This is a genomic window from Caloramator australicus RC3, from assembly GCF_000297115.1.
In the GTDB taxonomy this organism is placed as follows: domain Bacteria; phylum Bacillota; class Clostridia; order Clostridiales; family Caloramatoraceae; genus Caloramator; species Caloramator australicus.
Genome location: NZ_CAKP01000046.1, coordinates 1 through 43,233, shown reverse-complemented (window position 1 = coordinate 43,233; position 43,233 = coordinate 1). Strand labels below are relative to the sequence as shown.

Annotated in this window: 44 protein-coding genes; 8 read left to right on the top strand and 36 right to left on the bottom strand. The window is 30.8% G+C overall.

Annotated features, from left to right (window positions below; genetic code table 11):
• Nucleotide 1: 1 nt before the first annotated feature.
• Nucleotides 2-322 carry a transposase gene (locus CAAU_RS04850; protein WP_156792038.1) on the bottom strand — a complete coding sequence of 107 codons (321 nt, stop codon included), beginning with the start codon at nt 320-322 and terminating at the stop codon, nt 2-4.
• Between the two features lie 181 nt (nt 323-503).
• On the opposite strand from CAAU_RS04850, the gene CAAU_RS04845 reads away from it, so the two are divergent.
• On the top strand, nt 504-1,214 hold the full coding sequence (locus CAAU_RS04845; RefSeq protein WP_008908313.1) for a hypothetical protein: 711 nt from the start codon (nt 504-506) through the stop codon (nt 1,212-1,214).
• Between the two features lie 7 nt (nt 1,215-1,221).
• On the opposite strand, the gene panD is transcribed toward CAAU_RS04845, so the two are convergent.
• Genes panD through CAAU_RS04825 form a run of 4 tightly spaced genes read right to left on the bottom strand, consistent with a single transcriptional unit; the run spans nt 1,222 to nt 4,152 of the window.
• Nucleotides 1,222-1,602, bottom strand: coding sequence for an aspartate 1-decarboxylase (panD, locus tag CAAU_RS04840; protein ID WP_008908312.1), 381 nt, complete (start codon nt 1,600-1,602; stop codon nt 1,222-1,224).
• Between the two features lie 11 nt (nt 1,603-1,613).
• Complete coding sequence (gene panC, locus CAAU_RS04835) at nt 1,614-2,459, bottom strand: pantoate--beta-alanine ligase (protein WP_008908311.1); 846 nt, start codon at nt 2,457-2,459, stop codon at nt 1,614-1,616.
• Nucleotides 2,460-2,470: 11 nt separating this feature from the next.
• Complete coding sequence (panB, locus tag CAAU_RS04830) at nt 2,471-3,307, bottom strand: 3-methyl-2-oxobutanoate hydroxymethyltransferase (protein WP_008908310.1); 837 nt, start codon at nt 3,305-3,307, stop codon at nt 2,471-2,473.
• A complete protein-coding gene (locus tag CAAU_RS04825) occupies nt 3,304-4,152 on the bottom strand; it encodes a Rossmann-like and DUF2520 domain-containing protein (protein ID WP_008908309.1) in 849 nt (282 codons plus the stop codon). The genes panB and CAAU_RS04825 overlap by 4 nt, the downstream gene beginning before the upstream one ends.
• 150 nt (nt 4,153-4,302) lie before the next feature.
• Between CAAU_RS04825 and CAAU_RS04820 the strand changes: the two genes are divergently transcribed.
• Entirely contained in the window at nt 4,303-6,177 is a 1,875-nt protein-coding gene (locus CAAU_RS04820; RefSeq protein WP_008908308.1) for a SpoIID/LytB domain-containing protein, read from the top strand.
• Between the two features lie 19 nt (nt 6,178-6,196).
• Here CAAU_RS04820 and CAAU_RS04815 read toward each other — a convergent pair whose 3' ends face one another.
• From CAAU_RS04815 to CAAU_RS04790, 6 genes are all read right to left on the bottom strand, one after another.
• Nucleotides 6,197-6,865 (bottom strand): phosphatase PAP2 family protein, encoded by a 669-nt coding sequence (locus tag CAAU_RS04815; protein WP_008908307.1) that lies wholly within the window; start codon nt 6,863-6,865, stop codon nt 6,197-6,199.
• 83 nt (nt 6,866-6,948) lie between these two features.
• Nucleotides 6,949-7,614: a hypothetical protein gene (locus CAAU_RS04810; RefSeq protein WP_008908306.1), complete on the bottom strand. Its 666-nt coding sequence runs from the start codon at nt 7,612-7,614 to the stop codon at nt 6,949-6,951.
• Nucleotides 7,615-7,756: 142 nt separating this feature from the next.
• Entirely contained in the window at nt 7,757-9,340 is a 1,584-nt protein-coding gene (locus CAAU_RS04805; protein ID WP_008908305.1) for a sodium:neurotransmitter symporter family protein, read from the bottom strand.
• Nucleotides 9,341-9,612: 272 nt separating this feature from the next.
• The gene (locus CAAU_RS04800) at nt 9,613-10,263 is read right to left on the bottom strand and encodes a helix-turn-helix domain-containing protein (protein WP_008908304.1); all 651 of its coding nucleotides are present in this window, start codon (nt 10,261-10,263) and stop codon (nt 9,613-9,615) included.
• Nucleotides 10,264-10,317: 54 nt separating this feature from the next.
• A complete protein-coding gene (locus CAAU_RS04795) occupies nt 10,318-11,697 on the bottom strand; it encodes a sensor histidine kinase (RefSeq protein WP_008908303.1) in 1,380 nt (459 codons plus the stop codon).
• Between the two features lies 1 nt (nt 11,698).
• Entirely contained in the window at nt 11,699-12,373 is a 675-nt protein-coding gene (locus CAAU_RS04790; RefSeq protein WP_008908302.1) for a response regulator transcription factor, read from the bottom strand.
• Between the two features lie 111 nt (nt 12,374-12,484).
• Here CAAU_RS04790 and CAAU_RS04785 point away from each other — a divergent pair, with 111 nt between their 5' ends.
• Nucleotides 12,485-13,804: an urease accessory protein UreH domain-containing protein gene (locus CAAU_RS04785; RefSeq protein WP_341350034.1), complete on the top strand. Its 1,320-nt coding sequence runs from the start codon at nt 12,485-12,487 to the stop codon at nt 13,802-13,804.
• 101 nt (nt 13,805-13,905) lie between these two features.
• Here CAAU_RS04785 and CAAU_RS04780 read toward each other — a convergent pair whose 3' ends face one another.
• Nucleotides 13,906-14,100 carry a hypothetical protein gene (locus CAAU_RS04780; protein ID WP_008908300.1) on the bottom strand — a complete coding sequence of 65 codons (195 nt, stop codon included), beginning with the start codon at nt 14,098-14,100 and terminating at the stop codon, nt 13,906-13,908.
• Between the two features lie 126 nt (nt 14,101-14,226).
• Complete coding sequence (locus CAAU_RS04775) at nt 14,227-14,619, bottom strand: secondary thiamine-phosphate synthase enzyme YjbQ (protein ID WP_008908299.1); 393 nt, start codon at nt 14,617-14,619, stop codon at nt 14,227-14,229.
• Between the two features lie 141 nt (nt 14,620-14,760).
• Here CAAU_RS04775 and CAAU_RS04770 point away from each other — a divergent pair, with 141 nt between their 5' ends.
• The gene (locus CAAU_RS04770) at nt 14,761-15,897 is read left to right on the top strand and encodes a S1C family serine protease (protein WP_008908298.1); all 1,137 of its coding nucleotides are present in this window, start codon (nt 14,761-14,763) and stop codon (nt 15,895-15,897) included.
• 27 nt (nt 15,898-15,924) lie between these two features.
• Here CAAU_RS04770 and CAAU_RS04765 read toward each other — a convergent pair whose 3' ends face one another.
• Both CAAU_RS04765 and CAAU_RS04760 read right to left on the bottom strand, forming a co-directional pair.
• The gene (locus CAAU_RS04765; RefSeq protein ID WP_008908297.1) at nt 15,925-16,146 is read right to left on the bottom strand and encodes a DUF3892 domain-containing protein; all 222 of its coding nucleotides are present in this window, start codon (nt 16,144-16,146) and stop codon (nt 15,925-15,927) included.
• 124 nt (nt 16,147-16,270) lie between these two features.
• Nucleotides 16,271-17,263, bottom strand: coding sequence for a CapA family protein (locus CAAU_RS04760; RefSeq protein ID WP_008908296.1), 993 nt, complete (start codon nt 17,261-17,263; stop codon nt 16,271-16,273).
• A gap of 95 nt (nt 17,264-17,358) precedes the next feature.
• Between CAAU_RS04760 and CAAU_RS04755 the strand changes: the two genes are divergently transcribed.
• Nucleotides 17,359-17,559 carry a 4Fe-4S binding protein gene (locus CAAU_RS04755; protein ID WP_008908295.1) on the top strand — a complete coding sequence of 67 codons (201 nt, stop codon included), beginning with the start codon at nt 17,359-17,361 and terminating at the stop codon, nt 17,557-17,559.
• A gap of 82 nt (nt 17,560-17,641) precedes the next feature.
• Nucleotides 17,642-17,920 (top strand): cupin domain-containing protein, encoded by a 279-nt coding sequence (locus CAAU_RS04750; RefSeq protein WP_008908294.1) that lies wholly within the window; start codon nt 17,642-17,644, stop codon nt 17,918-17,920.
• On the opposite strand, the gene CAAU_RS04745 is transcribed toward CAAU_RS04750, so the two are convergent.
• The 19 genes from CAAU_RS04745 to CAAU_RS04655 all read right to left on the bottom strand — a co-directional run bounded on the left by CAAU_RS04745 (nt 17,914) and on the right by CAAU_RS04655 (nt 40,363).
• Entirely contained in the window at nt 17,914-18,909 is a 996-nt protein-coding gene (locus CAAU_RS04745; RefSeq protein ID WP_008908293.1) for an SPL family radical SAM protein, read from the bottom strand. The genes CAAU_RS04750 and CAAU_RS04745 overlap by 7 nt on opposite strands.
• On the bottom strand, nt 18,881-19,684 hold the full coding sequence (locus CAAU_RS04740) for a 5'-methylthioadenosine/S-adenosylhomocysteine nucleosidase family protein (protein WP_008908292.1): 804 nt from the start codon (nt 19,682-19,684) through the stop codon (nt 18,881-18,883). The genes CAAU_RS04745 and CAAU_RS04740 overlap by 29 nt, the downstream gene beginning before the upstream one ends.
• A 72-nt stretch (nt 19,685-19,756) precedes the next feature.
• Nucleotides 19,757-21,637 carry a beta-propeller domain-containing protein gene (locus CAAU_RS04735; protein WP_008908291.1) on the bottom strand — a complete coding sequence of 627 codons (1,881 nt, stop codon included), beginning with the start codon at nt 21,635-21,637 and terminating at the stop codon, nt 19,757-19,759.
• A gap of 76 nt (nt 21,638-21,713) precedes the next feature.
• A complete protein-coding gene (locus tag CAAU_RS04730) occupies nt 21,714-23,465 on the bottom strand; it encodes a cell division FtsA domain-containing protein (RefSeq protein ID WP_008908290.1) in 1,752 nt (583 codons plus the stop codon).
• 9 nt (nt 23,466-23,474) lie between these two features.
• Nucleotides 23,475-25,829, bottom strand: a complete 2,355-nt coding sequence (locus CAAU_RS04725; protein ID WP_008908289.1) for a hypothetical protein — start codon at nt 25,827-25,829, stop codon at nt 23,475-23,477.
• A gap of 76 nt (nt 25,830-25,905) precedes the next feature.
• On the bottom strand, nt 25,906-26,406 hold the full coding sequence (locus tag CAAU_RS04720) for a nitroreductase family protein (RefSeq protein WP_008908288.1): 501 nt from the start codon (nt 26,404-26,406) through the stop codon (nt 25,906-25,908).
• 57 nt (nt 26,407-26,463) lie between these two features.
• Nucleotides 26,464-27,720, bottom strand: coding sequence for a YheC/YheD family protein (locus CAAU_RS04715; RefSeq protein ID WP_008908287.1), 1,257 nt, complete (start codon nt 27,718-27,720; stop codon nt 26,464-26,466).
• The gene (locus CAAU_RS04710) at nt 27,721-29,010 is read right to left on the bottom strand and encodes a YheC/YheD family endospore coat-associated protein (RefSeq protein WP_008908286.1); all 1,290 of its coding nucleotides are present in this window, start codon (nt 29,008-29,010) and stop codon (nt 27,721-27,723) included.
• Entirely contained in the window at nt 29,011-30,330 is a 1,320-nt protein-coding gene (locus tag CAAU_RS04705) for a YheC/YheD family endospore coat-associated protein (RefSeq protein ID WP_008908285.1), read from the bottom strand.
• A 13-nt stretch (nt 30,331-30,343) separates the two neighbouring features.
• Nucleotides 30,344-31,252: a hypothetical protein gene (locus CAAU_RS04700; RefSeq protein WP_008908284.1), complete on the bottom strand. Its 909-nt coding sequence runs from the start codon at nt 31,250-31,252 to the stop codon at nt 30,344-30,346.
• 77 nt (nt 31,253-31,329) lie between these two features.
• On the bottom strand, nt 31,330-32,433 hold the full coding sequence (locus CAAU_RS04695; RefSeq protein WP_008908283.1) for a glycosyltransferase family protein: 1,104 nt from the start codon (nt 32,431-32,433) through the stop codon (nt 31,330-31,332).
• Between the two features lie 95 nt (nt 32,434-32,528).
• Nucleotides 32,529-34,865, bottom strand: coding sequence for a glycoside hydrolase family 31 protein (locus CAAU_RS04690; RefSeq protein ID WP_008908282.1), 2,337 nt, complete (start codon nt 34,863-34,865; stop codon nt 32,529-32,531).
• A 143-nt stretch (nt 34,866-35,008) separates the two neighbouring features.
• Nucleotides 35,009-35,641, bottom strand: a complete 633-nt coding sequence (locus CAAU_RS04685) for a DUF975 family protein (RefSeq protein WP_008908281.1) — start codon at nt 35,639-35,641, stop codon at nt 35,009-35,011.
• Nucleotides 35,642-35,802: 161 nt separating this feature from the next.
• Complete coding sequence (locus CAAU_RS04680; protein WP_008908280.1) at nt 35,803-35,973, bottom strand: DUF362 domain-containing protein; 171 nt, start codon at nt 35,971-35,973, stop codon at nt 35,803-35,805.
• 66 nt (nt 35,974-36,039) lie between these two features.
• Nucleotides 36,040-36,942: a PSP1 domain-containing protein gene (locus CAAU_RS04675; protein WP_008908279.1), complete on the bottom strand. Its 903-nt coding sequence runs from the start codon at nt 36,940-36,942 to the stop codon at nt 36,040-36,042.
• A 1-nt stretch (nt 36,943) separates the two neighbouring features.
• Nucleotides 36,944-37,906: a DNA polymerase III subunit gene (locus CAAU_RS04670; RefSeq protein ID WP_008908278.1), complete on the bottom strand. Its 963-nt coding sequence runs from the start codon at nt 37,904-37,906 to the stop codon at nt 36,944-36,946.
• 12 nt (nt 37,907-37,918) lie between these two features.
• Nucleotides 37,919-38,248, bottom strand: coding sequence for a cyclic-di-AMP receptor (locus CAAU_RS04665; RefSeq protein ID WP_008908277.1), 330 nt, complete (start codon nt 38,246-38,248; stop codon nt 37,919-37,921).
• Between the two features lie 12 nt (nt 38,249-38,260).
• A complete protein-coding gene (locus CAAU_RS04660) occupies nt 38,261-38,932 on the bottom strand; it encodes a dTMP kinase (RefSeq protein ID WP_008908276.1) in 672 nt (223 codons plus the stop codon).
• 3 nt (nt 38,933-38,935) lie between these two features.
• A complete protein-coding gene (locus CAAU_RS04655; RefSeq protein ID WP_008908275.1) occupies nt 38,936-40,363 on the bottom strand; it encodes an aminotransferase class I/II-fold pyridoxal phosphate-dependent enzyme in 1,428 nt (475 codons plus the stop codon).
• Between the two features lie 109 nt (nt 40,364-40,472).
• Between CAAU_RS04655 and CAAU_RS04650 the strand changes: the two genes are divergently transcribed.
• Nucleotides 40,473-41,600, top strand: coding sequence for a zinc-binding metallopeptidase family protein (locus CAAU_RS04650; RefSeq protein WP_008908274.1), 1,128 nt, complete (start codon nt 40,473-40,475; stop codon nt 41,598-41,600).
• On the opposite strand, the gene CAAU_RS04645 is transcribed toward CAAU_RS04650, so the two are convergent.
• A complete protein-coding gene (locus tag CAAU_RS04645) occupies nt 41,564-42,325 on the bottom strand; it encodes an iron-containing alcohol dehydrogenase (protein WP_278244333.1) in 762 nt (253 codons plus the stop codon). The two genes, CAAU_RS04650 and CAAU_RS04645, sit on opposite strands and share 37 nt — an antisense overlap.
• On the bottom strand, nt 42,291-42,719 hold the full coding sequence (locus tag CAAU_RS15375; RefSeq protein WP_008908272.1) for an iron-containing alcohol dehydrogenase: 429 nt from the start codon (nt 42,717-42,719) through the stop codon (nt 42,291-42,293). Before CAAU_RS15375 ends, CAAU_RS04645 begins: the two co-directional genes overlap by 35 nt.
• Before the next feature lie 181 nt (nt 42,720-42,900).
• Here CAAU_RS15375 and CAAU_RS04640 point away from each other — a divergent pair, with 181 nt between their 5' ends.
• On the top strand, nt 42,901-43,224 hold the full coding sequence (locus CAAU_RS04640) for a UPF0236 family transposase-like protein (RefSeq protein WP_008908271.1): 324 nt from the start codon (nt 42,901-42,903) through the stop codon (nt 43,222-43,224).
• Nucleotides 43,225-43,233: the final 9 nt, after the last annotated feature.

Here is a 43,233-nt window from a genome sequence, read left to right as displayed (position 1 = left end):
GTTAGAAAGATTTTAATAAATCTTCGAAAACAGAGTAAGAAGGTAAAGGTTTAAGAATATCAAAGCCACAAAGTTTAGCAATGATTAAATTGTTTTCTAGAAAATCTTTGAGATCAGTAATTTGAGCAAATTTCTCACATTTCATAACGATGAAGGCTCTAAAGAGAGCATGGCGAGAATAACCGGTAGGACCGTATTTAGAGGGGAGCCTATCAGGTAAAGGAGATAAATCAAGATTTTCAAATAGTTTTGTATAGAAATTAATAAGTTTTTGAGAAGTAAAGAGTTCAATAATGTTAAAAATTTCTTGACGTTGATACATAGAGATTTCCTCCTTTTTGTTGCTAAGTTTATGTTGATATATAAATATAATTCGGCAAAAATGGAGGAAATCCTATGAAATATATTTGAGTGATAAAAAAAATTTAGTCCTAACGGGCTAGTAGTTTCAAGGTCTTTAAATTATGCTCAAGGCTATAATCAACTACTAAAGAGGTGAAAAAATGGGAATTTATGTTGATATAGATTTAGATTTTCTAATAAAACCCATAAAACAAGAAGGTGAAAACAACAAAAGATTATATAAAGGTGAAGGCTGTTTTATAGATGATATTTATAACTTTGTATCCAACCTACAAAACCATGGTTTGCTAAACTCAAAGGAAAAAAAATTTTTTACAAACCATAAAAAGTCCTACACATATTGGTGGATAAAAAGAACTACAAATAATACCGTAATCCACATCGATGCCCACAGCGACCTTTATAGAAATAAACAAAAGGATCTTACCCTATTAAGGGATTTAGATATGAACTGCGACGACTATATGTGGTATGCCATCAGGGACGGTTTTATAAATGAAATTTACTGGGTTGTTCCTGATAATTCATATGATTTAAAGGACGAGAAGGTCTACAAAAAATTTGTCCCTCAAAATCTCTTAAAATCATTAGTAGTTGAAGAAAATCTAATCCACTATACCTTTGATGTTTTAACAAGGGTTGGTGAACAAACTATAGATTATTTTGTATTAACCTTTGATAAGCTTCCCTATTTTGAAAATATCGACCTTATAACAGTCGCAACATCACCTGAATTTTACTCTGAAAAGGCAGATGAATATATTTTTAAGGCTTTATATCTTTTGGGAGCTAAGGAGGAGGAAATTGAAAGGATAAAAAATTTTCACCTAGATATAACAAAAGCACCCTAAGGGGTGCTTAAACTATTTTTTTAGGCTCCTCATGTAAGAATTCTACTATTTTGTTATTCTCATCAACAAGAACAATCTTAGGCTTTAGGTTTTTTGCTTCCTTTTCATCAACAAAGCAATAGGCCATTATTATAATCTTATCCCCTGGATGAACAAGCCTTGCGGCTGCTCCATTAAGGCAGATATCTCCTTTACCTCTTTCACCTTTAATTACATAGGTATCTAGCCTTTTACCATTATTTATATTAACTATTTGGACCCTTTCATTTTCCAATATTCCTACCGCATCCATAAGATCTTCATCTATGGTTATACTTCCTACGTAGTTTAAATTGGCTTCAGTGACAGTAGCTCTGTGTATCTTAGATTTTAACATATTTAAAAGCATAGTCATCCTCCTTATGCTCTAACAACTGTATTATCTATTAACCTTGTTTTTCCAATCTTTACTGCAAGAGCTATTAAAACTTCTCCTTCTACTTTATCTACAGGCTTTAAATTTTGATTGTCGACAAATTCCACATAATCTATTACAGCATCCTTTGAGGTTTTAATTAAATTTACCATCTCATCCTTTATCCTTTTTACATCCCTTTCACCATCTATTATCATTTTCTCCGCAAGCTTTAGGGATTTATAAAGAACAAGGGCTTGTTTTCTTTCATCTTCATTAAGATAGGTATTCCTTGAACTCATAGCAAGGCCATCCTCTTCCCTAACTATAGGGCAAGGAACTATTACTACATCCATATTCAAATCCATTACCATTCTTTTAATTACCGCAAGCTGCTGAGCATCTTTTTGCCCAAAATATGCCCTTGTTGGTTTTACAATATTAAAAAGCTTAGTTACAACCGTTGCAACGCCTCTAAAATGTCCTGGCCTTGAGGCACCACAAAGCCCCTCAGTTAAGTTTAAAACTTCAACGTATGTTGAATAGTTTTCTCCATACATATCCTCCCTCTCGGGAATAAACACTATATCGCATCCTGCTGCTTCACATATTTTTTTATCCCTTTCCTCATCCCTTGGGTATCTATCGTAATCCTCATTAGGGCCAAATTGAGTGGGATTAACAAAAATGCTTACTACAACAATATCATTTTCCCTTCGTGCCCTTTCTATAAGGCTTTTATGTCCATCGTGAAGATATCCCATGGTAGGAACAAATCCAATAGTTTTTCCTTCCTTTAAAAGCTCCTTTGCTTTATTCTGCATTTTTATTACACTTCTTATTATTTCCATCCTTAAACCTCCTAATAAAGCCTTTTTATTTCTTCCACTATGTCTTTGTCTATTTTAAATGAGTGAGAATCCTCTGGGAAATCTCCCCTTCGAACCTCCTCAATATATTCCTTTATTGCTCCCTTAATTTCATCGCCAAGATTTCTATATTTTTTTACAAATTTAGGAACAAAGTCGCTGAAAAGTCCCAGCATATCGTTAACAACAAGTATTTGTCCGTCGCAGTATTTACCTGCACCTATTCCAATAGTAGGGATTGATATGGATTCCGTAATTAATTTTGCAACCTCATCTGGAACTGCCTCTAAAACAATCGCAAAAACTCCTGCGTCTTCTAAGTATTTTGCATCATCTATGAGCTTTTTTATACTCTCCTTAGTCTTTCCTTGAACTTTGAATCCCCCAAGCATATTTACCGACTGAGGAGTCAATCCAATATGGCCCATAACCGGAATTTGAGCCTTTATTATCGCCTTTACCTTATCTAAAACCTCAATTCCACCTTCTAGTTTTACAGCATGACATCCTCCTTCTTGAATTAACCTTCCTGCATTTTTTATAGATTCTTCAATTGATATATGATAGGATAAAAAAGGCATATCCCCAACTATAAGGGCATTTTTCGCCCCTCTTGCAACTGCCTTTATGTGATGAACCATATCATCGACGGTAACTGATAAGGTGTTTTCATATCCAAGAGCCACCATACCCAATGAATCACCAACTAAAATCCCATCTATCCCTGCTTCATCTATAAGTTTTGCCATAGAATAATCATAGGCCGTAAGCATAGTAAGCCTTTGTCCCTTTTGTTTTGCTTCTTTAAAACTTGATACTGTCCTTTTCATATTTCTTCACTCCTTAGTAAAAATTCTATTTCATCAAGATTTTTTGCCTTTTCATCATCACAAGATTTCTCCCTTTCAATACCAAGGGCAACAAGTCCGAGTTTTTTATAAATATCCTTATACTCCCTTAAACTCTTTAAATGCATATTTATCGTTTTATAATCCCCTCTAACAATAGGTCCCGTCAAGGCATCCTCTATCCCCTTTTCCTTTATATTTAAAAGGGCCCCCTCCATCAAGGGATAAATAGCATCTATAATAAATTCTTCCTTGATTCCACATTCTAAAAGTAAATCTTTAGCAATTTTTGATATGGCAACTAAATAGTTTGACGCAAAAACTGCCGCTGCATGATACTTTGCCTTATCTTGTTTGTTCAAAAGAAAATATTTTATCTCTGACTTGCCTAAAAATTCCTTTATATTCTCTATATTTTCCCCTTCTAAGGAAAATATAACTTTATTCAATTTGTCATAACAATTTTTATCTGTAAAGGGGTATAAGGGATGAAGAGAATATGAATCTACGCCTAAGTCCCTGCTTCCATTAAAAACATCAGAACTTAGGCATCCACTCATGTGAAATATTTTCTTTCCTTTGATATTGAATTTCTTAAGATTTTCCCAAACTTCTGATATGGCACCATCCGGTGTTGTTATGAATATGTAGTTTGATTCCTCTGCAAGTTCCTGAATTGAAAGAACACTAGACTTAGTAAACTCAGCAGCCTTTCTTGCTGAGTCTTCTGTCCTGCTAAAATACCCTGTAATTTTAAAACCCTTTTCATAAAGATAGCGTCCAAAGGCAGAACCTACCTTTCCAGCGCCAATAAAACCGATTTTCATATAAAACACCTCTTTTTATAAAGTCCCACTCCAAAAGGATGTAGGCTAAAATTATTTTAGCATTTTTTTTTATAAACAACAATAAAAATTCCCTTTAATAAAGTAAAATATTATTGTAAAATAAATACAGTAAAAGTTTGAGGTGATGATATGAGAAGAAAAAGGAAAAGCAAAAGTCCTTTAAGATATATAATCCCATTAACATTTATTTTGCTATCAATCCTTGCATATTTTCTATTTTTTTTCCCAGTTGACATCGATTGTGGTCTTGTTGCAGAAAAAAAGGAACTTAAAAATTATTACAGATTAAAAATAATTTATGATAAAAACATAAAATGGGTAAACATAAAGAAAAAGGATTTTATCGATGCGGCAGCTTATAAGATAAAGTTAAAGGGGATTAGAACTGTCTATTTTAAGCCTTTGAAATCAATATCAGGCAAGGTATATTCTAAAGATATAAATAATATAAATATCGATGACACTATATATAAAATATCCCAAAATATAAATTATTATATAAAAGACAACGATAATTATAAATTAGCCAAAAAAAGCTTTTTAATAGTTGGCCAATCGAGTTATCAATTTATATTGGATGAAGATACTATTAAAGCAATTATCCTTACCGAATTCCCTATTATAGATAAAATACGAGTTGGTCTATCAACCTATAACTTTTCCTCCTATGACCATAACCTTATTACAATTACATCCAAAAAAGGCTTTAGGATATATTCTAAGGACTTTGAAATAGATGTTAAGAAAAAAGAAACTGCAAGCTTTAGAGTATTAGGCAATAAAATAAAAATACTTATTGAATCTCCTAAAGATTCTTATCAAAAAAGAAAGGACATGATAATAACCGATAAAAGGATTTTCATTTCATCTGAAAATCCTGTGTTTATTACATCCTTAAAAAGAGAAAACGGATATACTCCCGAATATTATGGAAATTTAGAAATATTCCTAAAGGACAAAAGCCTTAGAATTATAAACGAAATAAATATAGAGGATTATTTAAAATACGTCGTCCCATCTGAAATGCCTGGATACGGCGGAATAGAAGGATATAAGGTTCAGTCGGTGGCAGCAAGGACCTATGCCCTATCTGAAATACTTGGTGGAAGATTTTCAAAACATGGTTTTAATATAGACGATACAACGCAAAGCCAAGTTTATAACGAAAGACCTACAAACGATCTTTGTATTAAAGCCATAGAAGAAACTAAAGGAGAAGTTTTAACTTATGATGGAAAAATCATAGACGCTAAATATTATTCAACCTCCTGCGGTTTAGGTGCAGCCTATGATGAGGTCTATCAAGAGGTTAAAAATTACAATCCAAAGCCATACTTAGATTTTAATAATTTTACTGACCAAACTATAAGCGAAATATCCTCAGAAGAGAATGCCTCAAAATTTTTCAAGGATTGGACCGTTAAAGCTATCGATTCCTCTTCTCCTTATTTTAGGTGGAAGGTGTCCATCGATTATAGTGAACTAAATAAAGCAGTAAGCGAAAATATATATAATAGATATTTAAAGGATCCGGATAACATTAAGGAAAAATGGTTCCTTAACATATATAAAAAGGCAACATTATCCGAAGAAGGTATAGGAAAAATTAAGGATATTTATATATCAAAGCGTAGCAAAAGCGGAGTTCCACAGGAAATGATTATAATTACCGATAATAAACAGTATAAAATAATTGGTCCTTCAAATATAAAATTTATCATAACTCCAAAGGAATTTGATATTGAAACTATTTCTGGGTTAAAACTTAAAAATATTAAAAGTCTTCCTTCACCATTCTTTATAATAGATAGAATATATGGTCAGACACGAATTAAAAGTATAACCATATTTGGCGGTGGATATGGCCACGGTGTCGGAATGAGCCAATATGCTGCAATGAATCTTGCAAATTCAGGAAAAACATATCAAGAAATTCTAAATTACTTCTATAAAAATATTAAAATTCAAGACATTAACGAAGCTATAAAAAGCAGTATGGAATAAGGCACCTATTAAGGTGCCTTTATTCATTAATCTCAATAGAGGTTTTTTGCCTGATTTTTTCAACTATAGCTGCATAATTTAAAGAATAATACATAATATATGCCAAAACCATTGCAGATAAAGCATCGTAAACGTAATGTTGTTTTATAAAAAGGGTAGATAAAATTATGGAAAAGGATATAACTGAAGATGTAATTTTTAATTTATATGAGATATTTTCTTCTCTGTTGATATAAACTGCTGCTAAAAAGGAATCTAAAACATGAATGCTCGGAAAACAATTATATGGGTTGTCCCTTTTATATATAAAATTTACAGCCTTTATAAATATATCGTCCCCCTTAAGTAGAGGCCTTGGAACAGTTGTTGGAAAAAAATAATATATAACAAAACATAAAGCCATTCCTATTATTATTCCAGAAAGAAGCTTAAAGTATTTTTTCCCGTCTGTTACAGCAAAATACACAAAGACAACAGCCATATAAATATACCAATAAAGATAGGGAACTACAAAATATTTATTAAAGGGGATTATAGTATCTAATGCTGTTTTAAGATGATATACCTTCCCCCTATAGTTATTTAAAATAACATAAATCTTTGTAAGTCCTCCAATGGAAAGCAAAAACAGCAACCTTAAAGCTATTTCTTTATAATTTGTCTTGACCTTTTCTACTATCCTTTCCATAACCATCACCCTAAATTTTCAGCTTATATTATAATATACCACTTCTTCCCTCTTTGTGCAAATAAAAAGGCTAATATATCAGCCTACACAAACATCTTTTTATATTTATATCCAAGATAAATAGTATAGATCGATGTAAAGAGCATTATAATACCTAAAATGGTTGAGATTATAAAAAGTCCCTTAACAAATTCTAAGGATCTTCCATAGGTCTTTGAAAGATCTAATAAAAAACTATTAAAATTATTTCTAACAAGATAGGCATTTCTTATAATAATAACTGAATTTAAAATTGATATCGGCATAACTGATAACCCTAAAATAAGTCCGTTTAAGCTTCTTTTTCTCATTCCCTTTAACCCTAAAAATATAGGCAAAATCATAAGAAGAGGGAGTAAATAAGAAAGATACTGCGGGGCTAATAGCATAAAGAGCATACTGGTTATAGTAAAGCTCAAAGTAATCCTTCTTAAAGGCCTTATGTTATCGTTGAAATCATAAACTGCAGCATTACAGTATCTTATAAAAAGCTCCAATTTATTTTTAAAATCCTTATCCTCCTTTAATAAATCCTTCCCCATATTTAGGATGCTTTCATAAATTATCCTTTTTTCTTCTTTTACTTGAAGTTCTTTATAACTTTCCTTTATAGCGTCAATATCCTTTAAATATTTATCGCTATTTTTTAAATTACTCCTTTGAAGTTTTATTTTAATATCATCTAAGAGCTTTAATAAGTTTTTATCCATATAATCCCTCCAAAAAATGCCTCCCTTTTGGGAGGCATTTTATTATTTGCTATGCTTTAAAAGTGAACTTAAAGTAACACCAACAGCTACTATAATAACACCCCAAGCTAAAATCATGAAGGTTAATGCCGCACCTGACATATTAATCCCTCCTTACGAGGACTCTTCCCTCATAAATTTCCTGTCCATATTTCTTGCCGATATTTCTATAAGCCTGAATAAATCCAATGATTAAAACTGCAAACATTACAAATCTTGCAGCTAAAACCCATGGAACAAGTTGTGGTGTCTTTTCAACAAAGCTTGGTATCCACTTGAAGTATCCAGCCTTAAAGTAGTCTCTTGTTGAGAAACCAAGAAGTATTATTATTGAAACCGGAGTCAAGAATTGGATAAACACGTTGTAGAAGGTCTTTGATACCTTCCAGAAGCTTCCCTTGTTCATTTCTTCAAGTCCTTTTAATCCAAGAAGCCATCCAGTAACTATTACTTCAAGAAGTCCAAGAACTACAAGAAGATAACTTCCAACCCAGTTGTCAAGCTCTGTAAGGTATGCAAGGTCAGCTGTTTTTGTAAGGATTGGTTCAAGTCCAACAGGAAGACCAAATATGATGTAGATTATAAATACCAATACTGCACCCACTCTTCTTGGAACTCCAGCTTCCTCTTCAAGGAGGGCAACTAGATAATTATACATAGCTATAGCACTTGTAAAACCTGCAAAGAATAGTAGCAAGAACCAGAAGGTTCCAAATATTTGTCCTCCCGCCATTTGTCTGAATATATTTGGTAGGGCTATAAAGGACAAACCAACGCCCGCTCCTAATCCTTCAGGTCCTAAGAAGGTATAAGCTATAGGAATTGCGATTGTTCCGCCCAAAATAACCTCAGCAAGCTCATTTAATGAAACCGTTGCAAGTCCTGAAAGAACTATATCATCCTCAGGCTTTAAATAGGATGCGTAGTTTTGGATAATTCCCATACCAAGGGACAATGTAAAGAAAATCTGTCCTGCTGCAGCAAGGGCTGCTGTCCAGTTAAGATCCTGCCATCTTGGTGACCAGATATAGTTAAGTCCTGCAATTGGAGTCCATTCGGGCTTAACTGGGGCACCAAGGGTTAGAGTTCTTATTATCAAAATAATACCAAACACATAAATAGTTGGCATCATGAATTTTGCCCAAGCTTCAATACCTTTTTGGATACCCCTCATAACTGCAAATCCTAATACAGCAAGGGCAATTAGCCAGAATACCATAACCTTTCCTGGACTTTGGATATACTTAACGAAATATTCACCAGTATTTATAGCCTTATCCATATAGCCGCCTGTTGCAGTTTCAAAGGCATATCCTAATGTCCAACCAATTATATGATTGTAATATGAGTTAAGAAGAACAGTAACTCCAAGGGCTAAGGCACCAGCAAGTCCACCAAGAATCCTTGCAACCTTTGGATTTGCACCTTCTCTTGCTTGAAGATAAACCATTGGTCCTAATGTTCCATGACCATATTTACCGCCGTACCTTCCTTGATTCCACTCAACAAGCATTAGAGGAATACCAAGAAGTATAAGTGCTGCAAAGTATGGAATCATGAAGGCTCCTCCACCGTTTTTTGCAGCCTGGTAAGGATATCTCCAGAAGTTTCCAAGACCTATCGCATTACCAGCCATTGCCAATATTAGTCCTAATTTGCTTCCCCAGTTTTCTCTTTTTTCGGACATTTACATCCCCCCTGACTATTTTTTAAACTTAAAAATAATAATACTTCATTTTTCAGAATAATTCAATATTTAAAATTTGTAAAATTTTATTAATTAAACTACTTTGTTACGAAAATAACGTCAGAAAATATCAAAAGGGGGGCAGAATATGTTCGTCAAGTATGCATAATTCTCTTAAAAATCCCGATGTTTCAAATATTTGTTATACTTTTTTAGTAAATATTTAATTTATAATATTAATAAAAATTAAAAAAGATGCTAAAAAGTTAACATTATAAATCTATTTCTAACTTTAAACATTTACCTACCACTGTGAAAGATTTAACATCTAAAGTTTCAGTTTTTAAATCATTGCCATGACTTACCAATAATACTTTATTTGCATCAAGCCTTTTTAACTGCCTTATCATTCTTTTTTTATCAATCTCTATTAGACATATAGAGTTATTTTCTATTTCAGAGGTTTTAAAAATCATTATATTATCTCCCTTTAATATCCTAAATCCCCTCATTGAATCGTCTGGAGCCTTTATGAAAATTATTTTCTCAGCATTATATCCCTCAATCTTTTTATCGATTATAGGAAGCATTTTGTATTCATATATCTCTTTAAAATAAACATCACACACGGGAATTTTCTTTAATATATTTGAAAAAGCCTCCTCCATCTCTTTATTTACTGGAAGGTTTTCATAATCCTTTATATTTTCAACTGGTTCAACAACTTCATCATATAAATCTTCATTCAAACTAACATTTAGCAATTTCTCAATCCTTTTTATCATATCCTCGCTAATTATTTTTTTCCCCATTTCTATTTCCATTATATAGTTTGGAGAAACACCAAGCTTTTTAGCAAGTTCTTTTACACTGATTGAAGATCTATTTCTTGCCTCTTCAATTCTTTTACCTATCCTATTCATATCGTCACCCCATTTTTGTATTTATTATTCTTATTATAACAAAAAATAAAAAATTTATTTATAGGGCAGCTTTATAATAAACTCGGTTCCCTTATTCAATTCGCTTTTTACTGATATTTCACCGTTATGCATGTTAATAATCCTTTTTACAATAGAAAGGCCAATACCAGCTCCCCCTGTTTTTTTATTCCTTGATTGATCTACCCTATAAAATCTTTCAAATATATATGGTAAATCTTTTTTAGGAATTCCTATACCATCATCTTTTATTCTAATAAAAACGCCTTCACTAGTTCCTTTGAGCTCAATATAAATTTTGCCACCTTCCCTTGAATATTTAATTGCATTTGATAACAAATTTATAATAACTTGTGTGATTTTATCTTTATCTGCATATAAAAACACATCTTCAAGGTGAGTTTCTAAAACTAATCTTTTATCTAAAAGACTTTTTTCGAAATTTAAGGTTATGCTCTTTATCAAATCCCTTAAATTTAGTTCATGTTTTTCAATTCTTTCCTCGATTTCATATTCTGCAAGAAGTTTAATATCCCCGATTAACTTATTCAATCTTTCTATTTCCTCAAGACAGCTTCTTAATCTATCCTCTGTCGGCTGCCAAATCCCATCAATCATAGCCTCCACATGGCTCTTTATGGTTGTTATGGGCGTTCTAAGTTCATGAGATATGTCCTGGGTTAATCTTTTTCTTAATTTTTCCTGTTCATCAAGCTTTTTTGAAAGTAAATTTATTGCGTTGATTAATTCATCTATCTCCAAAATTTCAGATTTATAATCTAAACTTTTAAATTCCCCCCTCGACAGTAAGTTCGTAGAATCTGAGACTTTCATAATTGGAGTTGCTATACTCTTAGAAATCAAACTACCAAATAAAAGTGCAAATAGTATAGCTAAAATAGAAACAACAATAGAAACCCCATTTAAGGTATTTAAGAACATTATATCATTATCTGTATAATAGTAGGGGCCATAATATCCTATATATAAAGTTGCAATAAATTGATCCTCTGAGTAGATTTTTTTTATTTCCTCCTTATATCCACCATTAAAATTTGGATACCTTTTCATCATAATTTTTGAATAATGGTCAAGTATATTTTGGCATTGCCCGCTATTGTGAAGATGAGCATCCCAAATAACTCTCCCCTGATTATCTACAAGCTTTAGTATCATACCATTTTCTAATGCAGATACACCTATGCTTTCAATGGATTTTACGTCCCATTTTCCGTCTTTATATTCCTCTTTAACTGAATTCAAAATCTCTATTGTTTTATTATTTATGTTATTGATAATATAATCCCTAAACTGCCTTTCCAAAATATAATTAGTTAATATAATAATAAGAAGAATACTAAAAATGCTAAGCATTAGATGAGACAAAGTTAATTGCCTTTTTAAGCTTTTTTTCATTCTATTCACCACCAAATTTGTAACCTAATCCTCTTATCGTTTTTATATATTTGGGGTATTTAGGGTCCTCCTTTAACTTGTGCCTTAAATTCTTTATATGGGTATCTATTGATCTATCGTATCCGTCATAATCCATTCCAAACACGTTGTTTATAAGCTCCTCCCTTGTAAAAACCTTTTTTGCATTTTTTGCCATATTAATTAGTATCTTAAATTCTGTTGGTGTCAAATCTATTTCCTCCCCATTTAATTTAACTCTGCGTCCTTCACAGTCTATTTCCAAACCTTCATAAATTATTAAGGGTAAAACCTCATCCTTTGACCTTTTAATAAGTGCCTTTACCCTTGCAACAACTTCCTTGGGGCTAAAGGGTTTTGTTACATAATCATCTGCTCCAATATCAAATCCCTTTAAAATGTCCTCTTCCATAGACTTTGCTGTAAGCATTAATATAGGAACTTTTGATTCTTTTCTTATCCTTTTGCAAACCTCCTCCCCTGTAAGATCAGGGAGCATAAGGTCAAGTATTATTATATCAGGCTGTTTTTCTAAGTAAGCCTGTAACCCTTTAAGTCCTGAAGCTTCTGTAAATACAATATATCCTTCCTTTTTTAAATAAGCCTCTAAAACATCGACTATTTTATATTCGTCTTCAATTATAAGCACCTTGTTCATGTGCCCACCTCCTAAATTTATATTAACCTAATTTTATGAACTTTTGTTGAAGATTCTTCATAAAAAACACACAAAAATTTATTAATATGTTTTTGGAGGTGGTAAGATGGGATAAGAATCCATAGAATCAAAGTCAACGATATGACGTGTTCCTCATGTGAAAGGAAGATAGAAAATGAAATAAGAAAACTTGATGGAATCACTTTTGTTAAGGCAAGCTATAAAATGGGAGATGTTACTGTCGAGTTTGATGACTCACTATGTAATCTTGAAAAGGTTAAAATTGCTATCAAAAAGGCTGGTTACAGCGTTGAAGTCGATAACGTAGAAAAAATTTTAGAACTTGTTGTATTAATCTTAATCATGGTTCTTTTATACAGGCTTTCCAATATGTTTAATATAACCTCCGCCCTTGAAGGGGAGGTAACATATTTAATCCTATTCATTATTGGAATATTTACATCCCTCCATTGCGTAGGAATGTGCGGAGGAATAATGCTAAGCCAAACCTTCAATTTCCAAGGAAATAGTAAGTTTTCAAGGTTTACCCCAGCAATTTTATACAATTTAGGTAGAGTCATTTCATATACAATACTGGGTGGGATAATAGGAGCTGTTGGTTCTATTTTTAGTCTAAGTCCTTATGCAAAGGCGTTTATAATGGCTTTAGCTGGCATCTTCATGATAATTATGGGGTTAAATTTTTTCGGGATAAAATTTTTAAGAGGGATATTATCGCCTGTCCACATTAAAGGAATCAAAGGTGGCAAAACCCCATTTATTGTTGGTTTATTAAATGGATTTATGCCCTGCGGTCCCCTTCAAGCTATGCAGCTTTATGCCCTTTCAACAGGAAGTTTTATAAAGGGTGCACTGTCAATGTTTGTTTTCTCCTTAGGAACCATTCCTATTATGTTAACTTTAGGCATTATATCCTCCTTAATTAACAAAAACTCCTCCCAGAAAATGTTTAAATACAGCGGTATTTTTGTGATGGTTTTAGGATTTATAATGCTATCAAGAAGTTTTGCCCTTGCTGGAATTAATATAAACCCATTAAAATATACTGCGCCAAACACTAAAGCTTCAGTCTCACAGTTCGAAAATGATGTCCAGGTAATAAGAATGGATGCCACATATAGCGGATATAATCCTAATGTTTTCATAGTTCAAAAGGGGATCCCTGTAAAATTTATAATCAACGGAAAAGAATTAACATCCTGCAACAATGCAATAGTTATACCCTCTTTAGGAATTGAAAGGGAGCTTACAAAGGGTGAAAACATAATTGAATTTACCCCACAAGAAGAAGGGGATATTGTATTTAGCTGCTGGATGGGGATGTTAAATGGAGTGATAAAAGTTGTAGATGACGTTTCATCAGTAAATCCTTCTGATGTTGTAATTCCAAATCAATTTGGCGGCGGCTGATGTTCAAACTAATGGCTTGGAAAGCCATAAAAAATGCGGCATAGCGCCGCTATTTTTTATAAATTATTTCTTTTTTCCTAAAGTATTCTTCCTCTGAGATTTCACCATTTGCAAGTTTTTTTATTTAGTATCTCTAACACATCGTCTTTATTAGGCTTAAATTCAGGTCTTTTTAATATGAAATAAATGCCTATTATTAAAACAAGCACTAAGGCCATCATCATAAAAAACATGAAAAATGGATAACTTCCACCAAGTCCATATCCAAATAATCCTCTACAAAATCCTCCAAACATTTAATCACTTCCTTTCATCTATTAGAATAAATGCTACAACACCAATCAATATTAAGAATATCAAAATCATAAATTTCACCTCTTGATGGTATTGTAGCAAGCATATGTGGAGAAATTATGTAGTTTTTATTCATTTATTATTTTCAAATAAAATTTTCTAAGTCGCGGTCCATCAAATTCGCAAAAATATATCCCCTGCCATGTGCCAAGCTTTAGGTTTCCGTTTTCTATTATAACAGTTACTGAAGAACCAATAAGTGATGCTTTTATATGGGCATCAGAGTTTCCCTCAATATGCCTAAATTTTTTAAGGTTTGGAACGATTTCATTAAGGCCATTTATCATATCGATTGTAACATCTGGATCTGTATTTTCATTTATAGTAACCCCTGCTGTAGTATGGGGAACAAAAATTATTGCTATTCCATTTTTAACTCCAGATTCTTTAACTGCTCCTTTTATATAGGAAGTAATGTTTATAAATTCCTCCCTTTTGTTAGTTTTAACATTAAATTCCATAGTTATCCTCCTTGTAAATATTTTTTTGTAAAATATAATAATATTATAGAAGCATAAAAATCAAATCATTAACAAAAAATTAATACTTTTTCCACCTTTTCTTCAATTTATAATTTTAATATAAGGCTTGGAGGTGGGAGCATGAGGAAAAATTTTAAGATTATATTTACTACTGCATTAATTTCTTCTTTATTAACAACAAGTATTATGGGTTCTATATTTTATTTTGGATTTTACAATAAAACTAATAAAAATTATACACCCTATCAACCTATTAGCACAAATTATACCCTTACAACATCCCAAAACATAACAAATACCAATACAGGCCTTACTATTCCTCAAATAGTAAAAAAGGTTTCCCCATCTATTGTGGCAATTAGAATGTCCATAACAATTCCAAATAGAATAAATCAAGTAATGTCACAGAATAAATCCGAAGGTTCAGGAATAATTTTTGATAAGAATGGATATATAATGACAAACTACCACGTTGTAGAATACGCAGACCCTAAAAATTCTTATAGTAAGTATACTACATTAGAGGTGTTTTTACCAGATGGAAGACAGGCTAAAGGTAAGTTTATAGGTGGAGATAGGAAAACTGATCTTGCAGTAATAAAGGTAGACCTTAGCGACCTTCCTGTTGCTGAACTTGGGGATTCAAGTAGCATTGAAGTTGGAGAGCTTGCAGTTGCAATAGGAAATCCCTTAGGTCTTGATTTTGCAGGTTCAGTAACAGCAGGTATTATAAGCGCTGTAAACAGAAAAGTCCAAATAGATGATAGAACATTAAACTTGATTCAAACCGATGCCGCAATAAATCCTGGAAATAGTGGTGGTGCGCTAGTAAACTCAAAGGGACAAGTAATTGGAATTAATACTGTAAAAATATCCTCAACAGGCCTTGAAGGCTTAGGCTTTGCAATACCTATTAACGACGCAAAACCAATAATAGATCAGCTTGTTATGTTTGGATACGTAAAAGGAAGACCATTTATAGGAATATCCGGAAGAGAAATTACTGAAACTATTGCAAAAATGTATAATATTCCGCAGGGTGTCTATATTATAGGCGTAACTCCTAATACGGGTGCATATAAGGCAGGAATACAAGCAGGCGATATTTTAATAAAGCTTGCAGGGCAAGAAATTAAAAGCCTTAAGGATGTAGATGCTGTAAAATCTAGATATAAAGCTGGGGATACAGTTGATGCAGTAATATATAGAAATGGGAAAAAGATAGCTTTAAAACTTACCTTCAGTGAAGAAAAATAAGAAAGAGGGGATTTCCCCTCTTTTAATTTATACTTCAGGTAAATTTTCTACATCGTCAAACCTGTTTGAGCCTAAAACTGAATGTATTGCTGGATGTCCATATTCATCAACGCCTAAAATAGCACCTTTTATTTTTCCTTCTTTAACCATTTGGGCAGCTTCGCTTTGACTTACTATCTCTCCACTGTTTAGCTCATAAGATATAATTTTGCCTTCATTATCCCTTAAAACTTTAACAATCTTTAACATATTATCCCTCCTAAGCCTTAATAAATGGCTTTAATTTTATTATTCCCTATAATTTTTATTTGACAGCATAAAAATACTTTGCAAAAATGGTAATAGGTAGTAATTTAAAAGGTTTCTAAGGAAATTAATATTCTCCTAAATCTTTAGACAAACTTTTTATCTTATTTAAAACCCTATTTTTTTCTTGCCCCTTCAATATCTTTGGACAATAATCATTTATATTTTTTGTTGACGATATAGAGCAAGGAATAATATTTATCTCAGTTCCCAAAGTTTTATTTTGGGAACTAAATTTTATTTTTATATTTAAAATGACAGTATCAAAATCCCTTGGCTTTCTATTTCCTCCATAGCAAAAATTTCCTAAGCTATAAGCAATGTATTTGCCTTTATAATTTTCAATTCCTTGAAGAACATGGGGATGATGTCCTAATATTAAATCAACACCATTATCGATTAAAAAATGGGCTATCTCCCTTTGAATTTTATTAGGAAAATATTCATTTTCTTCGCCCCAATGAAAGGTAACTATCAAATAATCGCAGTTTTTTCTTACTTTTTGAACTTCCTTTAATAAATAAGCTTTATAACTTTTAACGTTTAATTTTTCTAAACCAAACAATTTATAACCTAATATTCCTATTTTTATTCCCTTTACATTTTTGATTAAAATTCTTCCATTGCCATACCAATCTAAGCCATTTGACTTTAGAGCAGCCAATGTATCCTCGTATCCCTTTTTCCCATAGTCATAGATATGATTATTGGAAAGATTAACAACATCAACATACCCTTCCTTTAATATTTTTGCGTATTCCTTTTTGCCTTTAAAATTGTAGCTAATCGAAGCATTCTTTATCTTTAAATCCTTTGAATTTGTAAGGGGTCCTTCAAGGTTGGCAATTGTCAAGTCATCCTTTTTAAATAATCCTCTAACATTTTTAAAAAAATAAGAGTAATCCTTCTTTGTATCAAATATATAATCAAAACTATACTTATAGTCCTGACCATAATAATTACCAAGAGTGCAATCGCCAATGGCATTTATATTGATTTCTTTAATATCTTCAAATCCTAAAAACAAAAAAATAATTAATGATATAATAATTCTTTTCATAATTACCACCTTTTTTATATTGCATTTTCTTTAAATATATTATATAATACTTTTGCATTCCCCCCAGGGGTATAATTTTGTAGGAGGTGTGTTTTATGAAAAAAGCTTACGTTGATCCTAATATATGCGATAGATCACCATTCTGTCCTGCAAAAAGGGTTTGTCCAGTTGGAGCAATAACACAAGAGGTAAAAGGCTTTTTTGGTGCATCAACACCAAAGGTAGACCCAAACAAATGTGTTGGTTGTGGAAAATGTGTGCAAGTATGTCCACATAGAGCTATAAAAATGGCTTAATGCTGCCCAAAGGCAGCCTTTTTTATTTCTATTGAAAAATTATTTTATTTGCATTATAAATTTACTTAGGGAGGTGTTATATATGATAAAAATAATAAAAAGAAAAATGAGTCTTGAAGAAGCAAAAAAACTTGGGATTGACACATGGGGAAGATGGAGCTGCGATGTTTCAACATTTGATTGGGAATATGATGAAACTGAAACCTGCTACATATTTGAAGGAGAAGTTATCGTTAAAACAGACTATGAAGAAGTTCATATCGATGAAAACACCCTAGTGACTTTCCCAAAAGGGCTTAAATGCACTTGGATTGTAAAAAGACCTATCAAAAAGGCATATACCTTCGAATTTATTCAATAAATTTTTTCTTCTTCTATATATTTCTTTAATTCAGATATTATAAATTCCCTTAAATTTTCTTCATCATCGTAACTTACATATCCTTCTTTGTTAACAAATTTATAGGAAAATATTTTAGAATAAGGATTTAATTTCCTTATTCTTTTTATATGTTCTTTACTCATTCTAAAGGCACCAACATTAATATCCCTAATGAGATTTTTATCAAGTTCCTTAAAGACTTTTTCAATAAAATCTTTATAAATCTTCTCAAAGTTCCTAACCTTTATAATAGGTTCAATAGAAAGTCTAACCCTTAACCCCTTTGATTGAGCAGCTTTTATATCCTTAAGCCTTAGATCTAAAGATGGCGTTTTATTTTCATAGAACTTGATTACATCATCAGGCAAAAGTGTCCAAGCCAAAATTACATTTTCAGGTATATCAAGTTTAGCTATAAAATTAAAGTTTGAACTTTTAGTCCTTATCTCAAACAGGACATTTTTATTCTTTTTGGCATAATCAATATAATCATTGCAAAAACCCGTTAAACCTTCAAAGGCTAAAATGTCAGAATCATAGGAAAGTGCTACATAAATTTTTTTATCCTTAGTTTCTTCATCAATTGCCCTAAAAAAATCTTCAATATTGACAAAAATAACAATATTCGATGAGTTATATAGTCCCCTTAAATAGCAATACTCACAATCATAAATGCAATTTAAAATATTTGATGTATAAAAGAAATGTTTATATCCAAAGTTTTCACAAAGTTCAGAGCCCTTGTATAAGAATTCATCTCTTTTTTTAGCTAAAATTAACTTTTGACTCTTCTTTTGAAGCAAAAAATCCTGCTTGGGCCTGTTAAATACATCTTTATAATTATCTATAACTATAACCTGCCCATTTACAACTTTTCTTAAAATATCAGTAGTTTTTTCATATTCAAAAACATCCCTTTCAACATATATATGAGAAAAACTATTTAGATAAAGTTCTGATGATTTCATTATAATATTTCTTCCCTTCGTTTTTTGTTTTTACTTTAATTTGTAAAAAAGGTTCTAAAATATTAATGTCCTCTCCCCTAATTTTAAAGGAAATATATTGCTTTATAAGTTCGTTTTTTTGAAATTCCGTTAGATTCAAATTCTGTGAAATCCCTTGTAAAATTGTCTCATCCTTGTCATCCAAAAATTTTTCCCTTTTATTTGCATTATAAAGCTTTACAATAAAATCCTCAATCTTTTCTATATTGTCCTTAATAACATCATACACAAAGTCATGATTTAGTCTTTTTCCATCAAGATTGTCAGAAACAATTTTAATAACTTGAAGCTTATGGGGAGGTAGGAACTTACTTAAGGCTTCGAAAAAAGCACTACCCTCCATATCGCATAAGTCCTCCACCATATCTTTTATAACTATCTTAGAAAAAGTCTCGAGAGTTCCTTCATCAAAGGAGTGTTTTATTAATATATCAGGGTAAAAGCTTCTTCCTGTATCATTATCCTCAATCTTGTTTATTAAAACTGCCTCCCTTATTTTTCTTTTTAAACTTCCAGCAATTCCTATGTTAACAAAGGCTTCACATTCTAAATTGTTTTTTGTAATAAAATAAACTGCAGATGCTGCTGCATTTATTTTACCGTATCCGGATACAATAAGTTTTATATTATCCCCCTCAAAAACTTCAAAATAATTTTCCTTCATATTTTTAGAAAGCCTGAACTTTTCAATTAAAGGCTTAGCCTCGGAATATAGTGCACACTGGATTAAAATCATTATCATCACCTAAATTTATTTATATCAATATTGCAGGATTAAGTCAACAAAATAAGGCACCTTAAAAGTGCCTTATTTTAATTCAATTTTATTAATTTCTTCGAAGGTATTAATGTCGCTTGCCTTTATATACTTATCTGAAATGGTATATATTACGTCGTTTATATATATTATTCTGTGAATTGCCTCATTATAATCAAATCCAATATATTTATCATCACCAAATTTTGTTATATGTGTAATTTTGCCCTTCAGATTTAATCCTTTTTCTACATCTACACCAAATATATATACCCCTTGAAAACTAAACTTTCCATAATCAAAAGGTTTATCTAAATTTGCAGTTTCAAATATAGTAACTGGGAAGGCAAAAATGTTCTTTTCCTTTGAGAAAAGTAGTGCCTTATGATTATATAAAAGCTCTGAATAGCTTCCCCTTCCTCCTATTATAATTGTATCCTGTTCCTTCGGATTTTCAAAATCCGTAATATCAAATAAAGATAATTTTAATCCACTTTCTATAGTTGTAGTAAAAGGCTTGCCATCATATCCCGTAATCTCTACATCCTTTGTGTTTACTCCAAAGCCTATTATATGATTTTCATCATAGGGATGTAGATAGGTGCTGAATCCAGGTATTTTAAGGTATCCTAATACTTTAGGTTCTTTGGGATTAGACGCATCAATTACAAATAATGGATCAATATTTTTATAGGTTACCAAATATACCTTATCTTTTAAAAACCTTGCTGATTTAATATTTTCACCTTCAGCTAAGCCTTCAAGCTTTCCGACAAGATTCATATTCTCATCAAGGATATATAAATTATTAGATGTATCCCCACCTATAACGTTTGAAAAACTAGTGGTAGCTACTCTGAAATAACCATCGTATTCATCCATGGAAAATTGATTTAAAAGCATGCCTTGAATCTTTGCACTATTTGTATACCTTACTCCATCCTTAATATTAAACTTGTAAATTATAGTGTTGTTATTTTGATAACTATATTCGCTTACTGCAACATAAATATTATTTAATGAAGCATAGACATTTTGACCTGAACCTAAATATGTCTGAATGTCTGCCTTATCATCCTTTAATATATCAAATGAAGAAAGCAAAATATAATTAGGTTCAACATATCCAGGGAAATATTTTATGTCCTTAAAGTCTATTTCATTTTCTCTACCTGCTCTATATACGCTATCCTTATACATAGGTTTTATATCTTGATTAGCCCTGTAATCATAAAGATATTTATTTGTTATCATATAAAACTTAGAATTAATCATCCTAGATGTTAGATAATCACCATCAACCTCTATAGTTCTTTTAATCTTAATATTCTTTTTGTTGCTTATATCATAAACTAAAACTTTTGTAACTGGTTTTGTAATAACTATTGGCCTAATTACGTTTTTAATTATTTTTCCGCCTTCTACTGGGCTTCCTTCTTTTCTTATATTAACATATTTTCTACCAATCACTACCAAATTGTTTTTATAGACATATAAATCGTTAGGATAAAATGCACCAAGGTCATACTTAATTTGACTTACGACTTGCATTTCCTCAGCGGGATAAGCTTTAACTATCAACAATCTTTCATTGTTGACTTGATAAATGTATTCACCATCTGTTTTTACAATATCAGACTCATCAACGCCATCTACTTGAACATTTGTGTTAGAATAGTCAGCAGCAGCTGTTTTTAATGCCCTTTCATCCGTCGTGAAGGTTAGCTTATAGAAGGGTTTTATTTTTTCAGATTTCTCTAATAGTTTAATAAAATTTTCATAGCTACCTACTGATGGCAATGAGGGACTATTTTGAGCTGCCAGCTTTACTTTAATATCTTTATATGTTGCATTGGCAAAAACTACTATAGGAAAAAGCAAAATTATAATCATTATTGTTAAAAAGTTTCTTAATCTTATGGGGAGCCTCATTTTTTTCACCTCTTTATTCCTTCTTCACTAAATTAGACAGCATTTTTTAAATTTTGTTCCATTATTTGGTCAAGTTTTAAGTAAATTGTATTTCTATTTCATCCCCATCATATATTTTATCCGTATAGGATGCCTGCCTTCCATTAAGAAGAAGTTTAACATTCTTTACACTTTTTATATCAAAATCTATGTAATTAAAAACATCTATAAATATATAACCATCCTCTTTATTTTCTAACTTTATTTCTTTACCGTTTACTTTAACTTTAATAAAGTTTTCTTTATCTATTATTGTTACCTCATCTCCATCTTTTATTTCATAATTTAAATCAACCAATTTTGAATTTACATAGGCAACTTGACCATCCTTTATAAATTCTTTTATAAAAGCCTTCGCATCCTTCCCATCTACTGCTTCTTTTACGATAATTTCATCCCCATCTTTAACCTCTGCCATTATGTTGGATAGTTCACCATTCAACAATATTAATCCTTGAGTTGGATTTTCCCCATATATTTTCTTTTGCTCCCCATTTAACTTAAAGCTTAAACTTTTTCCGCTTCTTCCAAACAATTTTAAAGAACTTAATCCTACCTGAGCTAAACAATCCGAAATCTTCATTTTTCTTCCACCATAAAGTTTCACCTCTTTGCCATTAACTTTAACTTCAATAAAAGTATTTACATTAGTTGAAGTTAAAGCAATACCTATCGGAGTTATTCCCTCAGGGCCAAGCTTTTTTGTGCTCATGTTAATAATTCCCTTAACAGCTTCAAGGCCTTTAACTACTACCCTTTCCTTTGGAAGATTTAATTGTTGGGATATACATTCTGATATACCGTCTATTTTACTGCCTCCTCCTACTAAAAAGACAGCATTAGGGGATTTCCCATTTAAGTCAATTATTTTTTCACAAATCAACATTCCCATCCTTTTTAGAGCATCTCTTATTGCTTCCTGCAGCTCTTCCTTCTTTATTATCTTTTTATTTCCCAAAACATCTATATATTTTATCTCCTTTTTCCTTGTCCCCATTTCCATCTTAATTTTTTCAGCCGTATTAAAATCTACCACCAAATAATGGCATATAGCCTCCGTAATCTCATCCCCTGCAAAGGGAACCATACCAAATCCAACTACGGTTCCATCCTTTGTAATTGCAATATCGGATGTTCCAGCTCCAATATCCACAAGGGCTAGATTTAAAAGCCTCAGATCCTTAGGTATTATTGCGTTCATTGCGGCAATGGGTTCTAATGTTAGGTTCTCAACCGTCATATTACATCTATTTATAACTTCGTATAATCCATCGACAACTGACCTTGGTAGAAAACTTGCAAGGACTTCAACAGAAATTTTATTGGCTTTATGACCCTCTAAAGACATAATAATATAATCATTTAGATAATAGTTCACGACGGTATAGCCTACGCAATAGAATTCTTCATCAGAATTATCCTTCTCCATCATATTATAGGCACCCTGAAGGGCCTCCATCTCAATTTGGCCTATAATATGCATATCAATGAAGGTATTAGTTTCAAAGTATTTATCCAATTTATACTTACATGTTTTAAGGGTTCTACCTGCTGCTGCAATCGAAACCCTTTCAATCTTTATGTTCAACCTTTCTTCTAATTTATTTTTAACTTTTAAAACAACTTCAGAAACTGCTGCAATATCGTGGACTTGTCCATCAAACATGGACCTTTTTTTGTGTTCTTCTATTTCTATATCTTTTATTATCCTTTTCCCATCTTCAACATAATAAGCAACTCCTATAACAGTTCTTGTCCCTATGTCTATTGCAAATTTTAAATCTTCCACAAAACCACCCTACCTCTTTAATAGTTTTTCATAAATATTCTTCCACATTATAGGCACACTAAGTCCACTGCTTTCAAATTCGTTTATTATATCAAGATTAAATTTTTCAATTGAAATATTCTTGTATTCTGAAAACATTAGAATTAGAAAATCATTAAATTCCTCAACCTTATTTTCCTCACCATAAAGCCTGTATTTAGGTTCAATATAAAAGTAAAAATAAACTAAAAAAGTAAGCAATACATGATAGCCAACCTCTTTGTTTTCCTCGTAGAATTTAAAAATATTATTTGTATAAAACTTATAAAACTCCAATTCATCCTCTGGGTTATAAAAGTAAATTATGGACTTATGGTCTTCCACATCCTCTATTAATCTTAAAATATTAGGTAATGTCCATAAAAGAAAGTTCTTATATTTATCTCCTGTAAGAAAGTTTATCCTACCAAAACTTTTTATTAAATCATTTATTTTTGCCCGCGCATCTTTGCCTTCCTCTAAAAATATACCAAAATCAAGTAGAGAAGTAACATCTGGGCTAGTGTTTATTTTCCTTATTCTTTTAATTAACTTTATCCATTTAACAATATCCTTTACTTCGTTTATATCTTTAAAATCATAATGTTTTTCAAAGAAATCAATAAGCATCCTCGTTGCATCATCGCTAAGCAGTAATTTTTCATTTATTACCCTATTTATTATTTTTATTACTTCCCTTGATGCATTTTCATCATTTATTTTTAACAAATAATCCTTTAAAATTTTTTCAAAATATTCTCTATAAAAATCATCGAACTTTTCTAAAACATTTTCAGTATAAAATTCAAAAAACTTCACTTTATCTTCAGCATTTTCAAGCCTTAATTTAAATTCTTCATATAATACTTCAGAATTTTTGTTTTTTATTTCCCTTCTTAACTGGTAGGATATAAAATCATCCTTTTGATCTATAATTGAAATTAAAATTCCAATGAGAGCAGCTTGTTTTATTTCATTCTCAGACTTGTCGAATAAAATAATAAATAAATTGCTAAAAAACTCCGGACTATTTGATACCAAATTTAATAAAGACTTGATCTTATCTATATCCTCAAATATTACATTTAAAGATTTTTCTATTAAACTTCTTATCCCTTCATTTTTTAAAGCCTTTTCAAAGGTATAATCAAGTTCAAGTAGAGATTTAATTGTAATGTATAAATAAAAGTAGTGAATTTTTGAATCTTCGATTTTATTTAAAATTGCATTGATAAATTCTATTCTTTCTTCCTTTAAGTTTGATTTGATAAAATAAAGTCCTTTATCCTTTATAATATTAAACAGTTCATCAATTTTATCGATAAAAGAATTTAAGTCTATATCTTTTAATATCATCTCATCTAAAAGAAATCTTATTAGCTCTTGGCTTCTTTGAATTACAAATAAATTATCAGAATCTAAATTTTTTATTAAAAACTTTAGCATTACGTCACAATCATAAGCATTAAGCTTTGTTATTAATACTTCAAAATTTTTTTCTAATGACTTAAATATTTCAAATATATTTTCATCAGGTAAATTAAAGGAAAATACTATAATTCTAATTAGAATTTCCCTATCTATTTCCTTTGCATCTATTCCTATTATCTTGTATAACCAATATAAATTATCTATATCAGGGCCAATTTTTTTTAGTTCAAATTGTTCTAAAAAATTATGAAAATCAAATAGATAATTCATATTAATGGTATATGCCAGTTCAATCAAGTTAGTAACCTCATATCCTCTGCCTTTTAAAATTTTACCTTCGTTTAAATTAATAGCATTTGAAGTGTTTATTCCCTTCACAAATTTTATATCAACCTCTTTAGGGAAAGCCTCATCTGTTGTAAAATATATATCCTTTGCAAATTTTATTGGGAATGCATGATATAGGGCTACTAACAAAGTTTTATAATCGTCAAATATTATATTAACCTTTTCTCCATCTATCAGTTTGGAAATTAAAATGTAAATCCCTCTATTCTCCGAAATAGTTTTTAAAGCCTCAATATTAAACTCATTTAAAGTTATATCCGCATATTGAGAATATTCTATTTTACAATCAAAAAGTTTAAAGGGATAAAAGTCTATATCGTCAAATAAAAGGCATTCTACTGTATAATCGTTGCTACTTCCTTCCTTAGAAAAGGCTCTTGCAAAGCAGTATTTGCTATTATTAAGTTTAAAATAATAAAAATATTCAAAGGGTTTATTTATATCCCTTTTAAATATTTTCTCAAGTTCATCTATATGTCCCTTTGCTCCTTCAGAATATTCTACTGCTTTAAACCTAATTAAAATAAATTTCTTTTGATATTTTAAAATAACGTAGTCGGCCCTCATCATAATCCCCCTTTATTTACATTTTATCCTTTAATAAAGTTAAATTCAAATAAAAAAGGCCCAAAAATTTGGACCTTTACCACTTATTATAATGTATTTTTTGCGGATCAAACCTATCAACTTCCTGCATTTCCTGATCAGGATATCCTACAGCTACTATGGATAATGGGATTACATTTGATGGAATACCGAAGATATTGGATATATCCTTAACCCTTGTATCATCTGGATATACTCCAATCCAAACAGTTCCAAGCCCCTTATCCGTTGCCTCAAGCAGGATATTCTGAGTTGCAGCTGAACAATCCTGAACCCAAAAACCCTTATACTTTTCTTTATTTAAGTCGCCACAAACTACTATAGCAACAGGAGCTTCATAGAGCATTTTAGCATATGGATGAACATCTGCAATTCTTTTTAAAACATTTTTATCATCAACAACTATAAACTCCCACGGCTGTTCATTTCCTGCCGACGGTGCTGCCATAGCTGCCCTTAAAAGGTCATCTATATCCTCTTTAGCAACAGGTTTGTCAAGATATTTTCTTATGCTTCTTCTTTTAAAAATTTCATGCATATAATCACCCCTTCATTTTCTTCTGTATATTATTTTCCCTTTTAAAATTAATTTTTATTAAAATAATTCAAACCCGCTTTTTTTAACTCCAAATTTAATTAGGTTACCTTTTATTTGGTAATAACCTATTTTATCATTTAAAGATAAAACCATTCTATGATCATGCCTTTTATTTGCCTCGATTATCCATATATTATAATCCTCATCTACTATAACGTCTATCCCTACATCGCAAAAATTTCCGATAGTATCCATAAGATTGCATACCTTTTTGCACTCCTCTTCTATAGCCTTTTTTATTCTAAATACTTTATCATACCCTAACCCCAATTTATCAGCAAAAAATTCTTCAAATTTTAATGTATATCCGAACCTTTGATAGTTTGAACAAATTCCGTCTCTTTTCCCAAGGCAAACTATCATATACGTTAACTTCCATTTTAAAGTATCATCCTTCTGCATTACAACTCTTATATCTGAACACCTATTTTCGTCCTTAATAGGTTTCACAGCTCTTTGAATAAGGTAATTTTTGAAATTTAATGTTTTCATCAAATCATCTAAACTTTTATATGCAGAATATGATTTATCAAATTTACCCTTTAACATATATTCTTCCTGCGATTTTATTATTTTATATATATCAATCCCCATACTTCCGTTTTGCTTTTTTAAAAATACTTCTTTATACTGATTTAACATAAATTGTAAATTTTCTTTGTTATACATTTTTGTCTCAGGCGTATTTACTTTATCTTTAATTAAGTTATAGAATTCCCATTTATCAAAGTAATATGAATTATAAAGTAAAGTATTATTTAATAAATATTTCCTTTGATTTTCATTTAATCCTATTCTCCTAAATACAAAGTAGGGCAGAGGCAAAGTATCATAAATAAAATTATTATCACTAAAGGGATTAAAATAAAATCCCGTAACAGTCCCCTTTTTAAAATCTATTCCATCTAGAGCAAATAAAAAAACTACTCCATGAAATCTACTATAAAGTAAAAAATATGAAATATAATCATCTAGATTATCCTTCAACGTTTCTGTCCTTTTGTCTACTAAAATTCCTATCAATGGACCTATTTTTATAGAGTCTCCAATAATAATTTGATATAATAATTTTTCTTTAATTAAAAGTTCCTCCTTCAAAGATTTAGGAAAAATTATTTTATTTTTTAATTTTTCATCCCATCTTAATTTTACTTTAACATTTTTACTGCCGAAATATATATTTTTTTCAATAGAGTCAATTTTAAAGGGTAATAAAGCATATCTATCCTCGTTGAATTCTATTCTATAAATCATCTAACCATCCCCAAAACCTGACAGATAATTCAAATAATCCACTATATTAGCCTTTGTATCATAATATAAAAGAGTATTTTGTGCATCTAAAGCAATGGTTGCATCCGGATCCCGCGAATTTATTTCTATTAAAAAAACATTATGATATTTATCAACGCCAATATCTATCCCTAAATAACCCATATTATATCCCAAATTATCCAAGCAATCACATATCCTCCTGCAAAAAATGTCTATCTTTTCCTTGAGTAAAAAAGTATAAACATCCAAAAATCCCATGTTATTTATAAAAAAGTCCTCAAACATATAAGCTTCTCCACCGCTTGAAACATTTGTTACAACGCTGCCTTGTGGAGCCAACCTTACTACAATTCCATTTAAAATCCAAGTATTACTTCTATCCTTTGTCATTATACATCTTAAATCTAAACTCCTACCTTCATATTCAATTAAATCTATACCCTGTTGAAGAATAAAATTTCCACTTTTAATATATTCATCGATTACATCTGCTTGATGAATATTTATTATTGCAGTTTTATTTAACCCTTCTTCTCTAAATCTTAATTTAATATATCCTTCTTCCTTTGAAATTTTATATACCTTCCTTCCCTGAAGGCCTAAAATAGGTTTTGCATAAATTATTTTAAATTTATCTATCATTTCAAATAAATCACTAGGATTTTTATAAAGAATTGTATATGGGATGTGTGCTTTTAGATCTTCAAATTGCGATAATAACTTATATACCTCATATTTATTTAAAAAATGACTATTAAAATAACTTTTCCCTATAATGTATTGTAGCATGTTTTTTTCAAACAAACTTAAACCAATCCTTCTATAAACAGATAAAGGGAATGGAAGTTCTGCCTCCTCAAATTTACTTTTTTCTGGATTAAAATAATATCCCCTAACGGAAGAATCCTTTATTTTATCTAAGGAAAAGACTATTAATAAACCCTTGGTGTAGTTTATTGCAAATCTTTCCATCCTACTTAAAAATTTTAAAGTTAATGCGGAAAAATTCCTTTTGGCAAGTATTCCTACAACCGGTCCTAAAATAATCATTTCACTGTTTATTATCTTAAAATCATAATCAACTTCCTTTATCTTTAATAAATCTGCTAAATCTTGACTTATAGCTAATTCTTCTTTTGTGCTTTTTATAATAGCTCTTGATGTTAACTTGCCATGGCAAATTTTAATTTCTTTATTTAAATTGTATTTTTCTTGAATTTCTTCAGGAAGATAAATGCAGCCCTTATCTTGAATAATTTTAAGTTTCATCTAATCACCTTCAAATTCGGTTAATGATTTTGCATAAAGAAGTGGATTATATCTAATATTTAAATATGTCAAATAATCCATCTGCTTAAATCCTTTAAAGCTTGGGAAAACATTAACCTCTATAACCCAAAAATTATCTTCTTCATCTAAAGCAATATCTATCCCAAATTCCCCAAAAATTTCACCCATAGTATCTAAATAACTACATAAATTTTTGCAAAAATCGATTAAGCTTCTCTTTTCCTCCTCCGCTCTATCGTTAAATAAGCTTTTGTAAACGCTATCTATACTATGGGCAGTAGCTCCTTTTGAGATATTTGTTACCATGGTATTTATCTTGGCTACCCTGCATTCAATCCCGGAACAGTCCCATGCTTTGTTCTCACCCTTTTGCATTACAATTCTAATATCAAAAAAACAGTCTTTATATTTTTTAAGCTTAATATATTGTTGAACTAAATATTTATCGCTCAACAATTTGTTTTCCTTTAAAAAGTTCATAAAAACATTTTTTTCTATTTTAAGTATGGTATCTTCCTTTTTTCTATAATCATATATTTTTACTTTATCTCCTTCCCTTTCAGCTATTAATATACCTCTTCCTCTTGAAAGATCTATAGGTTTAAAAATTACCTTTTCAAATCCCTCCAACATAAAAATTACATTTTCTTCATTAGATATTTTTGTTAAAGGCAAATGTCTTTTAAAATAATCGCCCTTTCTCAAAAACTCGTAAAGTTCATATTTATTAAATCTATGGGAATTAAACACCCTATCATTAAGTTCTAATCTCAATCTTTTAATAATTAAATTACTTGAATGAAAATTTCTTCTATATACGACATCAGGAAATGGGAAAACACCATATTCCCATTTTAAATTATTAATGTTGTAATAAAGTCCATAAATTTTTCTATTTTCCCAATCGACAGTGTTAGGTGAAAAGGCATATATTAATCCTCCAACCTTATCATATATCCCAAATCTGTCTGAATATTTTTCCATATGAATAGGACTATATAAATTATTGTGGCTGCCAAGCAAAAATCCTATAACAGGCCCTATTATTATCGAATTTTCTTTAACTATTAATCTATATTTTAACGTTTCTTTAATTAATAATTTTTCCTTTAAGGAGGAACTTATTTTTATCTTTATAGGATTTTCGTAGGTAGAATTTAAGTTCTTCCCCATTATTCCTATAGCCTTAGCAGTCTCTCTATTCTTACCAAAATGGACTTGCATATAATTTTTTAGATTATCAAAGGGTAGATAAATTACCGACCTTCCATCATTAACAGTTTCAAAAACAACCCACATAATAAGCTCCCCTTTATTCTAATGCAAAGCTTAATTCAATAATATTTTTATATATTTCATTTTTTATCTCCTCATTAAATAAGCTTATATCTGCTCCGCCCATTCTTAAAAAATATGGATTTTCGCCTAAATCAAATATAAAATCGAAATAAATCAAAAATAAATTTGGTAAAAATTTCTTAATATAGTCAAACATCTTGATGCTTAATGCCTCAACTAATTGTGTAATATTTGATGATAAGTTATATTTTTCAAACAAGGGTATCTCATAAATTATTAGGCTTTGTTTTTTACCTGATTGAAGGTATATTCTAATAATAAAAGGCTGATTATTCTTAATCAATTTAGGTGAATCTATAACTAAAAATCTTTTCTTTTTAAGAACCCTATTTATACTATTTTTAAAACCTAATTTTGACACTCTTTCAATATTGTTTTCTTTATAAATCTCATAATATTCTCCAGATTTTTCAATATAAATAAAATTCTTTGTTCCTTTAATAGGAATAATTATATTATTTTTTATAGAACTGGCCTCTAATAAGATAGTATTCTTATCGATGAGCCTATAACTCATAAGATACGATTTAAAAACTTCATTTGAATTTAATATTTCATAAATCATATATTGATTAACATTATTGCTAGAATTGAACATTTTAATTTTTTCATCTTCAACTAAATTTCTTAGCTTTTTAATATTTAATCTATTATACTGGATTGAAAAATTAAAGATTATATCGGGTATTTTGAAATAGTCATATATTATAATATCTTTTTTAATTAATATTCCTTTTACATTGTTTTTTTCATAGTCTAAATCTTGTATATTAAAAGTCAAAACTTCCTCATTCTTAACATTTTTTTCAACAAAATCTTTAAAAAAGTCCATATCTGAATTATTACACAAAATTCCAATCAACTTTAATCCTCCATAAACTTCCTTCTTAAATTAGCTTATGTAGGATATAATAACTTTGTGATTATTCAAAATTAATATTATCTATCGCAGATATCTTTTATTATGTTCTTTATAGGTATTTCAATTAAAATATTTACCTTGTAACCCTTATTCTTTATTTTTAAGTCTCCCGAAATTAAATTTAATCTGTTTTTAATTGATTGCAAAACATAATAGCTAAGGCTATTTTTATTGTTTATAAAATCCTCAAAATTACCTATCCAATCAAACTTCAACATAAGAAGATAAATTTTCCCATATCTTTCATAAACATCAAGATATATAGAATAATTAAAATGAAACACCGTATAAAGAAGCTCTTGAACAATTTGCAATATTAAATTATTTATAGTTTCATTGAAATACCTCACTTTCCCAATTATTTTGAAATTAATTAGAACCCTATTTTTTTCACTATATTCCTTGAATATCTTTGCTAAGTTCTCATCTAATTCCCCATCATTATTTATGGTAATCCCCATAAGCTTTATTAAAAGATCTATCTCATAGATTACTTTATCGATATAAGATATTTCTTCATCCCTTTCACCATATTTTGAATTCACCTTTAAACTTTCTTTTATATTTATTAAAGCCATTTGAATATACTCCTTTAAAATCAAATTATTTTTTTGCCTTTCAAGCATATCATGTTCAAGCAAAAATATCCCATTGATCCTTGAATCCAACTTCATTTTTGCTTTATTTTTAAACTCGTTAATGGGTTTAAAAATATCCGGAACATAAACATGGGGATTTTCTTTATCGATGCCGATAAGATTAAGGAGTAATACCGAATCGCTCTTTAGACTATTTCTTATTATGCTATAATAATCATTATACATGCTTGCCCTTTTAATATCCTTTACTATTATCCTTTTATCCTTTTTCGCATGCTCCCTTGCTACTACTAAAGTATTGTCTATAGAACCGATGTCAAAAATGTATATCTCATCAAAAAAACTAATATCATAATTTAAAATCGTATCTAACAACTTCTCATTATTTTTAGTTAAAATAGCTAAAGTTAGCTTAGGTTTCACCTTTGAAACTTTAAAATTATATTTTTTATAAAAAAACAGCCTTAAAAAAATCACAATTCCCAAAAGTATTAAAAGAGCATAAACATAAATATAATTCATATAGACCTCCAAAAGGATTTGTTTTCTCATAAATAATTATTCTTATGCACCTCTTTGTATGCCTTAAAAATAAAGGGAACGCCAAAGCGTTCCCTTTATTTTATAATGATATTTTTATTCAGACCTGCATTTATCTTAATGCATAATGCTTCTCCGAATTTGTCCCTTGTCTTAAAATACCCTTCTCCTTCAAAGCTTAAAAGCTCTTCTAAATTATTTAATTTAGTAATGCTTATATCATTTACTTTAACTTCATTTAAATTATTCCTGTGTAGTCTAATCAAATAATATTTTAAATGTGGCTCAAAACTTCCTTCTTTTTCTGATATATTTACTTCAACATAGTCTTTAGCATCTATGGCACCTATCCTTTGTTTAAAATATTCTCCCTTCTCATAGTTATATGTTTCTCCGTCATCATCGTAATAGTCAAAAAAGCTCCACTTATAATCCGGGAATATATCTAAATAAATATTCTCTATCTTCTTTTCCTCAACATAATTTGCTACATCCTGCGTTGGAATTATAGCACCTTTTTTTATAAAAAGAGGAATATCTTCAAGGGTATCTAAATTTACTTTATATTTAATATTTTGTCCACCTTTATATACTGTTCCTTTAAAATAATCTATCCATTCCCCCTCAGGAAGATATATTTCCTTTTCTGTTTGCCCCTCCTCAACAACAGGAGACACTAAAAGATATTCCCCAAACATCCACGCATCCACATAGTTTATTACATTTTTATCCTTAGGATAATCAAATACCAAAGGTCTTACAAGGGGGAAACCTTCATCATACAGTTTTCTTTCATAGGAATATATATACGGAATTAATTTATACCTTAATCTTATAGCTTCTCTACATAAATCCTCTGCCTTTTTGCCGAATACCCATGGCTGTCTTTGCTGATTTAAATCACCGTGCACCCTAAATATAGGTGTAAAGGCACTAAACTGAACCCATCTTATATATGTCTCCTCTGAAGGCTCCCCTCTAAATCCTCCAGTATCCATTCCCCACTTTACAGCTCCAATGTTCACTGAACTTAAAAGCCTTTCCCTTTGAGCTGCCATAGTATAAGAAGATGCATCTATATCCCCTGACCAAATTCCGTAGGAATATCTTTGGGAACCTAAAAAGAAGTTTCTATTCAAAGACCATACCCTTTTGTTAGTGTAATCCCTTTGTCCTTCATATAAAGCCCTTTGCATATTTAAAAACTGGGTATTGTTAACCTCATCCGCCTCGTCATTCCAATAGCCTATTATTCCTGAATCAAAGGCCTCCTTTGTATTTTCAAAAAACCATTTTCTAACTTCCTCTTTAGAAAAGTCAAGGTCATTAACTAACTTCTTTGAAAAATAATCCTCATAGGGCTTCTTATCAACAAAATATCCCTTTTCTAAAGCAAATTTACCTGATTTTGTATCAATATGAATCCTTGGTTTAAAGATACCTGCAAGTTTAATTCCTTTTTTTCTTAAAATTTCCGCTAACCTTCCACTTTGACCGTTTGGAAACTTTTTTTGATTCCATCGAAATTCCCCTAATTCTTCTCCCCACGCCTTCCAATCAAAATCAAGGACAAATGCATCTATAGGAATTTCCTTTTTTCTGTATGTATCTATAGTCTCTATAAGCTCCCTTTCATCTATTCCCCACTCAGTATTCATAAATCCTATAGACCATTTAGGAAATAAAGGATATCTTCCGCTTATTTTAAACAAAGCCCTAAATATATCCTTAGGCTCCCCAAGGAAAACAAAATATTCAAAATCCCTTTTAGAATTACCTAAAAACTCAACATATTCATCATTTATATCAAACCATGCCCCTTCTGAATCAGAATCAACTAAAATACCATAACCAGACGTTGACCATACAAAGGGCCCACCTGCATGTCCTTGTTTTCCTGCAATTGCATTTCCCCCACTGTTTCTTAATATCAGTTTAAAACTTGATTTTTGATCTACATTAAAACTATCTATTCCATAAAAGTTATCCCCTGCATTGTGGATAAATTTCACCTTATCTTTATATGTATTTTTTTCATCTTCCTTTAATATCAATTTATTCTCATCATCAAATATGCTAATCATTCCTGTATCCTCATTTATTTTTATCCTATAACCATCCAATTCTATATCCCCTGAATTAAATTCAAAATCTTTCTTTGTAACCTGTGTCTGAAAACCCTGAATTACCAATGTATCCTGGCTTTCTTCACCTTTAGGAAGATAATTAACTCTTATGATATTATAATCATAAAGTTCTATTATTTTAATATCCTCTCCCTTTTTAATAACTATCCGATTCCCTTCCTTAAATACTTTTATTGAACTTTTAGATCCCAACCTACTCCTTAGAAAAATAAAGGCTAATAAAATAATAAAAAAAACTAATAAAAATGCTGTCATCTCTTTTTTCATCATAATCCCCCTTATGCAAACGATTACTCATACATTATAGCATATTTAAAGCTAATAAAAAAGCATACTTTTCCTTATAAAAAAGATTTAAGGGTAGATACTTTTGTACCTACCCATCATTCTACATCTGTAGGCATATTTTCTTATTCTTGAGGTATATTATTTTCCTTTTGATCTGCATAAACTTCCTTTAAATTTTGATAAAAATTTGCAAAGGATGCATTCATATATGGTTGTAACCATAAAAATCCGATACCAAGTGTGAGAACACATAAAAGAACCCAGCCTATGAAACTAAGATTTAGGCAGAATAACTTCCATCTAAAGCCACGCATCATTTCTTTACTTTTCCTTATGGCCTCCATTGCACCGATTTCAGGATTATCACTTATTATATAAAAAGCCATAGAATAATTGAAACCAGCGATAATTCCTGGAATTATAAAAAGCAATGTCCATAAAAAAATTAATATAGCAATAAGAAGTTGAGTTAAAAATGCCGTTTTAAAATTTTTAAAGCCGTCGAATAAATTTTCAAGTTTAAGTGGTTCTCTTCTTGCTAATTTTAAAAAACTTATAGCAAGCCCAAGGGCAAGTGGTCCAGAAATTATAATACCTAAAAGCGGTCCAACATAAGGAATAAATCCAATAATGCTTCCTATAAGTCCTGCTATTACGCAAATTAATATTGCCACTCCCCAATTTCCCTTTAACTGCTCTCTTGCTGCAGCTTTTAGTTCAGAATTGCTTTTAATTAATGCTTGGTTGACTACCATGAATAAATCCTCCTATTTAAAATTGTTAACTATTATTAACATAATAGCTATTTATAATTATATATATTATTTGCATCACACACAAATTTTTTGTAATTTTTTAGAAATCCTTTTTATGCCAACAAAAAAGCTGCTGAAGATCAGCAGCCTTTTCTTATGTATTATTCTTGAACTGGAGCTCCTACTGGACAAACATTAGCGCAGTTTCCACAATCTATGCAAGCTGATGCATCGATAACATAGATTGTATCTCCTTGGCTTATGCATGAAACAGGGCATTCAGCTGCACATGCTCCACAGTTTATGCAAGCATCTGTAATTTTGTATGCCATATTTTCACCCCCTATCACTTTTCAAATATATTTTATCACAAATAAAATAAATGTCAAATGTTCCAATTACTCTTCTAAAAGGTCGTTTAATCCCTCTTCTCCTATTTCTTCTATTTCCTGCTTCAATTCTTCCTCCGATATTTCTTTAAATTCATATTCTCCTTCAATAAGTTCCACATCATATATTGAATACGCCTTTATTTCAACCTCGTTTTCCTTATTAAGTTTAACCTTAACCCTTTCATGAACGATGCTGTTTTCTACAACTTCTCCTTCGCCATCAGGGGTCCTTACAATAGAACCAATGGTTGGAGTTTTTTTGCGAATTTCTTCGTAGGTTTCCTGTTCATAGTTTAAACAGCACATAAGCCTTCCACAAACGCCTGATATCTTAGATGGATTTAATGATAAATTCTGCTCCTTTGCCATTTTGATTGAAACAGGTTCAAATTCCCCTAAAAAATGGGCACAGCACATAGGTCTTCCACAGGGTCCAAGACCTCCAACCATCTTCGCCTGGTCCCTTACACCAATTTGCCTTAACTCAATTCTAGTTCTAAAAATAGCAGCAAGGTCCTTAACAAGCTCTCTAAAATCAACCCTTCCCTCTGCCACAAAGTAGAATATAACTTTATTGTTGTCAAAGGTATATTCTACATCAATCAGTTTCATAGGAAGACCATGCTCAGCTATTTTTTTAAGACATATATCAAAGGCGGTCTCTTCCTTTGCTTTATTTTCTAAATGTTTCATTTTATCCTCATCGGTTGCAACCCTCAACACCTTTTTTAAAGGAGCTACAATATCCTCCTCAGGAACTTCTCTTTTCCCGATAACTACCTCACCGTATTCAAGACCACGAGCTGTTTCAACAATAACATAATCCCCTATATTTATGTCTAAGTTGTCTGGATCAAAATAATATATTTTACCGGCCCTTTTAAATCTTACGCCTACTACTGTTACCATATTAAACCTCCTGTATATTCAAAAGCATTGCTTCGATTGTAAGTTGATAATTTGAATAATAGTTCAGTTTTTCTTTTGTTCTTTTGATTATATCAATTATCCCATTTATTTTATTATAAGAAAGTATTTTGCTTTCTTCAATTATTCTTTCAAAATAATCTTCATTTATCAGAACATCCTTATTGTAAGTAATCTTATACATCAAAACATCCCTAAACCATGTTATTAGCATATCCAGTATTTCATAAATATAATCCCTTTTATCATCAAAGAATCTTACTATTTCCGTCATCTCCAAACCCTCAATATTTGTAATTTTAGTAGCAATTTTTATTACATCGCTTCTTAAATTAGAATATTCCTCATTTAAATATTTTTCAGCTATTCCTACTATCCCATCGCTCAGCTTTGCTATAACCCTTGCCTTTTCACTGTTTACTCCCTTTTTAATCAAATATCTTTGTATTTCTTCACTATCTACTCTATTTAAACTAAAAATTTGGCACCTTGAAACTATAGTTTCCAAAACTGAATTTAAGTGATTAGCTGTAAGAATTATTATTGTATCCTCTACAGGTTCCTCTAAAGTCTTTAAAAATTTGTTTTGAGCTTGAATAGTAGTATTTTCAAAGTTTTCTATTATAACCACCTTTTTATCCCCTTCGTAGGGTTTTATCTGAATCCTTTCTATAATTTCTTCTATGTCTTCAACACCTATAGTTTTATCCTTTTTTGAAAGTATAATGACATCAGGATGATTGAAATGCTTAATCTTAATGCATGAAGGACATATTCCACAGGCATCGTTGGTTTTACATAATATTTTAGCTGCCATATAAAGAGCAAAATTTCTTTTTCCAATCCCCTCAGGTCCCTTTAAAATATTAGAATTTACAAGGGAACCGGATTTTAATATTTTATCAAAGACCTCCTTAAGTTTATTTTGTCCAACTACTTCAAACAAGCCAAATCACTCCTAAAACTTTTCAAATCTATCAACATCTAAAACAAATACAGTTGCCCCTCCTATTGTAACCTCCATAGGATTAGGAACAAAAACTCCAGCTGTTCCCATTACAGGTGATGGAGCAGAAATGATAGTTTTTCTAGTCTTACATACATTTTTAATTATATCTAGAACCTCCTCTACCCTTTCCTTTTCAACACCTATCATAAGGGTAGTATTTCCTGATTTTAAAAATCCCCCAGTCGTTGCAAGCTTTGTAACTTGAAACCCTTTTTCCGTTATATTATCAACAAGCTCATAAGCATCCTCGTCATGGACTATCGCTATAACAAGCTTCATAATAACACCCCTTTATAATATTTTTTTAACTTCTTTATAAATATCCTCATGTATATCCTCAATAGTCCTTAAGTTTCCGTCTCTATAGCATTGAATTTTCTTCCAGCCATATTTTTCAGCACAAAAAACAGCATTTTTATAGGATGTTAAAATATACTCTGAATTTTTTTCATGTATGTCCTTTTTAATGTCCCCCGACATCTTGCTCGGTCTATCTTTAATTAAACTTAAACTTATATCCGGAGGAACATCGAGGAAAATAACAAGATCCGGCTTAGGAAGATTAAATTTATTATATTCAAGGTCATAAAGCCAATCCAAAAAGTATTCCTTTTCTTTTAAGTCGTTTATCTTTGCTGCCTGATGCACCATATTGGATGTTACATATCTATCTGCTATTATAACTCCATCAGCTTTATAAAACTCCTCCCATTCCATCTTGTAGCTTGAAAATCTGTCGACAGCGTAGAAGCATGAAGCCGCATAGGGATTAACATCCTCAGGATTTTTGCCAAAATCTCCATTAAGATACATTTTAATTAAGGAACTTGATTCACTTTTATAGTTTGGAAACTCAACTTTTTTAACCCTTATTCCTTCCGCCCTTAGCCTTTCAAATAACCTTTGGGTTTGAGTTGCTTTGCCGCTTCCATCTGTTCCATCTATTATAATAAGTTTTCCCATTTACTACCCTCCGTTTACTACTAAAATATATTCTCCATTTACATCGTCTATTCCGTTTAAGGTTATTCCGCTTGATTTATACTCATCTATTAAATCTATTATATCTTGAGTTATAATTTCCCCCGGAACTAATATTGGAATGCCAGGAGGATATGGCACCACCATCTCTCCGCTTATTAGTCCCTTTGCCTCCTTAATCTTTACCCGTCTTTTAGGCATATAATAGGCATCCCTAAGGGATAGGACTTTTTGATAGTTAAGATTTTTGCTTGCAAAGTCAGTATTTTTGTGTCCTTGAAATTTATCTTTTATCTTTAACAATGCCTTCCTTAGACTATCATAAAATTCCTTTTTATCTCCGACGCTTCCAATAAGAACTATGTTGTAAAGATCCGACATTTCAACTTGAATATTGTGTTCTCTTCTTAAAATGCTTTCTAAAGTTTTCCCTCCTAAATTTGAATTTATCACTATCCTGGTTCTATCTATGTCATAAATATTTGCTTTTTCGATATAATTTTCATCTAAAATCTTAAAGCCATCAACATACCTTATATCCCTTTTTAAATCTTCTATATATCCAATAACCTCATCTAAAAGCCTTTCTCCTTCCCCCTCCATAATGCTTCTTGCAGCGTCTATAGAAGACATTAGTATATAGGAAGGACTCGTAGATTGAAAGATTTTTAGCATATATTTTATTCCTGTTGAATCAACTCCATGATTTACATTTAAAACAGCCGTTTGTGTTAAAGATGGCAATGTTTTGTGAAAGCTATTGACAGAAACATCAGCACCAAGTTCCATCGCACTCTTAGGGAGTTTAGAGTTAAAGGGGAAATGAGCACCGTGGGCCTCATCCACCAAAACAAGTATATTAAACCTATGGGCATATTCTATTAGCCTTTTTAAATCCAAACACGTTCCGTAATATGTAGGATAAGTAAGTACTATAGCCTTTGCATCCTTATTTTTTTCTATAACCTTAAAGGCTTCATCTAAGTTTATTGAAACCGGGATGTTAAAATCCTTCAATACCGAAGGATTTATATATTCAACTTCTAAATCACCCAAGAAAGCTGCTGAATAAACCGATCTGTGGCAATTTCTTTGAATTATAATTTTATCCTTAGGTTTTGTAAGGCCAAGAATCATGCTATAAATCCCTGAAGTGCTTCCATTTACAAGCATAAAGCTTTCCTTAGACTTAAGACATTTAGAAAGTTTCTCCTGAGCATCCTTTATAATTCCCTCTGGTGAGTGGAGATTATCAACTCCCTCAACTTCAGTAAGGTCCATATTAAAAATATTTTCCTGAATTATCTTTAGCTCTTTAAATTCATTAACATTATTTTTATGCCCCGGCATATGAAAGGGAATATTCTTCTGATTAATATATTCTAACAAACCATTAATAAGCGGCGTATCCATAGAAACCTCCTTAGTTCTATTATTTTCAATATATCATATTGCGTTAAACTTGTGAACATCTTAGGCATATATTTCTTATTAATGTAAATAATATTCCTGAGGTGAAATTATGTCAAATATCGAAAGGAATCTAATAAAGGGTTATATTGAAAGCTCAAAGGAGAAGCTTTATGCACTTTTAGATGATTTATATAACATTAATATCGATAAAGATCACGAAAAAAAAGCCTTTAATATTCTAACAACATTTTTAAAAGAAAATGGCTTTTTCATTAACAATAATATTCAGCAAATAGAAAACACATTTATTGCGGAAATAGGAAATGGCAGCAAGAAAATAGGCTTTTTTTGCGAGTTTGAAGTCCTTAAGGAAGGATATACAAATGGTCATAATATTCAATGCGTAATGAATATAGGCAGTGCATTAGGCTTAACAAGGGTCCTAGATAAAATCGATTCTAAAATAATCATCTATGGACTTCCTAAGGAAGAATCTTTACCCTTAAAAATTACTTTATCAAATAGACATATATTTGATGACTTGGATTTAATAATTTGTGCCCATCCAGGTGAAAAAACTTACGAAAGCGTAGGCTCAATGGCCATGAGCATAATGAAATTTGAGTTTGCTGGAAAAAGAGCAAGTTTTAATCTTAATCCTAATGAAGGAATATCATCTTTAAATCCTATAATTAAATTTTTAGACATCATTCAGGATCTTAAAAGCGAATTTAATTCCCATCTTGTAAATTACGTCATCAACTGCGACAATCAAGATATCTTCATAATACCTGAAAAATCAGAATGCACAATTGGAGTAAAGGCTACCGATATGATGGTTCTTGAAAAGATAAAGGATAAAATAATAGAAAGTGCTAAATTTATTTCTAAAGTATACTCCTGTGATTTTGATTATAAAGTTGAATCAGAGTATATGCCCTTTAAGAAAAATGTTGAACTTATAAAGCTTACCTCCCATAATCTTAAGGAATGCGGCATAATAAACATTCATGGTCCGTTGTCTTCAGCTTTAAGTTTAGACATAGGTCTTATAAGTCATAGGATTCCTACAGTTCATCCTTATATTGGAATATGTGAAAATGGTGAAAGGTATGGAACCATAGAATTTAAAGAAGCTACAATAAAAAACTATGCAAAGGACATGATGATAAAAGCATCATGTGCCCTTGCACTTACAGCCTATGACTGGATTTTCAAATCCTCTAATTTGCCATAATAAATAGACCTTAGGATTATTCTCATATCATCGAGGGTAACATTAACAGGGTTTACCCTTGTTGACCCCTTCATAGAGTTTTCTAATAATGATTCAAATTCATTTAAAAATTCTCCTTCATCAAGGCTAGCATCCTTTAACGATAAAGGGATGCCTATTTTTCTATTTAGTTTTATTATCTCTTCTATTATATCATTGCCTATCATGCTGCTTATGTTATTTAATCTTTCTTTTACCTTTTCATCCCTTGAATTAAACAAAAGCACATAAGGAAGGGCAATAGCGTTTAAAAGACCATGGGAAAGGTCGAACCTGCCACCTAACGCGTGGGAAATTCCATGGGCCATCCCAAGCCCCACATTTGAAAAGGCACATCCTGCCATAGAGCTGTATATGTGAACCTTCTCTCTAAACTCATAATTTTCATATTCATAGGATAAAGGCAAATATCTAATTAAGCCCTTTATCGCACCTTCAGCTAAAACTTCAGTAAATTCATCTATATTTTTATTTATATAGCATTCAATTGCATGGGTTAAGGCATCCATCCCAGTTTCCGCTACTATATTTTTGGGCATTGAAAGGGTTAAAGCAGCATCTAAAACAGCGACATCAGGTATAAAGGCATCACACTTTAACCCTATTTTTAAATTCATATCATCATAAGTTAACACCGATGCCCTTGTAACCTCAGTTCCCGTTCCTGATGTTGATGGGACTGCAATAAGTCTTATCTTTTTCTCTCATTTTAGGAAGGATCAAATTATCAGGATTCTTTATATCAAGTTCTGGATATTCATAAAATACCGCAGCAGCTTTAGCAACATCTATAGGAGAGCCTCCACCTATTCCTATTACTGTATCAGGTTGAAATTCCTTCATTTTTTCTATAGCATCCAATACTGTATTTATTGATGGGTTCTTTTTAACTTTGCAAAACAATTCATATTCAGCATCTACATCACTTAAAATATTCGTAAGTCTATCAATAGCGCCATTTTTAAACATCGAATTCCCACCCGTTACAATAAAGGCCCTTTTTATTTGCAGTTCTTTAATATATTCTAGTGAATCTTTCCCAATTATTATGCTGTTTCCATGTAGTTTAATTTCCTTCATAGCCCGCCTAAAAGGCTTCACCTCCTAATTTTATTTAGTCTTTATATGTATTATCCATTATTAAAATATTTCATAGTGTAAAATTATTGTAGGACGAAAAAGGACAAAAAATTTAAAAGAGACAACCCCTGTGGTAAAATAAAAAGTGGAAAAAACACAAATCAATAAGGGGGTGTCTCTTTTGAATAATATTATACAACATGATATTATACAACAACATTTAATAAATTTCACTACTAAATTAATAAAAAATGTAGAAGAAATGCTGTCAAAAGAATGGGATTTTACAAAACTTGTTGAGGTAGTTAAAGAATCGACTGATGAACTTGGAAGGAATATAATAAAAGACTTTTTAGAAGAATTAGATAAAGCGATTAAAGAAGATGATAAGAGAAAAAAGGAATGGATAGTTGAAAGAAAAGACAAGAAAAGTATTATTACGCTCCTAGGAGGAATAGAATATTCAAGAACATACTACAAATCAAAGAAAGAGCGGAGAATATAGATATTTACT

Coding starts and splice junctions, on each gene's coding strand:
- CAAU_RS04850 (WP_156792038.1), bottom strand. CDS start 322: ATGTATCAACGTCAAGAAATTTTTAACATTATTGAACTCTTTACTTCT.
- CAAU_RS04845 (WP_008908313.1), top strand. CDS start 504: ATGGGAATTTATGTTGATATAGATTTAGATTTTCTAATAAAACCCATA.
- panD (WP_008908312.1), bottom strand. CDS start 1,602: ATGCTTTTAAATATGTTAAAATCTAAGATACACAGAGCTACTGTCACT.
- panC (WP_008908311.1), bottom strand. CDS start 2,459: ATGGAAATAATAAGAAGTGTAATAAAAATGCAGAATAAAGCAAAGGAG.
- panB (WP_008908310.1), bottom strand. CDS start 3,307: ATGAAAAGGACAGTATCAAGTTTTAAAGAAGCAAAACAAAAGGGACAA.
- CAAU_RS04825 (WP_008908309.1), bottom strand. CDS start 4,152: ATGAAAATCGGTTTTATTGGCGCTGGAAAGGTAGGTTCTGCCTTTGGA.
- CAAU_RS04820 (WP_008908308.1), top strand. CDS start 4,303: ATGAGAAGAAAAAGGAAAAGCAAAAGTCCTTTAAGATATATAATCCCA.
- CAAU_RS04815 (WP_008908307.1), bottom strand. CDS start 6,865: ATGGAAAGGATAGTAGAAAAGGTCAAGACAAATTATAAAGAAATAGCT.
- CAAU_RS04810 (WP_008908306.1), bottom strand. CDS start 7,614: ATGGATAAAAACTTATTAAAGCTCTTAGATGATATTAAAATAAAACTT.
- CAAU_RS04805 (WP_008908305.1), bottom strand. CDS start 9,340: ATGTCCGAAAAAAGAGAAAACTGGGGAAGCAAATTAGGACTAATATTG.
- CAAU_RS04800 (WP_008908304.1), bottom strand. CDS start 10,263: ATGAATAGGATAGGTAAAAGAATTGAAGAGGCAAGAAATAGATCTTCA.
- CAAU_RS04795 (WP_008908303.1), bottom strand. CDS start 11,697: ATGAAAAAAAGCTTAAAAAGGCAATTAACTTTGTCTCATCTAATGCTT.
- CAAU_RS04790 (WP_008908302.1), bottom strand. CDS start 12,373: ATGAACAAGGTGCTTATAATTGAAGACGAATATAAAATAGTCGATGTT.
- CAAU_RS04780 (WP_008908300.1), bottom strand. CDS start 14,100: ATGTTTGGAGGATTTTGTAGAGGATTATTTGGATATGGACTTGGTGGA.
- CAAU_RS04775 (WP_008908299.1), bottom strand. CDS start 14,619: ATGGAATTTAATGTTAAAACTAACAAAAGGGAGGAATTTATAAACATT.
- CAAU_RS04770 (WP_008908298.1), top strand. CDS start 14,761: ATGAGGAAAAATTTTAAGATTATATTTACTACTGCATTAATTTCTTCT.
- CAAU_RS04765 (WP_008908297.1), bottom strand. CDS start 16,146: ATGTTAAAGATTGTTAAAGTTTTAAGGGATAATGAAGGCAAAATTATA.
- CAAU_RS04760 (WP_008908296.1), bottom strand. CDS start 17,263: ATGAAAAGAATTATTATATCATTAATTATTTTTTTGTTTTTAGGATTT.
- CAAU_RS04755 (WP_008908295.1), top strand. CDS start 17,359: ATGAAAAAAGCTTACGTTGATCCTAATATATGCGATAGATCACCATTC.
- CAAU_RS04750 (WP_008908294.1), top strand. CDS start 17,642: ATGATAAAAATAATAAAAAGAAAAATGAGTCTTGAAGAAGCAAAAAAA.
- CAAU_RS04745 (WP_008908293.1), bottom strand. CDS start 18,909: ATGAAATCATCAGAACTTTATCTAAATAGTTTTTCTCATATATATGTT.
- CAAU_RS04740 (WP_008908292.1), bottom strand. CDS start 19,684: ATGATTTTAATCCAGTGTGCACTATATTCCGAGGCTAAGCCTTTAATT.
- CAAU_RS04735 (WP_008908291.1), bottom strand. CDS start 21,637: ATGAGGCTCCCCATAAGATTAAGAAACTTTTTAACAATAATGATTATA.
- CAAU_RS04725 (WP_008908289.1), bottom strand. CDS start 25,829: ATGAGGGCCGACTACGTTATTTTAAAATATCAAAAGAAATTTATTTTA.
- CAAU_RS04720 (WP_008908288.1), bottom strand. CDS start 26,406: ATGCATGAAATTTTTAAAAGAAGAAGCATAAGAAAATATCTTGACAAA.
- CAAU_RS04715 (WP_008908287.1), bottom strand. CDS start 27,720: ATGATTTATAGAATAGAATTCAACGAGGATAGATATGCTTTATTACCC.
- CAAU_RS04710 (WP_008908286.1), bottom strand. CDS start 29,010: ATGAAACTTAAAATTATTCAAGATAAGGGCTGCATTTATCTTCCTGAA.
- CAAU_RS04705 (WP_008908285.1), bottom strand. CDS start 30,330: ATGTGGGTTGTTTTTGAAACTGTTAATGATGGAAGGTCGGTAATTTAT.
- CAAU_RS04695 (WP_008908283.1), bottom strand. CDS start 32,433: ATGAATTATATTTATGTTTATGCTCTTTTAATACTTTTGGGAATTGTG.
- CAAU_RS04690 (WP_008908282.1), bottom strand. CDS start 34,865: ATGAAAAAAGAGATGACAGCATTTTTATTAGTTTTTTTTATTATTTTA.
- CAAU_RS04685 (WP_008908281.1), bottom strand. CDS start 35,641: ATGGTAGTCAACCAAGCATTAATTAAAAGCAATTCTGAACTAAAAGCT.
- CAAU_RS04680 (WP_008908280.1), bottom strand. CDS start 35,973: ATGGCATACAAAATTACAGATGCTTGCATAAACTGTGGAGCATGTGCA.
- CAAU_RS04675 (WP_008908279.1), bottom strand. CDS start 36,942: ATGGTAACAGTAGTAGGCGTAAGATTTAAAAGGGCCGGTAAAATATAT.
- CAAU_RS04665 (WP_008908277.1), bottom strand. CDS start 38,248: ATGAAGCTTGTTATAGCGATAGTCCATGACGAGGATGCTTATGAGCTT.
- CAAU_RS04660 (WP_008908276.1), bottom strand. CDS start 38,932: ATGGGAAAACTTATTATAATAGATGGAACAGATGGAAGCGGCAAAGCA.
- CAAU_RS04655 (WP_008908275.1), bottom strand. CDS start 40,363: ATGGATACGCCGCTTATTAATGGTTTGTTAGAATATATTAATCAGAAG.
- CAAU_RS04650 (WP_008908274.1), top strand. CDS start 40,473: ATGTCAAATATCGAAAGGAATCTAATAAAGGGTTATATTGAAAGCTCA.
- CAAU_RS15375 (WP_008908272.1), bottom strand. CDS start 42,719: ATGAAGGAAATTAAACTACATGGAAACAGCATAATAATTGGGAAAGAT.